Consider the following 57,671-nt stretch of genomic DNA (forward strand, 5'->3'; position numbering starts at 1 on the left):
ATACCATTTATGCAGATGGTGCTAAGTGTTGAACCAATAACCTTTACACAATGGATGCAAACCCTGGTGTTAGGCATTACAATTCTGCTTTGCATGGAAGTGTTTAAGCTGATTAATAAACGCATATCCAGCAGTTAAAAAGAGAAATCATATTTTATTAAAATTATAAAGCTATACTGGAGGGATTGACCATATGAGTCAGATAATGTTGGAGAATATTGATGTTATTGAAGAAATTTCTAAAATCGTTTCTAATGAAACTGGATATAATATTATAATTTGTGGAGAGGGCGGCAAGATAATTGAAGCTACCATCAAGGAACGTATTGGTAGAATACATGGTGGAGGAGAAAAGATTGTTTCAGGAGTGATAGATGAGGCACTTATTACAGCTGAACAGGAAGAAAGGGATAGAGAATTAGGCTTAGACACAAGGAAAGGGTACAATTATCCCATTGAGGTTGAAGGAAAAAGAATTGGAAGCGTTGGTATTGCTGGAGATCCTGAGATAGTTAAACCCATTGTTAAGATTGCTTCAAAAACCATCAGCTTGTATATAGCACATTATCTTCAACAAAAAAGACAAGAAGAAAAAAATCGTCTTATCAATAGCAAAATATCAGAACAGATAGAACAAGTATCGGCAGCCATCCAGGAGCTTGCGGCTGGTGCCGAAGAAATAGATGCAAATTCAAAATCCATGGAGAACATAGCAAATACTGCCCTGCAAAAAGCTGATGAAACAGATGGCATTTTAAAAATAATAAGAGATATAGCAGACAGGAGTAATATGCTCGGTTTAAATGCGGCCATAGAAGCAGCCAGAGCCGGTGAGATGGGCAGGGGTTTTTCTGTTGTTGCCGAGGAGATTAGAAAGCTTTCAACAAACTCCAGGGATTCAGTATTAACGGTATCTAGTGTGCTTGGTGAAATACGCGCCGTAATTGATACAATTTCAGAAGCTGTTTCAAGCACAAGCAGGGTTACTGAGCAGCAGGCAGAAGCCCTGCAAAGTGTTAATGATAACCTGTTGGAAATCCAGAGAACTGCTGCAGACTTAAATAAGCTTTAACAAATACTAACTGGATTTTATATCAAATATAAAGACCTGGTTGACAACCTGCGGCTAGTAGTTTATGGCCGCAGGTTTGTTTTTTTTAATAACTTATTATAATTTATGGAACCATTTGGGCCAGATTTGCGTCTAATAAGAGAAAATATTATCCACAGAAAGAGGGAAGAGATGAAAAAATTAATTTATCTTTTAGTTCTAACAATCATATTAAGTATTTCAATTTCACTTCCAGCAAACGCCTCTAACTCTGATTTCAGGGGGATAATTGTTTTAAAGCCGGGTTCTCCAATAGTAAATATTGGCGGTGAAAATGTAAGGATACAGGCACCACCCTATATAGAAAATGGTACTACCATGGTTCCCTTAAGGTTTATCTGCCAAAATGTATTAAATGCATCAGTTCAATGGGACACTGCCACTAGTGTTATATCAATATATGATGGCACCCAAACTGTTATAATTGATATTAAGAATAAGAGGATCATGGCCAATGGAGTTGAATACAAGCCTCCTGTGGCTCCTGCAATTAGAACTGGCCATACATATGTTCCCCTCAGGCTTATAGCAGAATTGTTTAATTGTACAGTAAATTATGATACTGTTCAAAGAACTGTGACCATTTCCACAAGCCAGCAGGTCAAGGTGCTGCCTGTTGCCAGATTTGAACTGCCCCAAGGCCTGATAGGTGGACAAGAGTTATCATATAAAGACACAAGCTATGACCCAATGGGTCATGCCATAACCAGCCGTGTTTGGGAGATTACCATGCCTGATGGGCGAACACTTAAAACTAATGATCCCAGGTCAATTATGTCCAGGCCGTCCTCAGGAACCTATACCTTCAGTCTGCGGGTCAAAAATGCCTTTGATGTGTGGAGTGAGCCAACTATCCAAACCTATACTGTTTTGCCAAATGAGCCTCCTGTCATTACTGATTTTGCAAGTACTAAAAAGGAAGCAGCCATTGGTGAAGCAATAGATTTTTCTTATAATGTGATAAATGAGGAATGGGAGAAGATAACTGAAGTAAGATGGGCTTACTCATGGTTTGACGGAGAAAACCACAAGACGGCCAGAGAAAAACCAAGGGCTTTTTTCAGGCCGGGTCTCCATAAAGTATCTGTACAGGTCAGGGATGAGTACGGCAACTGGAGCAAGGAGGCCGAAATAGATATCACTGTAAAAGAAAAGGTAGTAATGAGTGAAAAAGCCTTTAAATTTAATAACCCTATTCAAGGGGAGCTCTTCCTAAACCATACCAGGATAAACTATAATTTAAAGCCTACTGCCCAGGTGTTAGCTGCAAGCAATGATGATGTAACTCTTATTGCAAGCAACAATCCAGAAAAAGTTGATGCAGCAGGGATCCTGTATCATGATGAAGCATCAGGCCTTGTCAGGGTAAGATATCATCATCGGAATATGCTGCCAGGCAATCTGCGAATACTGGCCATTGCAGAGAACAATACCAACACCCCTGTAGAAGTTGAATTTTTAAGAAGTGGACTGGCTGGTCCATCCTTGGATATCATGCAGGTTGGACAGCAGGTTGTTGTTTCTTATCTACTGGCAGCTAATAAACCTTCTGGAGAAAAAATAATTCTGCAGCCTGGTGAGAGAATCATATTAAATAGTAATCAAAGGGCCCTAAAAAATGACGAGGTTCTGGCTGGCTTAATAGAAATTCATTGCAGTGATAAGCTTCACTTTACAATTGCAGCCATGGAGGAGGGACGCAGCCTGGAAACCTACAAGGAGCTGCCAGTACTGCCCAAGTACAATACTCATATTAGAGGTACCTTTGGCAAGGCAGGAATTAATATGGATGCCCTTATAAGTGGAAAGCAAACAGAAAAGGTGGTAATTGGCAGGGCTGATGCTTATCCCGGATATTTTCTCTATGGATTTGAAAATACTACTGGACAATATATTATAAATAATGGAAATCGTGGAGTTCTCCATACAATTACCTTAACTGCCGAGGAGAGGGTTGGAGTATTTCTGAATCCGCGGGGCACAATATTTAGAGGAGCACTAATGGGCTTTAATGGCGATATATGTTTGTTAGCTAATGCAGGAGTTCTGGTGGGCAACCAGGAGGGAGTTATCTTGGGCGTTTTAGAAAAGGGAGAAACAAAGACCATCACCTATCTAGCCCCAAGTGGTTCAGACAGTCCAGTACTTCTCATATTTGTCCCTGAAAGTGAATGGTAGGTAAATAAGCTGCAGTATTAAAAGCCCCTTGTTATAGTCGGGAGGACTATTCCAGGGGCTTTCCTACTAACCCGTAAAAAAACAGATGATTTATATCCAACTGAATGTCCTTATTGTGATTAGAAAAGAAATCAGGATTGCTAACGGCTTCCTTGAATATTTTCATGTAAAACAATATGGCTTCCATGGAAATATCCCTGTTTATATGGCCTTCCCTTTTACCCTGCTCCATAATCTCCAGGACCATGGGAATAGATTTTTTTTCGTAGAACTCCTCAAAATATTCCCGTATTTCTGGATGGTTTAAGTAAATTGATTTCAGGAAGTCTTGATTTAAGTTTCTGGCTGTTTCTCTTTTATCAAAAATAATTGCCTCTATCTTTTTTTGAAAGGGCAGGTCTCCATCCAAAAGCTCTTTATACTCCCGCCATTTCCTTTCCATTAGATCCATTACTACATCTTTTAGCAGCTCATCCTTACTGCCAAAATAATTATAGATAGTTACCTGGGAAACATTGGCCTTTTTTGCTATTTCAGCCATGGTCACCTTTTGCACTCCATAGACAGAAAACAGCTCAAAGGCTGCCCTGCGGATGCTTTCCTTCTTCTTTTGCCGTCTTTTTTCAAATCCATCCATATTGCCCATATAACCACCTCTTTAGTATAAGAATACTAAAAATTATGAAACAAATCAATAAAAATATTTCATAAATATATTGCCAAGGGGCTGCAGTTAGATTATTATGGATTTATGAGCTTAACTACAGACTTAGAAGATTTTTGTTTCGGCTTATTGCATATACATTTAATGTAGTTACAAGGGGGGAGTTCTATGAAGCCAGTTATTAAAGCAAAAGACATGTGCAAAACTTATAAAATGGGTGAGGTTACAGTAGAAGCCCTAAAGGGAGCTACCTTTGAATTTTATGAAGGTGAACTGGTTGTAGTTCTTGGCCCTAGCGGCTCGGGCAAGAGTACCCTGCTTAATATTGTGGGGGGGATGGATAAGGCCAGCTGTGGTGAGCTGTATTTTAGAGATACACCACTCCATGAGGCAGATTCCAGGCAGCTCACATATTTTCGAAGAAATGATGTGGGTTTTGTATTTCAGTTCTATAACCTGATGCCCAATTTAACTGCATATGAAAATATAAATCTTTCAGTACAAATATCTGAAAACCCCCTTTCCATTGGTGAGTTATTAGAAAAGGTTGGATTAACAAATCGTGCTGATCATTTTCCATCCCAGTTATCTGGTGGGGAGCAGCAGCGTATAGCCCTTGCCAGGGCCCTAGCTAAAAACCCTACCATGCTCTTGTGTGATGAGCCTACCGGTGCATTGGATTTTCAGACAAGCATCATAGTATTAAAGCTCCTAAAGGATTTTTGTGAGGAATACAACAAAACCGTGGTGGTAATTACCCACAATACTGCAATAGCACAAATTGCCAACCGAATTTTTTATTTAAAGGACGGTATGATTGAAAGGATTATAACTAATGAAAATCCACTTCCGCCTGAGAGGGTGAGCTGGTAATGCTGTGGAGAAAGGTATTTAGAGATTTAAATGAAAACAAGGGTGCTTACCTGGCATGTGCGGTAATAATTATTATTGCACTAATGGTCTTTACGGCATTTTCCATGGTATCAGATAATTTGACAATGTCAAAAGAAGCCTTTTATTCCAATCAGAACTTTGCAGATGGATTTATACAGGTTCAGGCACTGCCCTTTTCAGAGGTTGAAAACCTGAAACAAATTGAAGGTATTGCAGATATTCAAGGTCGTCTGGTAAAGGACGTGAGGGTATTATTTCCAGACAGGGATGAAAATATTTATCTGCGCCTGGTATCCCTGGAGCCAGATAGGGATAACACCATAAATGGTGTCCTGTTGACCCAGGGTATCCCCCTTGGCAGCAGGGGCACAAATATTTGGATTGATAATACATTCTTTGAGGCAAACAACCTTGAATTAAATGATAAGCTAGAAATAGTTGCCGGCGGTAAAAAGAGGCAACTGCAAATTGTAGGTGTAGGGCAAAGCCCAGAGTTTATATATGCTCTAAGGACTGGGGCGGACATTTATCCTTCGCCGGAAACCTTTGGTATAGGCTTTGTATCCCTAGAGACAATGAAAAGTCTATTTCCAAAGGATAAAGCATTTAATGACGTTGTTTTTACACTTAAACCAGAAGTGGACTTTGATATTGTAAAGGATTTACTTGAATATGAATTAAAGCCTTTTGGACTGACAGCTATTTTTCCTCGTGCAGATCAAATAAGCCATCTATTACTAATGGGTGAGCTGGAACAGCTGGAGACCATGTCCACAGCACTGCCAATTTTATTCCTGGCAATAGCAGGCATGATTTTATATATTGTTTTAAAAAGGCTCATTGAGCAGCAGAGAGGACAGATAGGTATATTAAAGGCCCTTGGATATACCCAGGGGGAGATAATTTCCCATTATTTGTCCTATGCAGTTGTTATTGGCTTGAGCGGGGGAATCCTGGGAGCAATACTGGGAATGTTTCTTTCTGGGCCTTTAACTGCCATGTATCAACTATTTTTCAATATGCCCGGCCTGGCTGGAGGCTTTCAGATCAAGTATTTAATTTTTGGCATCATGTTGTCCCTGGGATTTTCTCTTATTGCTGGCTATCAGGGGTGTAAAAGAGTTCTTACATTGGAACCTGCTGAAGCCATGCGGCCGCCTGCCCCTGTGATAGGCAAAAAAGTACTGCTGGAGAAAATAGGCTTTATCTGGAATATGTTTACAGTGCAGGGCATGATGGCTGTGAGAAATATCTCCCGGAACAAGGGGCGTAGTGCATTCATATTTCTGGGTATTATGTTTTGCTTTGCTATTTCATCCTTTACTGGATCAATGAATGATCTGGTACAGAAGATGCTCTACGATCAATATGAAAAAGTGGAATTATATGATGTAAAGGTAACCTTAACCAGACCTTTAAATGAAAAAAATGTCCTTAGAGAATTACAGGCATTCCCTGGGGTTAAGAATGTGGAAGCCATGGCAGAAATTCCAGTCACCTTATCCAATAAATGGCATAAACAGGATACGGTGCTTCTGGGACTGCCGCGAAACAGTCAGCTGTATAACATTTTGGACAAAGAATATAATAAATTAGACCCACCACAAAATGGCCTGCTCCTGTCAGAACGATTAGCAGATCTTCTTGAAGCAGATGTTGGTACTAGATTAACTGTAGACAGTCCAATGCTTAGAGAAACAAGTGATGAGCACCTTGAGGTAGTAGGAATTATTCCTCAATATCTGGGGATGAATGGGTACATGGAATTGGGCTCAGTGCAGGATTTCTTAAGACAGGGTCCCCTGGCAACTGCCATTATGGTTAATATTGATGGGGAAAAAATACCTGCCTTACAGGAAAAATACCTGGAGAGTGATGTGGTTGCTGATGTAGATGAGAAAAACCAAAGGCTTGTAAAGATGCAGGAGATGATGGAAACCTTTGGCAGCATGATATATATGTTTTTGGTTATAGGAATTATTATTGGTTTTGCTATTATTTACAGTTCTTCTATTATTACTGTTTCCGAACGAAGTCGTGAACTGGCTTCCATGATGGTTCTTGGAATGACACCAGCTGAAGTGCTTTCGGTCATTACCTTTGAACAGTGGTTCTTAGGGATTCCTGCAATGGCTGCCGGGATTCCCTTGTCATATGCTTTGATGGCTTCTATTGCCAGGGAGGTTAGTACAGATGTATTTACAATGCCGGTGATAATTACCTTTTCCTCTTATTTACTAGCAACCCTTGTGACGGCACTATCAATTTGGATTGCTCAGAGGGCTGCCGCCAGGAAAATAAGCAGCTTAAGCCTTGTGGAAGTCTTAAAGTCCAGGGAATAGGGGTAAGCTTCTGTTTCAAATCAATGTTTAAAAGAAAGTGGGGAGGTTTGTATGAAGAAGAAGTGGAAGATTGCCTTGGGAGTTTTACTGGCAGTCGTTATTATTGGTTTCATGGTTTTTGAAAATACCAAAGGTCTTGAAGCCAATGTTCTAGAGGTAAAGCCAGGTACAATTGCCAGCACGTTCAAAGAGGAGGGCAGGGTAGTGCCTGAGGCCGAGCAGCCCATCTATACTCTTTATGGCGGAGAGGTTACTGAGGTTGCTGTTTATGAGGGGCAGGAGGTAAAGGCCGGGGACTTATTGGTAGTTCTTAACTCTAAAGAATTAGATTTTCAATTGCAGCAAGCTTATGCCCAGTTAAAAAGCGTTCAGGGTGAAAGGATCGGAACCTTTCAGGAACCATATGAGTCACAAATAAAAAGTCAGGAGCTTCTTGTAGAACAAGCACAAAGAGACCTGGCGGCCTACAAGCTCAATTTTGCAAGGATAGAACAGCTGTATAAAGGGGGAGGTGTGAGCGAACAGGACTATGAAGATGCAAGGGATATGATAATAAGAGCAGAAAACCACCTGGAATTACAAAAGCAGGCCCTTAACCTATTGCATGAATCTACAAGTCCTGGAAGTGGTACCGGGCAGTTTTATGCCGGCAGGATTGAAGCACTTCAGGCACAGATTAACCTGTTACAATACCAGAAAAACCAGACCAGGATTGTGGCACCAATTGATGGAGTAATTAGTAATCTATCCATCAAAAAAGGTGAGATTGCCAGTCCAGCCTTTTCACTAATGAATATTTTTAACACAGAAAATTATATAGTAGAAGTCTATGTCTTGACTGCAGATATTCGCAGCATTAATACCGGCATGAAAGTAGCTCTAGTAATTGACGGCAAGGGTGAGGATATTATATATGAAGGTACAGTAAAAAGAATAGCTCCTACCGCAACCCAAAGATTATCTGCCCTGGGTCTGGAGGAGCAGAGGGTTAAGGTAAGTGTTGAATTGACTGATTCAAGTGATATCAAGCTGTTCCCCGGCTTCAGCCTGGATGTGGAGTTTACAACAGATAAAAGAGATAATGTGTTAGTAGTTCCAAGGACAGCCCTTTTCCCCTATGACCATGGAGATGCAGTTTGGGTAGTAAGGGACGGAAGAGCAAGAATCCAGCCTGTTGAATCCGGCTTTAATAATAACAGAGATGTGGTTATTCTTGAGGGATTAGATGAAGGAGATCTGGTAATCCTTAATCCCCAGCTGGAGGGGCTTAAAGAAGGGGTCAGGCTTGACAAATTGACAAAAAAATAGTGATGGTTTTTTAATTTCGGCTTTGTGGTATAATACATTAAAAAATGGAAATAGAACTGTACAGAAATATGTCGCCCAGGGAAAAGTTTAAACGGCATATTGAACTCTTTTACCTGGGCAAAAAAATAATTTTTACATTGTCGATTTTCAATCCTGCTATGTTAACTTTTGGAATAAATATCAAAAAAAGAAACGTTTTTTAAAATATCACCCTTTAGGGTGATACTTTTTTTTACTGCATTAGAGCTACAATATATTTAGTTATCAATGGAAAGGGTGATGTATTACGATAAGTTAAAGTTAGAAAGCTTTTATAAGATGTAGAGACTTGAGTCTGTTATTACATGAGTACAATATTAACAGAAAAATTAAATGTGTGGGGGGATACGCTTGTTAATGGACCTTAAGATTAAAAAAGAGTGGATGCTTGCTCTGGTGGTCTTGTTTTGTATATGTGTGTTTGTGGTATCACTACCAGGGGAGGCGCGGGAGCTTGATGAACAAGCTAATGTAAGCCAAAGGAAAATGGCTGACATATCAGGTCACTGGGCAAATGAGGTAATCAAAGAGTGGATCGAAAAAGATTTAATAACAGGTTACCCAGATGGAACCTTTAAACCTAATAGTAGTATTACCCGTGCTGAATTCATGACCTTGGTCAATAAAGCCTTTGGATACAAAGATGAGGCTCAAATTGAATTTTCAGATGTAAATGACAAAGCCTGGTTTATGGGTACAGTTAAAAAAGCAGCAGCCGCAGGCTACATAGGAGGCTATCCAGACGGAACAGTAAGGCCCAATAACCCTATTAGCCGTCAAGAAGTAGCAGTTGTAATTGCTAAAATCGCAGGCCTTTCAGCTGAAGCAGAAAGTGCAGATTTATTTACTGATGCCCTATCAATTCCCGGGTGGAGTAAAGGGCAGATTGGTGCAGCTGCAGCAGCTGGCTATATGGGAGGTTATCCAGATGGAAGCTTTAGGCCAGCTAATAACATAACCCGTGCAGAAGCTGTGATGGCTTTAAACAAAACCCTAGCCGCCATGGATATAGATGAAAAGGTACAAAGAGTTTTTGATAAACCAGGCACCTATGGACCTGAGGTGGGTAAAGAAGTCTTGGAAGGTGATGTATGGATAACAGTATCAGGAGTAAAACTGCAGAATATGACAATCAAAGGCGACCTTAATATCACAGAAGGAGTAGGAGAAGGAGAAGTAGCATTAAAAAATATCATAGTGGAAGGCAACACCTACATTAGAGGAGGTGGAGCAGACAGTATCTACATCAATGGCGGTGAATACAATCGGATCATCATTCAAAAGACTAAAAATGGTGTCCGAGTTATAGCCATTGGAACAAAGGGAGCTGCAGTAATAATAGAAGAAGAGACAGAGGATAATGAAGTAATTCTAGGAGGAGACTTTGAAAGTGTCACCGTTTTAGCGGAAGGAGTAACCATTACAACCCAGGGGAAAACAAACATTAAAAAACTGACCATACAAGAAAATGCTAAACACGTAAGTGTAACTACATCCAAGGATACAACAATAAATGAAGCAGTAGTTAATACAAATGCAGAGTTTGATAATCAGGGCAGGATAATAGAAGCCACAGGAAAAGCAGCAAGAGAATCTATTTATGATGTAAACATGCCGGAAAATTTACTTTCCAGGAGATCAAGTTCATCTTCTGGTGGAGGCCCCACACCACCTTCCCCGCCACAATCTGAATTTGCAGGGGGCTCGGGAACAGAGGCTGATCCATGGTTAATCAGCACACCTGAGCATTTGAACAATATCCGAAATTACTTGAGCCAAGAACATGCTGACAAATACTTTAAGCAGACTGCAGATATTAGTCTAGAGAACTGGGGAGAGTGGGTGCCAATTGGGGTTGACGAAGGGACGCAAATGTTTGCAGGTAACTACAACGGGCAGGGATACATAATATCCAATCTGTTCATTGACCTGCCAGAAACAAATTATGTTGGCCTTTTTGGGTCAATAGGTGAAGCAAAACTGGAAAATATCATACTTGAGGGCGTTGATGTTACCGGGCGGATGCTGGTGGGAGCCCTTGTTGGCTATATGAATAATAGTGACATAATTAACTGTTCCTCAAGCGGTAGTATTATAGGAGAGTTTCATACAATAGGTGGCTTAGCCGGTTATAGTTACCATGGAACCATTACGAACTGTTTTTCTGAGGGGACAGTTACTGCCGGTTATGGAACTGTAGGGGGATTAGTTGGCAGGGTATATGATGGAAGTATACAAAGCAGCTATTCTACAGCATCGGTAGAAAATGAAGAACATTATGATGCCGGTGGGTTGGTTGGATCTTTGGAAAGTGATGGTGTTATAACGGAAAGTAATTCATCAGGCAGTGTGACAGGGATATTCGAAGTGGGAGGACTTGCCGGTAGAAACATTGGAGGACTTATTATAACATGCTATTCAACCGGAAATGTAACAGGTACAAGTGATGTCGGAGGGTTAGTAGGTAGAAATTATAGTACTGTTCAAGATAGCTATGCAACTGGCAATGTAGTTGGAGAAAATGCAGGCGGTCTTATAGGGAACAATGATAGTGGGACAATTTTAAGATGCTATGCTGAAGGAAATGTGGATGGTACAGGTGGTAATGGTGCAGGTGGATTGATAGGATATAGTATCGGCGGATCAATAAGTGAAAGCTATGCTATTGGACATGTATCAAATATCGGTGTTAACGGCATCAATTTGGGTGGTCTAGTTGGCGCTACCAATAGCTCAATTTATAACTGTTACGCTGCTGGTTCCGTGTCTGGTTATGGAACCCTAGGAGGATTAGCAGGAACTGCTAATGGGAATATTCATTACAGTTATGCAGCTGGCAACGTATCAGGAAGTGGTAATATAGGCGGATTGGTAGGTTTGGCAGATGGGCCTGCCTCAAGAATTAGTAATTACTATGATAGCCATACTACAGGACAATCATCTTCAGCAGTTGGAACCTCTAAAACTACAGCAGAAATGATAGATGCAGCAACTTTTGTAGGTTGGAACTTTAATGAAAACAATGGCATATGGGCAATCAACCATAATCCAGCATCTTATCCATATTTAAAATGGCAGGGAGTTAAGAATATACCAAATCCACCATCAGGGTTTGCAGGTGGATTTGGAACAGAAGACTCGCCATATCTTATTGAGACGGCAGAGCAATTGGATAACGTAAGATATTATCTTGGAAATGACCATTTAGATAAACATTTCAAACAAATAGAACACATAGATCTTACTGATTCTCCATGGAATGAAGACTGGATTCCCATAGGAAACAGTGCTAATCGATTTACGGGTAAATACGATGGGAATAATATGAAGATTACTGGATTGATAATTTCTGATATGGAGCCAGCCTATGAGCTTGGGTTGTTTGGATTTACTTCAAAGGACGCGGTTCTTAAAAATATTACTCTGGAAGAGGCTGAAGTATCCGGAAATGGTGAAATAGGAACACTTGTAGGTGTAAACTATGGTACAGTTCAGAACTGTTCAGCACTGTTAATTAACGTATCAGGCAGTAGAAATATTGGAGGGCTGATTGGAATTAACTATGGTTTAGTTAGTAACAGCCATACTACAGGAACAGTTACCAGTGATTATTACTATGCTGGTGGTTTAATTGGTGAAAACGCCTCATATAGCGGGGCCCAATATTTAGATGAAGCAGGTCATGTTATAGATTGCTACAGCAGTGTTAATGTAACAGGTGTAGAGGTTGTTGGTGGCTTGATAGGAAATGATTCCCGCGGCCATATAACAGGATCTTATGCTTCCGGTACAGTAACAGGAACGGGTGAACGAGTTGGTGGTCTGATTGGAGATGCTTATGAGTCAATTATTTCTGAATGTTACACTGAAGGAGCCGTTACTGGTGGTTCATATGATGTTGGAGGCTTAGTTGGAGAGGCCACAGCAAATACTGTAATTAATAGTTGTTATGCTTCCGGTAGTGTTAGTGGTGGCTCATATGTTGGCGGTTTGGTAGGTGAATTTGATGGGAGTATATCTGAAAGCCATAGTACTGGTTTAATTACAGGTAATTACTTTGTAGGTGGTTTAGTAGGCTATAATGGCAACGCAAGTCAAATCAGCAAAAGTTATGCTTTAAGTGATGTATCGGGCACTGGAACCTTTCAGCAGTTTTTTGGGGGATTGGTGGGTTATAACAATGGTGAAATAAATGAAAGCTATGCTTATGGTGATGTAATTTGTTTGTATCTATCTGCAGGTGGACTGGTGGGATATAATTTACAAGGTATAATACAAGACAGCTATGCAAGAGGGGATGTTCAGTGTCCTAATCGGGCGGGAGGCCTGGTAGGTGATAATCGAAGTAATATCATTAATAGTTATTCTACAGGCTATGTATCAGGTACAGATGATGTTGGAGGATTAGTAGGTCTTGATGATGGTGGAACAGTCACAAACAGTTTCTATGACCAGATTACTTCAGGGCAAAATGATATAGGTAATGGAACACCAAAAACCACAACGGAGATGAAGGACCAGGCAACATTTGATGCCGCTGGTATAGACTGGGATTTTGAAAGCATCTGGGGTATCAATTCAGGTGAAAATAATGGATATCCATTTCTCAGATGGCAGGGGTATGAACATCAGCTGCAGCCTGCTCTACTACTCGGTCATTGGTTGTTTGACGAGGGAACAGGTACAGCAGCTAATGATAGTTCAGGGAATGGAAATCATGGAACTCTTGAAGGTGCAGTTTGGACTGCTGACCGGTTTGGTAATGATGGTAGGGCATTAGAGTTGGGAGTAGACAAATGGGTAAATATCCCTGACACTATTAAACCATCAGAAATTACTGTTTGTGCATGGGTATACATTACAGCTACAGATGGTTCAGCAGGTCCCGTTTTCTCTGCCGAAAAAGGCTTAGGTGGAACAGGTTTTGGATACCGTTTGCAAGTTACATCAGATGGTAAGTTGCGCATGGAAGCCATAGCTCCATATACCGTTACTGGGGCACGTACTGTTACCTCAGCAGCACCACTAAACTTTAATCAGTGGTATCATGTAGCAGGAACTTATGATGGTAATAATGTAAAAATATTCATTGACGGTGTATTAGAAGGAAGCAGCAGTTTTGATACCTATGAAGGGTTAAACAGCGACATTAGTATTCCTCTAGCCATAGGGCATCTAGAAGGTTGGAGTGTGCAGTGGTTTAGAGGAAAAATTGATGATGCTCGTATTTACGACTCGGCACTTACCCAAGAGCAAATATTGAATATAGTAACTAGGTGACTAGTATATACATTCAAAAGGCGGTTTGTCCGATGACTAACCACCACTGGCTTTGCATGGGTTCTACCATGTCAACAAGTTGGCAAGTTTCGCTTTTACTACAATTTCAACTTTTCTACCATTGCTTCAAGTCTGGCAATGGTTTGTTTTTTATGCGCCATCTCTTTTGATGTCTTGTTTATCATAACGTTTAGATAATCCCAGAAGGCAGCAGTCATATTGCTTTCATTAATAGCAAAGATGAAGGATGGTACTGAAGTTTTCCCAACAAGCACTCCAACGTCCTCTTTGGCATAAACCATGCAGCCTGGCAATTGGTTGTTATTTGCCAGATGTACATTATAGTTTTCAAAGGTTCTAAGAAGTCTGATAATATTAAGAAAATGACTGCTTATTTCCTCAGCTGTATAAAACAGCGGGGCATCACCAAGCATATCAGAAAAACTGATCATTACTTTTCCGGCTTTAATATCCTCCAGGTCAGGGATGGTGATTATTTCAGTGAAACTGCACTTCTGCAAGCTTTCTTCGAAATTCTTGATGCGCATTTTATGGTAGGGCAGTAATTTGTCTTTTTTATTATCATCTATTCTTGAGTGAATGCTTTCTGCCGCATCAACAGGCAGGGTTATACTTGAAAGGGCATCTGTCTTGATAATTGCATTGGAACCTTCATTTTCAAATTCAGACAGGACAGATAAGTATTCACCTTTACTAAAGGGGGTAAATATGTGCATCAGCGGCCGGCAGAGGGCAAGAAAATCGTTAAATTCATCAGTAAGTGCCAGAACCGTGCGTTTATCTGTAATAATAAAATTAGCTGTATTTTTTGATCCATTTACTATAGAGTTTGAAATAACAGCAGCAGTATTCGGGGCAATAAATAATGTACGTCTAAATACACCATCACGAGTTTTGGGATAATAATAAGGCTCAATAGCACCAGTCATATAAATTGGGACCCATTGTTTAATTGCATAGAACATTTCGTCAAGATTGCGGTTTACTGTATGAATTATCTTTATCTTATTCCCCTTTATTATTATCTGGGACAAAAGAGATGTCCATTTTGCTGTAAACTCACGGTTATCCGTTAACCACTCCATGTCCTCATCACTGTGTAAAAGCAGGGTTTGTGGGCTTTTGTTTTTTAATACAAGAGAGAGAAATTTGATTACTGCGTTTTGTTTGCCTTCAATACCATACAATATCTCCTGGTTAGCTGCTGTGCTTTCGGATATGTTTGGAAGATCAATGTATGCAGCATGAGACGGCTTTTTAAATTTAAAATCTTTAAAGCCTTCAAGAAAATTTTCAAGGGGTCTGGAATTATCTATTTCCTCTTCAGAAAACCAATTATATAAAAGATCCACCATTGTTTCATTAAATTCTGGCACAAGCCTTGAGGTGTTTTTTATAGTCTCAAACAGCACGTTCTTTTGATATTGGGCACTGCAATTCCTGGAAAAATATTCTGCCATTGCTTTTATGTAATTCTCATTTTTTGCAGGGGTGCGTATACCCCGGCGCAAACGGCTGACAAATGATGGATCAAGTGCAATATTCCTGGCAAGAAGGCTGTTTGGAGTATTAGTAATATTCATGAGCAAATCAAGCTTTTCAAAAAATTTCATGTGTACCACCTCATAATCAATATACCACCTCTTTAAAATTCAAACAATATACATGGCACAATTTGTGCCATGTATTTGTCATTGCCATGTCATGTAAAGATATTTTAAATAAGAAGAAAGCTGATAAAATTAAGCTAGAGGTGGTTTTAATGAGTATCGACATTAAATTGAAAACAGGTTTTTTTAAAACCCAGTTGTATAGTCTTGGTGTTTGCCAGAATCAGCTAACCCTGATACCAAAAGAAAACAACGGGCTTAATAAGATCATCATAACAGCTAAAGAGTTAATCTCCGTAACTGTGTTCAAGCGGGATTTAAAAGCAGTTGAACTGGAAATCAAGACAAGGGATGGTACTTACATTGCAAACATCGGTGCAAAGACCAGCCTGGAGGAAATTCTTTTCACTTTTACAGGTGAATTTGGCAAAAAGCTTACAGTAACTAATATTTGAGCTCAAGCACTATTAGTATTATTAATAAGTTTTGGATTGTTAAGTACTAAAAAATGGGAGATGGTTTCCTTGGTTGCAACTCAAAAGTATGTTGTTTTGTCTATAGGGCTGTATTTTGGTTGGTTGTTGTCTGTTCCCTTTAATGGACCAATTATCTATGCTATTATGGCATCCAATGAAATAAATATATCAATACCTGCAATTTACATATTTGCCCATGCACTAGGACTGTTAACTATTGGAATTATGGTAAAAAAAGCTGAGCATTGGAGAAGCTTGATTATATATGGAGGCGCTTTGTCATTAGTTCTAGGATTACTGGTATTATTTATGCCACCAGTAATGTGGCCTTTTATCTATACAATTATTGGTTTTTGTTCTGCCATGTTTGTTTTAGGGTGGAGCTACCCTTATGCTCATGGTATTGATAATAAGAGCAGAATGAAGCACATGGCCCTGGCAATAATTCTTGCCAACATTGTATATGTTGTTTTAAATGTTCTGCTAACTATCTTAAATCTCCAGTTGGTGTATATTATGGCTTTATTATCCGTGGCAGGGGCTTTAAGATTTTCCAAATTGTTAACCAGGGTAGATTTTGAAAATATCCGAAATAGCAATAATGGTAAATTAAAGGAACTTCCGGTTTTTCCAGGGGTATTTATGTTAATAGTAAGTCTATTAATTTTTGGTCTTTATATTAATGGTGGGTTCATGTATCAGGTGATGTATCCGTCCCTGGCAAAGTACGAAAATGTAGCGGTTTTTTATAGAAGTCTGCCGTATATAGCCGTACTGGCAGTCATGTGGCGTTATGGCAATGTCCTTCAAAAACAACTGCCCATTTATATGGGAGTATCCTTTATGGGTCTGGCATTTATATCATTTTTGCTGCTGCACAATACTCTTCCAGGTTTTTTTCTGACAGAGACCTTGATACAGTCCTCCTTTGCCCTATTAGATCTTTTCTTTTTTACAATACTGGGGGATATTTCTGCAATGAATAGGGAGCCTATTAGAACATTTTGTTTTGGTATGACAGCCACAGTTGGTGCTATTCTAGTGGGAGGGCTTTTAGGTGAACAGCTTATGATTATTGGGGAGAGGTATTATTTATTTACTGCCATGTTTGCTCTTTCAGCCATTTTTTTAACTTTTTTGATTATCCCGTGGATGTTTGAAAAAATAGACCATATTTACAACAGTATCAATGATAAGGGAATTAATAACCAGCAAACAAACATGGAGATATTTCAAAGTGTTTTTGCGACCCATTCACTTACGGCAAGAGAAATAGAAATAGTAGAATATTTGCTTCAGGGTCTTACCAATAAACAAATAGCAGCAGAGTTATATGTGAGTGAAAACACTCTCAAAACCCATATCAAAAACATCTATTATAAACTGCAAATCAGCAGCAGACGGGAACTAATGCACAAAGTTCTTGAAAATAAAGAAAATCACCCCTTGGGATTAATAAATCACCCTTAGGGGTGATTGTTTTTATAGTCAAAAAAAGTAAGTATTTATTTTAATAGATCAAAAAGTGGGTGAGTAAGAGAAGGAGAGTGGATGTATGGATGAACAAAGCCGTAAAATAATCATCTATTCTATTGTTATTATAAGTATAACTATTTTAACTGTGTATATGCTCAGTAGTTTTTAAGAAGAAGGAGGTAGGGCAATTGATGAACTCGGACCAATCATTTTCATTTTTAATTAGAATATGGAAGGATGATGAAAATCGAAGTGCAGGGCAAATTGAAAATATTCTAACTAAAGAAAGACTTTATTTTGAAGGATTGGAAAACCTGCAGGTTACCCTGGAAAGCTTACTGGAAGAAAAAAGGGACAGAGAAGCTTAATTCAGTCAAAAAGCAGAATAAATGCTAAATTATATCAGGAAATAAATACCTTAGCATGTTAACTCTATCCTGGTTCTGTACCTCCAAACCATGGGAATATAATCTCTTAGGATTGTTATATTAAGGTTTTTTATATACGAATTGAAGGTAGGGGGGATCCAGGTGAAAAAAGCAGGCTATTTATTGGCTGCAAAATGGCTTATCTGTCTAATTGTTCTTGTGTGCTTGATAGGTTCTGTTATATTTATGGTTTTAAGAAGTATACCAGAAAAGGCAAAAACTTCAGAGAAGCCGGAAATAGAGATGCGAGGGGATATTAAAGTAGTCATTGACCCAGGTCATGGCGGAATAGACTCTGGAACTCATGATGGGGATGGCTTCCTTGAAAAAGACATTACCCTGGATATTGGACTGAAAATGCGTGAGTATCTGTTAACACAAGGTGTACCAGTTATCATGACCAGGGAAACAGATGATGATGTTAGTGATATAGATGGGCGTGGCAGACACCGCAGGGATCTGGAAAGACGGGTGAAAATAATTAACCAGGGGACATTAGGTGTGAGTATTCATGTAAATTCAACCAGCAGTCCCACAGAAAAAGGTTTTATAGTTTTTTATCCTAAAGATAGTAAGGAAGGAAAAGCATTAGCAGAAAAAGCCATTAAGGCGCTAACTCCTATTGGGCATCCAAATCATGATTTTCCTGTTCCCAAGAAAAATATATTTATATTGAGAAATGCCCAGGTGCCCGTAATACTTGTAGAAGTAGGGTTTATGTCTAACCTGGAAGATAAGAATAAACTTGGAGATCTATCTTATCGCCAAAAAATTGCAGAAGCACTAGGCCAGGCAGTTATTGAATAGAAGTAATTTAAAAATTTATTACAAGGATTTTCCTTATAAGTGTAGAATTGAGTAGAAAGAAACGGTAAAAACAAGGTGATTATTGGTAATAATATTAGAAAAGAGAAAATAGAGGTTAGATATATGGAGAAAAGTAGAAGTATACCTGCCTGGCTGAAACCTTTTTTTTGGGATGTGGATGTTAAACAGCTAGATCTAAAACAACATCAAATATTCATTATTGAAAGGCTTCTAAATGAAGGAGACCATAAGGCTTTAGGTTGGTTATTTAAGACTTATCCAATTGAAGATATTAAAACGGTTGTGTCAACCAGTAAGAAGCTTTCTTTGAAAACAGCTAGATGCTGGCAGAACTATTTTGGTTTAAGTGAGGAGGAAATGCGGTGTTTTGGGAGATACTGGATAAGCCCAGACAGGTATTGTTAAGCAGATTAGTTTCTGAAATGGATGTACCAGAAAGCTATCTAGCAGGCGGCACAGCGTTGGCCCTGATGATTGGACATAGGGATTCTTACGATTTTGATTGGTTTACCCCTAAAGAATTTGATCCAGAGGATGTTTACCGGAGCCTTTCCAGGCTAGGGGATAGTATGATTACTGACATGAAAAAGGGAACATTACATGCATTGGTTGATGGTATAAGGGTAACATGGCTGTGGTATCCCAACCCATTACTTGAGCCTCTTATACATGAGGATGAGATAAAAGGCTTAAAAATGGCTTCATTACTGGATATAGGTCTGATGAAATGGTCAGCCATTAGCGGTCGGGGGGCCATGCGGGATTTTGTTGATCTTTTTATGATCTGTCAAAAGGGTTATAGTTTAAAGGAAATGTTAGGGCTTTTCTCTGAAAAGTACCCAAATGCAAATATAAATTACTACCATATGGTTAAGAGTTTGTCATATTTTGAGGACGCAGAAAATGACCTAATGCCGAGGATGCTGATCCCTATAAAATGGGATCAGGTAAAGGATTTCTTTTTGGTTGAACAAAAGGAACTTTTAGACAGGGTGAGGTTGGATGATTGACAAATTATTATAAACTGGGCAGCCAAGTTTTGGGTTATTGCCCAGGTTTTCTTTAATACTATGATAATTTGTCTATATTAAAAACATCTCAAGGAGTTGGACATGAAGATACTGAAAAACGACTGGGCTCCTTTATTAGAACAGGAATTCCAGAAGCCCTATTATCTATCCCTGAGGGAATTTTTAATCGGGGAATACAAAAATCGAACCATTTATCCAGATAAACATAATATATTTAATGCCCTGCACTTTACGCCTTATTCCAAGACAAAGGTGGTCATCCTAGGACAGGACCCCTATCATGGAAAGGGACAGGCCCATGGACTAAGCTTCTCAGTTCAACCAGGAGTGATTCCACCCCCTTCCCTGCAGAACATTTTTAAGGAGTTAGAAAGTGATGTAGGCTGCAGCATTCCAAATCATGGATATCTAGTTCAATGGGCTGAACAGGGAGTTTTGCTGTTAAATGCTGTATTGACTGTACGTGCTGGTGAGGCAAATTCTCATCGAGGTAAGGGCTGGGAAAACTTTACTGATAAGGTTATCTCCTTATTAAATGAAAGAGAAGAGCCAGTTGTTTTTATCCTATGGGGCAAGCATGCCCAGGAAAAGCAGCAGCTTATTACATCATCCCAGCATCTGGTTATAAAAAGTCCCCATCCAAGTCCCTTTTCTGCACCAAGGGGCTTTTTCGGAAGCAGGCCCTTTTCCAGAGCAAACAGCTTCCTCAATAAAAATGGACAGCAGGAAATTAGCTGGCAGCTTCCAAAGGAAGTCAGTCTATAAGGAGTTATTGCTTTAACTAGAGTAATTAAATCAGAAGGGAGGTTTAATATAATGAGCAAAGCAAGGGAAACGGTTCAAAAATATTATGACTTTTTCCAATCAGCCCATGAAGAAGGAGCATTAGATGCGAAAACAAAGAAACTGCTGCATATTGCAACAGTACTTGCCATGGGTTGCGAGCATTGAGTTGAAAATCAGCTTGCAGTTGCAAGAAGAATGGGCATCACAGAGGAAGAGCTTGCTGAAACTATTCAGGTAGTGTCTTCAGTTTCAGCCGGTATCATTACAGCCATGTCTATGAGAGCCCAAAAAAGGTCTGAACCTGAGCAAAAGGGAAACCTAGCTGATATTTATAAAAAGTGAGACGAGAACATATTAAAATGCAGATAAGAAATGCCCCTCTTGCAAAATATGCAGGGGCATTCTAATTTTTAAAGTTTCTCGGGCAGGTATAGTGCCTATTCCTTTACAGGCTCATTACCAATAATATGCTGGTTTAGAATTATCTCAAGTTTATGAGATGACATTTTTCCATAAAGGTAGCGTTATTAATCTGCATCTATTTCACCTATGCAGATATTATTTCTTCCCCCTTGTTTAGCCCGGTAGAGGGCTTTATCTGCGGCCTGGATGATTGCTTCTGTGGTAGTATTTTGCCCTGGGATGATACTAACCAAACCCATGCTTACTGTTGTGGTAACATCTGACTGGGCTGACTGGGTAAATTCCGACCTTAATCGAACCTTTTTAACAGCTTCTTTAATTTTTTCAGCTACTACAAGAGCACCCTCTTGATTAGTGTCATACAAGACTATCACAAATTCATCCCCACCATAACGAGCAAGAATATCTGTACTGCGCGGCAGCTCTTCAACAATAGCCTTGCCAATATCTGAAAGCAAATAATCCCCTGCTAGATGTCCAAAATCGTCATTAATACTCTTAAAAAAGTCAATATCTAGTATGATGAGAGCAATGTAGATGCTGCTTCTTCTGGCAAGCTGTAATTGTTCCTCCATTACAGTATCAAAGTAACGCCGATTAAAATGGCCGGTAAGAGGGTCCTTTATAGATAGATTGGCTAACTTCTCGTTGGCTTCCTTTAGCTTATCATTTATCAGGCCTAATTCAGAATTTCTTTGATTTATTAACTGCATTTCCCTGTACTTCAATAAACCTATCATTACCAGTGAGAAAGTAACAATGTAAGCCAAATATGCTGGTTTTGTCTGATACCAGGGGGTGGCAATTGTAAAATAAACACTAGCAGGTTCAGATTGAATCCCCCTATGGGTTTCAGCTTTAACAGAAAACTTGTAATCTCCAGGGGGCAAATTAGAATAAGAAGCAAAGTCACGAGTTCCTGCATAAACCCAATCCCTATCGAAACCCTCTAATTTGTAGGAGAATCTGGTTTTTGCCGGAGAGTCATAATCCAAGGCAACAAATTGAAAGCTTAAGAAAGACTCCCTGGGAGCAAAATGTAGATTTGCATCATTAAAAACCAGGCGGTCTGGGTTAATAGAACTGTGAAAAAGATTTATATTAGTGATGTACACCTTTGGCGGTTTTAAATCTAGATCTGCATACACCCCGGGAATGGCAGAAATACCGTGCAGGCCGCCAAATAAAAGAGTCCCATCAAAGTCACGAAAATGGCCTGAATTAAACTCCCAGCCTCCTATACCATCATAGGGGGTAAGAACAAATATCTCATAACTGACCGGGTCTATAATTGATATTCCAGTGTGAGTAGCAGCCCAGATTCGGCCGTCATACCCTTCCAGTATTCCTGTTACAATGTTATTTGCCATTCCATCCAGCTCAGTAAAGCTGCGAAAAGAGTCTTCCTCTTCATTATATAAAGCAATACCACCACCAGCAGTTCCTACCCAGATTCTTCCGCTAGAATCCTCAAATAGAGTTCTAATGGTATTGCATGCAATTTGGTTATAGTCCCCGGGAACTCTATGATAAATCTTGAAATTTTCTTCCCCAGGCAGTAATAAATTCAATCCATTATTTGTGCCTGCCCAGAGCCGCCCTTTAGAATCATATAATAAAGCAAATACAAGATTATCTGACAAGGTATAATTGTGGCTATTTATATAATTGTACTGCCGCAAATCTCCACTCAATTTATTATAACGGTATAGTCCACTTCTATAGGTGCCTATCCAGAGCTCATTTTCACCAGCTTTAGCTAGAGAATAAACAATGGTATCATCAGGTAAAATGTTATAATGAGAAAATCTATCTGTGTTGAGGTGATAGTAAAATAATCCCGCACTTGTACCTAACAAAATTTTATCATTGCCAGCTTCTAAAATAGTAGATATGGAGTTATCAGGCAAAGAATTAGGGTCACTGGGATTGTGTATATATTTTATCATTTTTTGTTCAGCTGGATTATAGCGATTTAATCCGGCGTTATAAACTGCAACCCAGAGATTTTGGCTGCTGTCTCGAATTATTGAATTTATTTTGCCTGCACTCAAGCTGTGAGGATTATTTGCATCATGATAAAATCTTACATAATTTCTTTTTCTTGGATTAACCTTGGCAATACCCCCGCCATTTGTTCCTATCCATAAGATACCCGAGTAGTCTTGATACATGGAATAAACTACTGGATGGGGCAATGATTGATCAACACCTTGGCCAGGAAAATGGTATGTATGACCATCCCTTGTGGTTGCAAACAAACCCCCACCCCATGTGCCAATCCATAAAATTCCGTCACTGGTTTGTAAAAGGGAATAAATCCTGTTGTCTGCATAGGTTTTAGCTGCCATACTGCCTGTTTCTAAATTATATTCAACAACTCCTCCCTCCCATAGCCCCAGGGTAATTACACCTTCTGTAAACTCCTTGATAACCATAACAAAAGGGGATGGAAGTTCAATATCTAACTTTTTTATACTGTCGGTCTCCCTTTCATAGTAAAGGAGTCCTTCATAACTGCCGATTAACAAACGCCCCAGAGAGTCAATTAATAAAGCCCTTACCACATTGCCGGGTATTTCATATCTCTTTATATTCCCGCTTTTAGGGTCTAGCCTGTTTAAACCCTCCATGGTGCCTATCCAGACATTGCCTGAATTATCCGCGGTAATAGCAATTACTACTGAATTTGACAATCCATTGGTTTCAACTGTGTAGTTTACAAAAGAGTTTTCATCTATAAAATATCGAGATAAGCCATTATAGGTCCCAATCCAAAGCTCATTTTGCTTTTCATCATAGTACATGGTTTGAATGAGATTATGGACTAGACCATCATCTTCAAAAGGGTTATTTCTAATTATTTTCATTTGCCTGCCGTTGTAAAAGTTTAAACCACCTTGTGTACCAAACCAGACAAAGCCATAGCGGTCTTGAACAATAGAGGACACAGACAGGTTAGAGAGACCGGAATCCCTGTTAAGGAGTTCAAAAGTAGGGGTGATAGAATCTTGAATTAATGAATTAGCTATACCACCAGAAGCCCCAAAACTTGGATAAGTAAACAGGACTGTAATTATTATAAATATACAGATTTTATTAAACATCTATATCATATACCTCCAGGTTTTGGCTGCTGACTATACTTTGATGCTGATTGCTGAGATAAGCTAATAAATTTTTGTTTAATGATTCTTCATTAGTTGGAAAAATCCTCTTATTTTGTCGAAATATAAATATTTATGTTCTTTTTTGGCGATAAATGAAACATATTCTACAGATTATATCTTTTCAGCTTTCGATAAAGGGTAGCCAGGCCTATGCCCATGTTCATGGCAATCTGTTTCTTGGCTGCTAGTGAAGTGCCTGTTTTCTCCAGGGCTTCCATTAATAACTGCTTTTCACCCATTTGCAGTTTTTCTTTGAAGTCTTCCGGTTCGTACAGAGCAATTTCAACTGGCGTAAAGAGCCAGGGGGGCAAATTTTCATTGGTAATAATACCCTGGTTTGGAGTAAAATTAATAGCATATTCCATGGCGTTTTCCAGTTCTCTTACATTGCCAGGCCAGGGGTAGTTGACCAGAACGTTCAAGGCTTCCTGGGTGATGCCCTGAATATTCTTTTTTAAAATCAAGGAATATTTTTCACACATATAGTCAATGAGCAGGGGAATATCGCTGACACGCTGCCGCAAGGGAGGAATCACCAGAGGAATCACATTTAGACGATAATACAAGTCCTCGCGGAACAGCTTTTTTGCAATTTGCTCCTTGAGGTTTTGATGGGTGGCTGCAATAATCCTTACATCAACAGCAATTCTTTTTGTTCCCCCTACCTTTTGGATTGTTTTTTCCTGCAGGACACGTAAAATCTTAACCTGGAGATGGAGGGGCATGTCACCAATTTCATCTAAAAAAATGGTTCCTCCTTCAGCCAATTCAATCAAACCTGGCTTGCCTTCATGCTTTGCCCCTGTAAAGGCTCCCTTCTCATATCCAAAAAGCTCACTTTCCAGCAAAGAATCTGGAATAGCGCTGCAATTAATAACCACAAAGGGTTCTTTTGCCCGCAGGCTGGAATTATGAATAGCCCGGGCAAAGAGTTCCTTGCCGGTTCCACTTTCCCCGGTGATAAGTATGGTGGAGCTGCTCTGGGCCACATTCAGGGCCATTTCCTTGGCCTCTTTGATAATCTGGCTGCTGCCAATGATGTGGTCAAAGGCAGCGTCCTGTTCCCTTTTGGTAAGCCGATAGGCTACACGATAAATACTTTCTTCTGGAGAAAAAGACTCCACTGCGCCCACAATGGCATCTGCTTCTTTTATCAGGATGGCATTGGAAATTAAACTAATGCTTTCTTCCAGGGTATTGGTGCCTTCTATTTTTTCCTCATAAAAAGAATTGGAATGGGACAAGGCTTTATTAAGGAGACTATTTGGCACTACATGGGATACGTGCTTTCCTATGGCTTCATGCTTTGAAATTCCATAGTTTTTTGCAGCAGTTTCATTAAAGCAGGTAATAATACCCTTTTCGTCACAGGATATGATGCCCTCGTATACTGCATTAATTATTGTTTCAAGGGATTTGTTGGTCCTGCGCAGCTCCTCCATAATCATAAGTTCCTGAAGCTTTGCTGCCAATAAATCAGCCATTTTTCCTGTAAAATCAAGGAAGGTATTTTGATTGTTAATGAGAATTTCCCTTTGAATTTCATTAAACCCTACCAGGCTGATAACCCCGTGGCATTTATCTTTTAAGGTAATGGGATAATAAATGCCTCCCAGGTAATAGCAATCATCCTTGTCAGAACAGGGGGCACACATTTTGTGCTGCCCGGGTCTTGTTAGTACGAAGGGATGCTTGCTTTCCAGGACATAGCGGTTAATGTGGGAATCGGACAGCCTTTGATGCATCAAAAGTCCGCGGATTCTTCCAGTGGCGCCTAATACAACATAATCCTCGTCTACAATTTCTGTTTCTACCTTAAGGGCTGCAGATATCACCTCTGCTATACTCTGCACATCCCTTTGAATTTTAGAAAGATAACCCACATCCATGGCCTCCTCATCAAAACTAGTTGCATTATCCATAATGATAATTTCTTCTCATTTATTAGAAATACCTTTTTTAAATTTTATTTTTATTTTAAAAACTTTAAATTTGAAATTAGTTGTTTTCCTTGGTATTGGAAGAAAAGTGACGTGCTGTAATCATTTATAAAAACTTTGGAAACTTGGCATGGTGCTTGCAAATAACTTAAAATAAAAGACTTTTACCAAGTAAAAAGAGGATGATAATGTATGATAAATGCTGTTAGATGGAAGTCAACAATGGAAATCTTGACTCCTGAAGAGATTAATGCTATTCACGAGGCTAGTCTCCATATCCTTGAAACCACGGGCATTGTAATGCCCCTTGCTGATGCTAAATACGACTACCTTGTGGAATTAGGATGTAAAGTAAATCGAGAGAAAAAGAGGGTCTTTTTTTCACCCAATGTAATTGAAGATGCTTTAAAAAAAGCTCCATCTAGTTATGCATTATTTGCCAGAAACCCGGAAAATGATTTGTTCCTTGACGGTGCCCATGGCTATTTAACCCTGGATGGATGCGGAAACCAGGTTATAGATATTGACACAGGTGAGGTTCGGGCATCTTCAAAGGAAAGCCTTGGCCAGGCTATCAAGCTGGCTGACTTTTTGCCCCAAATTGCTTTTCTGTGGCCATGCGTAAGTGCCCAGGACTGCAATCCAAGGCTTCAGCCCCTCCATGAACTCCATGCCATGCTGCTAAACTCTAGCAAACATATTCAAGCCATGACGGCGGTGGACCCTCTTAATGCTCAAGGAACGATAGATATTGCTGCTGCTGTTGTGGGGGGCAGGGAAAATTTAAAGAAAAGACCTATTATTTCAAATTTCCAATGCAGCATCAGCCCCCTTTCCTATGACGGTCATGGCCTGGAGGCAGCTGCTATCTTTGCTGAGGCCGGGGTGCCAACAGGCTTTATGATCATGCCCATTGGCTGCTCTACTGCACCGGCCACCCTGGCAGGTGAGATAGCCCTTGGTAATGCTGAGATTATTGCTGGAATGGCCTTCCTGCAGATTTTTTATCCCGGCACACCCACTTTTTATGGGTCTTGTGCAACCATGATGGAATTAAAAAGGGGAGGGGTTACCTGTGGCGGTCCAGAGGACTTTATACTTCAAGGGGCAGGCGCCCAAATGGCTCATTTCTACAAGGTCCCGGCAAATATAGGCACCTTTGCCACTGGAGCCAAGGCTAGTGACTGGCATGCTGGAGTGGAAAATTCCATTTCTGGAGCGGTAAGCATGTTTTCCAAATCTGACATGATGTGCGGGGCAGGTCTAATTAATGGAGCTAGAATTTTCTCCTTTGAGCAGTGCGTCATGGATTGTGAAATCTATGAGGTTTTACGCAGGGTTGCCCAGGGATGTGATATTAACCCTGAAACCCTGGCATTAGAAGTAATTCATAAGGTGGGGCCTCAAAACCATTATATGGTAGAAGAGCATACCTTAAAGCACATAAGGGATGTCTGGCAGCCAGCAGTAATGGACCGCAGCCTTTATGATGAATGGGCAGCTAGAGGCAAGCCTTCCCCAGACCAGATTGCCAGGGACAGGGCAAAAGAGGTCCTGGCGCAACACCAGCCCATGGAGCTGCAAAATGCGCAAAGTGTTAAAGAAATAATAGCTGAGTATGAAAAAAAGTATCCCATAAGCTGAAAACACCAATTCAACAAAAAAACAAGGAAATGAGGGGGGATAAGATGGCTGACAAAATTTTTACCAGAATGGGAGATGGCTCTGGTATATATATGAGCCCCGAGGACATCCAATATGATCTGCAAAAGGGAACCCGTGATGCAGCTGAGCGTGGGAAGATTCCCGAGCTGACCAGGGAAGAATTAGACTATCTGTTTGAAATAATTGCTTCTCCTGTTAATGTTACAGGTGTTATCAGGGGCAAGGAGGTAGTTACCTCATCTGACTCAGGTGCCTTTAAAATTACTTACCAGGCTGGCATTTCAATGGACAGGGCCACGGCTATCCAGGTTCATGAAAAGGTTCTTGCTGCCGATTCTTTGGATCTGGGAAACATAGATTACAGCTACAAGGCAGTAAAGGCTATTCTCCATGATGAAGCAAAGGTAATGGAAAATGTCCAGTTAAATACTATTATGCCCGTTTTGTATGGTGCCATGCCCAATTTAGGATTATACACCAAGCCAGACGGACCTGTAGACAACTGGTCAGAGCTGCTGCCCCTGGCCAAGATAGATGAAGCCAGGGCTGCCCAGGAGGAGGCAGTTGAAATTGCAGTGAAAGACATGCTTTACATTGCAGATGGCATGTATGCGGCAGGGGCTGACGGAATGAATTTCGATACCTGCGGTGCATCAGGTGATGCTGATGTTCTAGCAGCTTTAAAGGCAATAGAAATCATCAAGAAAAAATACCCAGATTTTGGGATAGAAATGGGCATGGCTGGAGAATTTATCCTGGGTATGCATGGGCAGCTTGAGTACCAGGGAACCCGCCTGGCCGGTTTATACCCTCACAAGCAGGTAGAGCTGGCAGAAAAGGCAGGGGTCAGTATTTTTGGCCCTGTGGTAAATACCAACTGCAACCAGTCTTTCCCCTGGAATATTGCCAGGGCAGTAACCTTTGTAAAGGCCTGTTCCGAAGCGGCAAATATTCCTGTTCATGCCAATGTGGGGATGGGTGTAGGTGGTACACCCATGTCGCCGGTTCCCCCAATTGATGCGGTATCCCGGGCTGTAAAGGCCATGGTGGAAATTGGAAGGATTGATGGCTTGTAGGTAGGCTCGGGGGATCCCTTTGGAAATGAAGCTACTCAAGAGGTAGCCGTTGGCATGGGCGGAATTCGTACTGCCGGAGATCTGGTTTTACGGATGCAGCTGGCCAGGGGCATGAGGATTGATGAAGCAAAAAGCTATGTGGCAGAAAAATTAGGAGTAGCGCCACTAGAATTGAGTGACTGTCTGGTTATGAGAGAAACACGTGAGGCATTGGATATAGGATATTCCATGCCAGGCCCGGGAGCAGCCAAGGGTCTTGAGGCCAAGATCCGTATTGCTAATGTGCTTGGTATTAAGATTAATTCAGTAGAGCAGTTTAAAAGAAAAACTGGTTTAAGATAAAGTGAAATTCTAGTATCAGTATTTTCCCACTAAATTTTAAAAAGGGTGAGGACATGAAAAGAAACTTGTTTGCGGGAAGAAATTCCTTTATTGGCTGCGGCTTGATGCTTTTCAGTCATGAGGATTTGGAAATGATTCATGATGCCACATTAGAAGTTCTAGAGTATGCCGGCTTATATGTCCAGAGCAATGATGCCATGGATATATATGAAGGTGGAGGATGTATTGTTGACAGGAAAAACAAGATAGTTAAAATCCCAGCCCATGTTGTGGAGGATGCCATTGTCTCTGCTCCCAAGAAGGTATTCCTGGCTGGACGAAATCCCAAGCACGATATTGTTTTGGAAAGTGGTAGAGTTAACTTCTGCCCCTTTGGGGAAGGCATCATGGTTATAGATCCCTATACTGGGGAGTATCGAAAATCTACCAAAGAGGACAAGGGCAATGTGGCTAGGCTAGTAGATGCCCTGGATCAATATGATATGCTGGAGAATACTGTTGCTCCCAGGGATGTACATCCAGAAATGGAAAGCCTCCATAACTATGAAGTTACCGTGGCAAATACTACAAAGCATGTACCCCAGCCCTGTCATGATAAACGTTCAGCACAGCTGCTGATAGAAATGGCGGCAGCTGTAGCTGGAGGCAAAGAAAAGCTCAAGGACAGGCCAATAGTTTCCGGGTGCACCTGTCCCCAGAGTCCCTTGACAATTTCCGAAGGTTGTGCTGACCCTATTATTGAATATGCAAGGGCCAATTTACCGCAAAACATTTTATCAATGGCCCTGGCAGGTGCTACTTCCCCTGTGACTCTAGCAGGAACCCTGGTAACCCATAATGCTGAAGTGCTGGGAGGCATTGTCCTGGCCCAGCTAACAAGAAAGGGAGCACCTGTAATGTATGGCAGTTCCACCTCCATGATTGACTTGAAGCTAAGTACAGCCACTGTGGGATGTCCAGAGCTTGGACTCATAAGTGCGGCTGTGGCCAAGCTGGCCCAGTTTTATCTGCTGCCCAGCTATGTGGCCGGTTCCTAGGGTGACAGCAAACTTTCCGATGCACAATCCGGTCATGAAAAAACCTTGACAACCCTTTTGCCGGCATTGGCAGGGGCCAATATGATTTACGGCGGGGGTATGTTGGAGATGGGCATTACCATGAGCTTTGGCCAACTAGTCATGGATAATGAGATTATTGCCATGACCAGAAAGGTACTAGAGGGAATTCCGGTAAATGACGAGACCCTGGCGGTGGATGTGATCAAGAGTGTAGGTGCACGTGGGCACTTCCTTTCCGAGGAACATACTGTAAAGCATATGAGAAAGCTATCTGAAACCAGGCTCATGGACCGCAGGATGCGCCAGTTCTGGGTTGAGCGGGGTGCAAAGGACCTAGCCACCACCTGTGATGAAAAGGCAAGGGAGATACTAGAAACCCACAAGCCAGAGCCGTTACCTGAACACGTCCATAAAAAGCTCCTGGAAATTATTCAAGAAAGAGAAGAAGAATTGGGAATATAAAGAGCCATATGGCTCTTTTTCTTACACTATCAGACACCCATGCCGCTTCGCGGCACCACTGATGGCATAAAATATTTGTCCATGTTTATCCCCGGCAGTCGCTCAGTCACCATATCAGAGTTTCGGGTGTCTACAAGCCGAAGATGTTTGCCGAGGGGCTCATAATTTTTATGCATTTATCCACCTCCTGAGAAATTTTTTACTATATATTTCTTAATTACTTCCTTGCTATCATTTCTATTTCTACTAAAGCATCTAGAGATAAAGAAGCTACACCTGTCCCTGCATTGCAAGTTTTTAGATACACAACAAACCTCCCTTTGAAAATTTTATTAAAAGCACAGGTAACAGCCATGTGGGCCTAATACTAATTATATTATTGGCAATAATATAATTAAAGTTAATTACACCCGGAGGTTGGATGCTTGAATCAGCAGCAAATTATAAATAGATTAAACTGGTTCTATTGATTAATTAGATGAATTATATCATCAAACTTTTCCTGGTATATGATATTCAATAAATGACCCTGACCTCTTATATTTGCTTGATTATACCAGATTGAAATGTGTTATAATAATTATATAGATTTACTTAATATCAATTCTTCCTATTAATGAGGTGATTTCAAATGAGTATAAAAGTCACAGTCGTTGTACAGAAAGAAGAAAATTGGTATATTGCTAAATGTATAGAAAATAGTGTTGCGTCTCAGGGTAATACAATTGAAGAATCTATAGATAACTTAAGGGAAGCATTAGAGCTATACTATGAAGATGCACCTCCTGAGGTTGTAAATACCCCTACTTTTATTACAACTATGGAGCTTGCGCTGTAATGGGTTCCAAATATCCTGTTCTTACACCACATCAAATTATTAAAGTGCTGACCAAACTTGGTTTTGAAAAAGTTTCACAAAAAGGCAGCCATGTAAAATTCAAAAAGTTAGGTAATCAAACCAGAATTGTAATTATACCTATGCATGATGAAGTAGCAAAAGGCACTTTAAAAAGTATTCTGGAACAAGCAGGTATAGACCTTGAAGAATTTTTAAAATATCTACCTAATTCTTTCCCAGGCTGAAACAGAATGAAGAGTGCTAATATCAATATTTTGTGTATATCTATATGTAGCCCAACTGATCCTGAAAAACTAGGATACCCAACTCAAAAACCAGTATCTCTCTTAAAGCGCATAATTGAATCAAGTAGCGCTGAAGGAGATTTGGTGTTAGATCCTTTTTGTGGTTGCGGTACAACTGTTGCAGCATCAGAACAATTAAACCGTAAATGGATTGGTATTGATATAACACATCTAGCAATAAATCTTATGGCTAGTAGACTTAAGCAATTCTTTGGGGACCGACATACCCCCTATGAAGTATTCGGTGATCCTAAAGACATACATAGTGCCGTGGCTTTAGCTAAAGCCGATAGATATCAATTCCAATGGTGGGCTCTAACTAAGTATACGCAAGGTCAGCTAATGAGAAAAAGAAAGGGACAGACAAAGGAATAGATGGATATATTTATTTTTGTGACGATTCCTCTGGAAAAGCAAAGAAGATTATTGTCCAGGTAAAAAGTGGACACGTAAATGTCTCCCATGTTCGCGATTTACTTGGAGTAATTGAAAGCGCATGCGCTGACATAGGCGTCTTATTGACCTTAAAAACTCCTACAAAACCAATGTTAGATTTTGCATATGCAGCAGGCTATTATAACTCGCAATATGGACATTTTCCAAAAATTCAGATACTAACAATAGCAGAATTATTAGACGGTTAAAAAATAAAGTTTCCTAATATATTACCGAGTTTTTCTTAGAATTTTATAACCTAAAACTCACAATATCAAATATGTATTGTAGACGGTTCAGTACATCACAAGATTCATAATGTTCGATTCCGTTAATGTTATATGCTTTTGTACCCTCACTCGGTGCTATTATGCTCCGGGGTTTTTATTTGCTTGCAAGCCCACACGAGCCAGCCATATTTTAAACGGCTCGGCTTTTTTGCTTGGGATTGACTGAATAAGCCTCAAAAGCTGTTCGGTGTCGGCGACATCGGTCAAGCGCATTTTTCCATCAGCCGCTTTCATTTTCAAAGCGTTACAATTTGTAACGGTTTCATTTCCTTCATCAAGTAAGCGTTTTTTTAATACGCGCCAGTATGTTTGCGGGTTTTCGCTGTCTGTCAGAACGGCAACAACGTCAACAATCGAAAAATACCATTTTTCATCGTCCACTTTGCCCGGTTTTCTTTATTAAAATAATCTGCAATTTTTCTGAATATATGGTAAAATGAATGAGAAAAATGATAATCATTTCTCAAAATGAGAAAAGCCAAGGGGAGGATTTAGTGTGGGCCTTGATAGCAAGTATTTATCAAAAGCACTAGAGCTTAGCAGTGAAGGAATACTTATCCTGGATACCAGCACTAACATCCTCTATGGAACTGATAAGGCTAAAGATATTCTTGGGTTAAAGGAAGATTTTCAGACCAGGTCCTTTCTTGAGCTGTTTCCAGATTCCTTTCTGGCTAAAGAAATGGGACAGCAGCTCAAGGGGATTGTGGAGGAAATCCTGCCAATTCCCACCAGGGATAGAAACCTGTTTTGCGTCTGCAGGCTTGAACAGGTAATTGCACAAGGCGAGGTAAAGGTGAACATCCTCTATTTAAAGCAGCAGATGGGTGTTGTAAATGAGACAGGCAAAAAATCCTATCATGCTCTTTACACCTTTAATGACATTATAGGTCCAGGGGAAAAGCTTGAACAGTTAAAGAAGAAAGGAAAGGCCTTTGCCCTGGGGGATTCAACTATTTTAATTCAAGGGGAGACAGGTACAGGCAAGGAGTTATTTGCCCAGGCCCTGCATGCAGCTAGTCCAAGAAAGGATAAACCTTTCATGCCGGTGAACTGTGCTGCTATTCCGGAAAATCTTTTGGAAAGTGAGCTCTTTGGATATGAAGAGGGTTCCTTTACAGGTGCGGTCAAGGGAGGAAAGCCAGGAAGGTTTGAGATAGCTTCAGGGGGTACGGTATTTCTTGATGAAATTGGTGACATGCCCATGTTTTTACAGGCCAAGCTCTTGCGGGTGCTGCAGGAGAAAAAGATAGAAAGGGTGGGAGGAACCAGGCAGATACCAGTAGATGTGCGTATTATTGCTGCCACCCACAAGGACCTGCGCAGGCTGGTGGCTGATAACAAATTCAGGGATGACTTGTATTACCGTCTCAATGTACTGCCCTTGTATATTCCGCCTTTACGGGAGAGGAAGGAAGATATATACGCACTCCTGGAGTATTTCTTAAAAAAGCATACTGTCCTTGCAGGCAAACCCAGCAAAAGGTTTTCGGCCAAGGTGCTAAATCAATTTTTCAAACACTCCTGGCCTGGAAATGTACGGGAACTTGAAAACGTTATAGAGTATATGGTTAACCTGCCTGAACAAAGTGCCATGTTTGACATGGACAGCCTGCCTCCCTATCTCCTTGGAAGCCTTGAGCAAAAAAACTTGCCTGGAGAAGGCATCTGCCAGGCATATGAGCCAGACCAGGATGCAGCTTTATTAAAGGTTAAGGATATGGAAAGCAATCAAATTATTGCAGCCCTTGAAAAATACGGCCACTGCACAAGGGGAAAAAGAGAAGCTGCAAAAGCCCTGGGAATTAGTGTTGCCACCCTTTATAGGAAATTGAAAAAGATTTAATATGAGGCTTTTTAAATTTCTCATATTGAGAAAAACCGCGAGAAAAATTTAGTAATTTATCAACTTTCCTGCGGTTTTTTATTTATTTTCAGAACTTTTAGAGTATGGCAAAGTTTTTGCAAATGTATTAATTAACCGCGAGAGGAGATAGATATGTATATTAATCATAAAGACATAGAAGATTTGGCCCTTGGGGCCACGGTGTTAGGAGCTGGGGGAGGAGGAGATCCTTACATAACCAGGCTTCTTGCCCAGAAAATAATCCAAAAATTCGGACCAGTCCAGCTGCTGCAGCCTTTTATGGTGCCTGATGAGGCCTTGATAATACCTACTGCCTTCATGGGGGCCACTACGGTTCTCCAGGAAAAGCTATTAAATGGCAAAGAGGCCTATGGTGCATTAAAAATGCTGGAAAATTATTTGCGGAGCAAGGCCTTTGCTACCATGCCGGCAGAGGCAGGGGGTTTAAATGCCATAATTCCCTTTATGGTTGCTGCCAGGGCAGGCATTCCTGTAATAGATAGTGATGGAATGGGAAGAGCCCTGCCCGAACACCAGATGAGCAGTTTCCATGTATACGGCATTAGTGGTTCGCCAATGGTCATTAATACTGAACAGGATGATTATATTTTACTGAAGGTAAAAGATAACTACAGACTAGCGGAAATTGCCAGGAGCCTTCTTGCCTCTACAGGCGGCATAGGCAATATGGCTGGTTATGTGATGACAGGGGAGCAGATGAAGGAAACCGCCATTACTGGAACTGTTTCCTTTGGACTAAAGCTTGGCACAGCTATACGTAAGGCAATACAGGAAAAGGGTGATACCTTTGAGGCTATTTCCCAGGTTACAAGCAATTCCACCTATGGCAGGGCCATTAAACTCTTTCAGGGTAAAATTACTGATATTGAACGGAGATTAAACAACAGCTACCTGCGGGGAAGGGCAGTTATCCGGGGGATTAAGGATTTTTCTGGCAGTGAATGTATAATAGAATTTCAAAATGAAAACATTATTGCCCTGGTAGATAATGAAACTGCTGCCCTGGTGCCGGACATTATTACCTATCTTGATGCAGAAACAGGTTTTCCCCTTTCCATTGAGCAGCTGAAGTATGGCTACAGGGTAACTGTAATTGGTATTCCTACCCCCGAAATAATGAGGACAGAAAGTGCACTGCAGGTATGGGGGCCTCGGAAGTTTGGCTATGACATTGATTATATCCCATTAGAGGTCCTGGAAAAATTCAGGGCTATCCAAAGAGCAAACAAAGGCTTTCTGGAAAAGGGAGGTGCACAGGGATGACAATAAGGTTAGCAGTTGATGTGGGAGGCACCCATACAGATGCTGTAATCCTTGATTTTACCAGGGGTAGAGGCAGTTTGCTGGGGTCTGTTAAGGTCCCTACCTCGCCTGATGTGGAAACCGGCATAGTACAATCCATGGAGGCAGTTCTTGAGGCAAGCACCATAAGCTCTGAGCAGATTAATTACGTTATGATTGGGACTACCCAGAGCAGAAACGCTATTTTACAGAGGAAAGGTCTGGCTAGGATAGGTCTTATCCGCATTGGCAGTCCGTCTGTTTCAGAAATAGAGCCCTTTTTTACCTGGGCAGAAGATTTAAGGGAGGCCATAGGAAACAACTGGTTCCTGGTTGACGGGGGTTATGAATTTGATGGACGGCCCATTTCCCAGATAAATGAGGAACAGGTCCGCAAGGTCTTGCTGGAAATTAAGCGGCAGAGGTTGGAAGCAATAGCAGTCTGTGGTGTATTTTCTCCAGTATGTGCCCAACAGGAGCTGGAGATTGGCAGGCTGGCTGAAGAAGTCCTAGGCCGTGATTTTCCCATTACCTTGTCCCACCAGGTTGGCAGCATAGGACTTCTGGAAAGGGAAAATTCAGCTGCCTTAAATGCAGCCCTTGCCATGGTAGCCAAAAATATAGCTGAAGGCTTGGAAAAGGCATTGAGGTTGAGGAATATTAAGGCACCTACCTACTTCAGTCAGAATGACGGCACTTTAATGTCCATTGAATATGCAAAAAAGTATTCCATATTAACAATCTGTTCTGGTCCCAGCAATAGTATTAGAGGTGCAGCATTTTTGAGCGGTTTAAAGGATTGTATTGTCATTGATGTGGGCGGAACCTCAACGGACATAGGGATTTTGCAGAATGGATACCCCAGGGAGTCATACATGTCAGTGGTCCTGGGAGAGGTTGAGACCAATTTCAGGATGCCTGATTTAATATCCCTGGGCCTTGGCGGCGGCAGTATTGTTAAATTGGGCCATGGGGAGCTTGAAATCGGCCCTGAAAGTGTGGGATACAACATCATCACCCAGGGTAAGACCTGGGGAGGGGACACCTTGACTTTAACTGATGCAGCCATAGCTGCAAATATACTTGATATGAACAAGATACATCCTGGGGGCAGGCCCGTGCCTGTACAGGAAGGCGTGATCAGGCAGGTATTTGCAAAAGTAAATTCAATTATTGAAGGTGCCATTGACAAGATTAAAACTAGTCATGACCCACTCCCTGTAATACTGGTTGGCGGGGGAAGTCTAATGGTCAACAGTACCCTCAAAGGTGCCTCTGAAGTCATCAGACCAAAAAACTATGAATTTGCCAATGCCATTGGTGCAGCAATAGCCAAGGTGGGCGGTGAGGTTGATAAAATCTGGTCCCTGAGGTCAAAAACCAGAGAACAGGTCATGAGGGAAGCAAAAGGTCAGGCTATAGCCGAAGCTGTAAGGGCCGGGGCAGACAGCAGGACTGTTGAAATCCTTGACGTTGAGGAATTCCCTGTAGCCTATCTGCCTGTAGACGCTGTACGTTTAAAGATCAAGGCAGCCGGTGAACTCCCATCTGAGGGCAGCCCTGAACTGGCAAGCAGGCAGTATGTATAAAGCAAGCAGCATAAAATAGGAACAAAAATTAAAAGGGATTTATCAGAAAGGTGTTGACTCTTGTATGAAACGGTTCATATCTGAAAAGGCCATGAACTTATCCCAATCAGAGATTAGAAAAATGTTCAATATTGCAGCTGCCATGGAGGATGTAATAAGTCTTGGTATTGGTGAGCCTGACTTCGATACACCTCCCCATGTAACTGAGGCAGCTTTTAAGGCTGCCAGGGAGGGAGCTACCCATTATACTGCCAACGCTGGCTACCTCCATGTTAGGACAGCCATAGCTGAAGTAGCTGAAAGAGATTATGGCATCAAATGTGAGCCTGACAAGGAAGTGGTTATTACTGCAGGAGCCATGGGCGCCCTGTATCTGGGAATGGCAGCAACCCTTAATCCTGGTGATGAGGTGCTTGTGCAGGATCCCGCCTGGCCCAACCATTTTTCTCAAATAAGATTGGTCGGGGCTGTTCCAGTACCTGTTGAAGTAAAAGAGGAAAATGGCTTTCGACTGCAGGCAGCAGACCTGGAAAAGCATATTAGTTCTAAGACCAGGGCCATTTTAATTAATACACCTAACAATCCTACAGGTGGGGTAATGACCAGGGAGGAGCTGCAGGCTGTTGCTCAAGTGATAAAGAAGTATGACCTCCTTGTTTATTCAGATGAGGTCTATGACAGGTTAGTTTTTGGGGATACAGAACATGTTTCCCTGGCATCCCTGCCGGGAATGGCCGAGCGGGTTATTACCATAAATAGCTTTTCAAAAACCTATGCCATGACTGGATGGCGGGTAGGTTATGCCATTGCCAATGAAGACATCATAAGCAGCATGGTAAGATTACAGGAAAATGTAGTAGCCTGCGTGAGCTCCATGGGCCAGCATGCAGCCCTGGCTGCAGCAACAGGGCCTCAAGATTTTGTCCACATGGCAAGGGAGTCTTATGCAAAGCGTACCAGGCTTATCCTTGATGCCATCAGGGAAATTCCCGGAATGTCTTGTGCTGAGCCCCAGGGCACCATTTACCTTTTCCCCAGCATAAAGGATTTAGGAATGAGCTCCGCTGAAGCAGCCCACCTGTTTTTAACCAGGGGCAGGGTAGTGACTATTCCAGGCACTGGCTTTGGCAAGGCTGGAGAAGGTTATTTGAGATTATCCTGTGCAAATTCAGAAGACAAGATTATTGAAGCCATGGAAAGGATTAGAAGGGTGGTTATAGATTTATAAGATGCCAGAAAGAGCAGCGGGTATGATGTCAAGTGGGTAATTGGAAATTTTTCGATGACTGCTGCACAAGGGGAGGGTTTAGCAATGATCAAAGTGTTGGGAATCAACGGTAGTCCTAGAAAGGGCAACAGTTTGTTTTTACTGGAAAAAGCAATGGACGAGGCTGCACAGGTTGATACAGGGGTAGAGACCAGCATTTACTCCTTTACGGGCAAGAGAATGGCTGGCTGTATTTCCTGCTTCAAATGTGGTGACAAGCAGGGGGAATGTATAATTAGGGATGATTTCCAGGAACTAAGGGAAATGTGGATTGAAGCAGATGTGGTTATTTATTCTGTTCCAGTTTATCATATGGGGATGCCTGCCCAGGTAAAAGCATTTATCGACAGGTTGGGCAACAGCACCTTCGGCAGGTACCAGCACCTTTTTACAGAGGAGGCCAAGCTGCCCAAGAGTCTCAAAGTAATTGGAGCCATTGCCCAGGGAGCTCATATTTTTTCAGGACAGGAGCATACAATCACGGATATAATCAACCATGCTGTTATAATGCAGTGTATTCCCGTGGCAGGAGATATGTGGGAGGCATATATTGGCGTTGGTGGTTGGACGTATAATGATAATTCTAGAAAGGCCCTTCGTGAACGGGAAAGTGAAGCTGACCTTGATCTGCAGGTTGCAATTAGAGCTTCCAGGAACCTGGGACGCAGGGCTGTGGAATTGGGGCTGATTCTGCAGGCTGGTGGCCTGGCAGAACAGGAAAGGTTTAAGGACCAGCCTATCTATAGACCCTTTTTAGAAAGGGTCAAGGGCAACAGGATTTAGATTAGATTTTAAGCAGGATAGTTAAACAAAGGTGGTGTTTGCAGGTGGCAAGCTTAAAGGAAAGGCAGGCCCTGGTAAGTCTGGTTAAAGAAAAGAAGATTGTGGCAATTTTACGCGGTGTAAAGGAAGAACACGTTGAAAACCTGACAGAAGCTCTGCTTAATGGGGGAATAAGTATTTTGGAGGTAACCCTTAATACACCTGGAGCATTGAAAATGATTAAACTTTTACAAGAAAAGTACTCAGATGAACTGGCAGTTGGTGCAGGTACAGTACTTACCATCCAGGGCGTCCAGGATGTAATAGGGGCAGGAGGCCAGTTTATAGTCACACCAAATCTTAATTCAGAACTTGTAAGATTTTGTGATGGAAATCATATTCCAGTTTTTCCCGGAGCCTTTACAGCAAGTGAGGTGGTGGCTGCTCATGAGGCTGGTGCAGATATTGTCAAGGTTTTTCCGGCCATGCCCATGGGCCCCGGTTATATTAAAGCTCTAAAAGGTCCCCTGGACCATATTTCCTTGATGCCCACAGGTGGAGTGGGGCTGGATAACATTGGCGAGTTTCTAAAGGCAGGAGCCTGTTCCTTTGGCATAGGCGGAGAACTGGTTAATAAGAAGCTTATTGAAGAAGGGAACTGGGTAGAGCTAACTGCTCTTGCCAGAGAATATACTTCTATTCTTAAGTAAATAAAGGGCAGCGGTATGATGTTAGCGGCATGATGCCAAATAGGCAATTGGGAATTATTGGCAAGCTGACTGCTTAAAAAAGGGGGAATAAATATTGAAGATTAAGGTGGAACATGAAAAATGTACCGGCTGCAAGGCCTGCATGTTTGCCTGCTCCATGGTAAACCATAGGGTTGGCAGCTACAAATTTTCACGGATAAAGATTGATAAAGACGAAGCAATTGAATTGTCCAGGCCAATAGTTTGTCACCAGTGTGAAGATGCTCCCTGTGCAGAAACCTGTCCTGCTTCGGCTCTAGAAAGAAACCCGGTAACGGGAGCAATAGTCCTTGACGAAGAAAAGTGCAGCAGCTGCCAGCTGTGCATTGGCAGCTGCCCCTTTGAGGCAATTTTTATGAATGATGATACACTTAAGCCCATGAAATGTGAATTGTGCAGTGGGGATCCCCAATGTGTAAAGGTATGTGAGCTGCCTGGAGCCATCCAGTTGGATAATTAAGAGGGAGGAGGAAGATAATGGCTGGAACTATACTCCATGTTGATTTAACTTCCGGGAAGGTTTGGAAAGAAAGTATTAGTGTTGAGGATGCCCGCAAATATATAGGTTCCCGCGGCTTAAATGCCAGGCTGTTGTGGGATTTGACAAGACCGGGAATAGATCCTCTGGGTCCTGAAAACCCCCTGATTTTTGGTCCCGGGAGACTAAATGGAACTAATGCACCTTCTGCAGGGCGTACCACTATTACCTGCAAGAGTCCGGCAACTGGGCTGTATTTAAAGACAAATGTGGGAGGCCACTGGGGTACAGAACTGAAGTTTGCAGGCTATGATCACCTGGTAGTCCATGGTGCAAGTGAAACACCTGTCTATCTCTATATAACTAATGAGAAAGTAGAAATCAGGGATGCCAGTGAGCTGTGGGGCAAGGATGTGCGTCAGACTACAGAACTGCTCAGAAAGAAGCTGGCTAAAAAGCTTGAGGTAGCATGTATAGGTCAGGCCGGGGAAAACCTGGTTAACATGGCCAGCATCATGTGCTCCATCTATAATGCAGCTGCCAGGGGTGGTCCTGGTGCAGTCATGGGGTCCAAAAAGCTAAAGGCTGTAGCAGTATCTGGTGACGGACATATCTCCTTTGCCGACCCTGAAGCCTTTAATGAAGCAGCCATGCAGTGTGTTAAGGGTTTGTATAAAGAATCTGGAATAGCCGGACTCCATGCCTATGGAACCTCTGGGACTGTACTTCCATTAAATGAGCTAAAAGGCTTGCCGGTAGACAATTTCAAAAGAGGTTTTTATGAGGAAGCTGAAAAAATAGGTGGAATTGAGCTGGCTGAAGCCGGTTACTTGAAACGTAAAGTAGGCTGCAACGGCTGTATTATCGGCTGTCACCGCTACAGCGAAGTTGAAAAAGGTCCCTATAAGGGTTCCTTTGCCGGCGGACCTGAATATGAGACTGTAAATGCTGTGGGTGGAGGCTGCGGCATCTGGAACCTGGAACCAATTTTAAAGGCCAATGAGCTCTGCAATATATACGGCATGGACACCATTTCTGTTGGCGGAGTCATACAATGGGCCATGGAGTGCTACGAAAAGGGTGTATTAACCAAAGAGGATACAGGAGGAATGGAGCTTACCTTTGGCAATGAGGAAGCCATGGTCAAACTGGTAGAGCAGATTGCCTTCAGGGAAGGGCTTGGAGATCTGTTATCCATGGGTGTGAAAAAAGCTGCAGAGAAGGCAGGTAAGGATTCCTACAAGTGGGCAGTTGAGATAAAGGGACTGGAGCAGTCAAGGGTGGATACCCGTTCTGCCTTTTCATATGCATTAGCCTTTGCAGTAAATCCCAGGGGAGCAGATCACCTGCATACTGAATGTTTTGCAGAATTTGGTCTAAGTCAGGAATGCCGTGACGTAATTAAAAAAATAACTGGGGATGAAAAATACGCCAATCCCTATCTGCCGGAGAAGCGCGCAGACATAGTACGCTGGCATGAAGACTGTTATGCAGTTACAGATTCCCTTGGTTTCTGTGCCTTTGTTACCACTGCCCTCTATGGGGTTACCCCAGAACTAATGGCAAGGCTGTTTGGTGCCACCCTTGGGACCCATGTCACAGAGGAAGAAATCATGGAAACTGGGCGCAGAATAGTCACTCTAGAAAAAGCTTTTAATGTACGGGAAGGGGCAGACAGGAAGCTGGATACAGCCCCCTGGAGATTAATGAACGAGGCCCTGGTTGACCGGGCTGAGGGCAACAATGTAATTACCAGAGAGATTCTGGACAAGATGCTTGATGAATATTATGACCTGCATGGCTGGGACAGGAAAACCAGCTGGCCCAGGGAGGAAACCCTGGCAAAACTGGGGTTAGACCAGGTGGTCCAGGGGTTAAGGGAAGTAAACCGCCTGCCGGAATAAAAAGTACAGATATCCAAAGGAGGATTAGGAAAATGTCTGATAAGGTTGTAACCTTTGGTGAAATAATGATGAGACTAGCCACCCCTGGCTTTCAGAGGATTGTTCAAGCCAGGGAATTTGAGGTAACTTACTGTGGCGGGGAAGCAAATGTAGCTGCCAGTTTGGCCAATTTTGGAATGGATGCCTATTTCGTATCAAAGGTCCCTGACAGCCCTGTGGGCCAGGCCTGTATTAATTTCTGCCGCCAGTATGGGATAAAAACTGACTACATGCTCAAGGGAGGCAGCCGCCTGGGTCTTTACTACCTGGAAGCAGGGGCATCCCAGAGGGCTTCCAAGGTTATATACGATAGAAAGGGTTCGGCCATTGCCGGGGCTAGCTATGAGGAGTTTCCCTGGGATGAAATATTTAAGGGAGCAGCAGTATTCCATGTGACAGGAATCACTCCAGCTATCAGCGATTCCGCTGCAGATGCTGCTCTAAAGGCAGTGCAGAAGGCCAAGGAAATGGGGCTTACAGTCAGCTGTGACATAAATTTTCGTAAAAAACTATGGTCAAAGGAAAAGGCCAGGGAAGTAATGAGCAATATTTTTAAATATGTTGATATTGCCATTGGCAATGAGGAAGACACTGAGAATGTTTTCGGCATCAAGGCCGGGGTATCCGATGTAACCAGCGGGCAGATAGATGAAGAGGGCTACTGTAATGTGGCCAGGGAGCTAAGGGAAAAGTTTGGTTTAAGCAAGGTGGCAATTACCTTAAGAGAGAGCTTCTCGGCATCTGACAATGGCTGGTCTGCCCTGTTGTATGACGGCAAGAATTTTTGCTTTTCCAAAAAGTATAATATTCACATTGTAGACAGGGTAGGGGGAGGAGACTCCTTTGCCGGTGGATTGATCTATGCCCTGCTGAAAGGCTATGACAGTCAAAAGGCTGTGGATTTCGCAGCAGCAGCATCCTGTTTAAAGCATACCATACCTGGCGACTTTAACCTGATTACCCTGGAGGAAGTTGAAAATCTCTTGTCTGGTGATGGATCAGGAAGGGTGCAGAGGTAATGGCCGCAATTAACCTTAGATATGTGGGCGGAACCAGCAAATTTTTTAAGGATCCCCAGAAGGTATTATCAATAGCAGAAGGCTCAACAGTTAAAGATCTTTTAGAAATAATCTGGGGGGAAAAAGCCCCAGAACCATGCCAGGAAGATTGTGAAATGCCATTTCTAATCATTGTAAATGGTTCCAACATTCATTATCTGAACAAATATGAAACAGTACTAAAGGATGGGGATACAGTATCATTTTTGCCCTTTCTAGCAGGGGGGTAGGAGTGTGGATAAATTGTCTGTAAGTGAGGATTTGCTTGAAGCAGCACAAATTGTCCTTGCAAAGTGCATGGGAGTTTCTCCAGGGGAAAAGGTGCTGATTGTAAATGATGGTTGGGAACCAGATATTGTAAAGGCACTGACTGGGGCTGCCGGGCTTTTAAAGCATGACAGCGTGGTCCTGCAGTTTTCTCCACGCAAAAACCATGGTGAGGAGCCGCCGGAGCTGGCAGCTGAAGTCATGTCCCTGGCTGATGTGATTCTTATGGTTACATCCAAATCCTTATCCCATACCAGGGCCAGAAAGATGGCTGCCCAACGTGGAGCCAGGGCTGCCAGCATGCCAATGATAACACGGGAAATCTTCTTGCGCTCCATTGACCTGGACTATGGTGTCCTGGCTGAAGAAACTAAATTAGTGGCACACGTTCTCACAAAAGCCAGAGAACTAAAAATTACAACGCCCTCAGGAACTAATCTGCAGATGAACGTTGAGAAGAGGAAAGGCCATCTTGATGTGGGCACCATCCTGGCAAGGGGTTCATCAGGAAACCTGCCTGGAGGTGAAGCCTATATAGCTCCAATAGAAGAGGAAACCCAGGGAATTCTGGTTTTTGAGCAATCCCTGGCCGGTTGGGGCAGGCTGGATTCACCCATTGAGATTTGTGTAAATGGGGGCAGGGTAACCAGTATAAAGGGCGGCAGGGAAGCCCAGTGGTTAAAAGAGACACTTGCAGAAAGTGGCCCCGGTGGAGAAATAGTGGCAGAGCTTGGCATTGGCACCAATCCCAGGGCAGTCCTCAGCGGCAACATCCTTGAAGATGAAAAGGTGAAGGGGACTGTACACGCTGCCCTGGGGAGCAATTTTAGCTTTGGCGGAAGAAATGAAGCCAGCCTGCATATAGATGGGATGTTGTTAAAACCAACACTGTTAGCTGATGGAAGGGAAATTATTGTTGATGGAGTTTTAGTAATCCAGGATGGATGGGTAAATGGCATCTAACCATATATGTTATGTCAAACTTTTAAAATCATAGCTACTAGCAAGGGGTGAAAAATCTAAAATGAAAAAAAATATAGACCAAGGAGATTTAGCCCAAAGTGTATTTTTACTGCAGCCCAGCAGACCTATTTTATGCACCACAATTAATACGGATGGTTCTCTACATGTAGCACCCTTTAGCTGGATAAATCCTGTTTCCCATAAGCCTCCAAGGGTTGCTATGGCTTTATTAAATAAACCTAAGAAACAAAATTCCCTGGTAAACATTGAAAGGACAGGAGAATTTGTAGTAAATGTTCCCAGTTTAGAGCTGGCAGAGAAGCTTGTTGAATGCTCTTATTTAATTAAAGAAGGAGAAAATAAATTTAGAAGAGCAGGGTTTAATGTCCTGCCATCAGTTAAAGTTAGTCCTCCTGGAATCCAAGAATGTAAGGCCCATTTAGAGTGTAAAGTGATTAACTCCCTTGATGCAGGAGATCATACCCTTTTAGTGGCTGATATACTTCAAGCTAGTTATGAGGAAGGAGCCTATAGTTCTAACCTGCTTATTAATCTTGAAAGGTTTACACCTGCCATCCATATCTTAAACTATGTTTTGGATAAGTCACAGGTCCACGTTTTTTTAAAACCCTGTGGCAGTCATACCATAGAGGTACCCTATCCAGATAATCAATAGTAGAAGGTTAATGATAAGCAGATTTAAGAAAAGAGATTTGCAGGGAGGTGATATTAAGTAAAAGAAGATCGGGTTTGCTAGTCGTGTGCTTGTAGTAATTTGTTACAATACTTGTTCAGTACATTAATTCATTGGAGGAGGAAAAAGAATGAAAAAGATGAGGAAAAATTTTTTATGGTTAATAGTTGTAATTTCCTTGATAGGGCTGCTGTTAGTTGGTTGTGGAGGAGGGGATAAGCCAAAGGAGGAGCAGCCAAAGGCTGAGGAAAGGGTTTTTAAGGTAGGCATTAATAATTTTGGTCAAGCAAACTTTTTTGCCAGGGTTGGCAGGGAAGCAATGATTGAACAGATTGAGAAAAATGGCGGAGAGGTAATTGCAACTGTTACTGCTGATGTGCCAAGTAGATTAGCAGCAATTGAAAACATGATAGTTCAGGGTGTTGATGCCATTATCATCCAAGAAGGTGATATAACCCAGGTAGCTCCAGCATTAATTGAAGCTAAAGAAAAGGGTATAATTATTGGTTCAATGGATGCAGGTGATGCAGATTTTGTTGACGTGTTTGTTGAATCAGACAACAATCATCTGGGAACAGCAGCAGCCGAAAAGATGGTTGAATTGATAGGCGGCAAGGGGAATATAGTGGAAATATTTAATGATGCTGGTTCCATGATACGCGTCAGAAGAAACGCAATGCATGAAGTGATCAAGGCATACCCTGAGATCAAAATAGTAGCAGGCTTCACTTATGCATGGCCCGATTTCTTCCCAGATGGCAAGGCTAAAATGGAGGCTATTTTACAGGCTCATCCAAACCCTGGAGATATTGCAGCAGTATATGCAACCTTTGATGGCGTGGGACTTGCAGCAGCACAAGCCATCAGGGAAGCTGGGCTGCAGGACCATATAGTAATTGTAGGAATTGATGGAGATCCAGAGGCTTATAAGGAAATGGCATTACCAGACAGCCCCTTTAAGGCAACAATGGCCCAGGATCCTGACACAATTGCTAGAACAGTAGTGGATAATGTATTTGAATTATTAAAGGGCAATGAGATTCCAGAAAGACATATTTATATTCCAGGAATCCTTGTGACTAAAGATAATATTCCCCAGCAGTAAGGTTTTTGTATAAAAGCTTCTGAAGATTTTGGAAAGTACTAATTAATAGAGTAGGCATGGGGTTGAAATATACTTCATGCCTACCAAAAAAAAATATACGGGAGGAAAAATGTCTGCATTAAGTACTCTAGAAAAAAACAACAACATTATTGAAGCAAAAAATGTGGGCAAGGAATTCAACGGAGTCTGGGTTCTTAGGAATATAGATTTTGATTTAAGATTTGGAGAAATCCATTCCTTGGTTGGTGAAAATGGAGCAGGCAAATCTACCTTTATAAAAATATTATCAGGTATTTATTCACCCAGTGAAGGTTCAATTACTGTTGACGGTACACCTGCAGTTTTTAAAAATGTTAAGGAAAGTGAGGCCCATGGTATAAGGACTGTACACCAGGAAATTAACTTGGTGCCCTTTTTTAATGTTTATGAAAATGTCTTTCTAGGGTCAGAAAATAATTCAAAAACCATGGGCTTGCCTTTAGTAGATAAAGGTAAAATGAAAAGGGAAACTATTAAAGTACTAAAAGACCTGGGTATTGAGTTTGACGTAAGTAAACCTGCCCATCTGCTTAATGCCTCAATGGAAAGAATTGTGGAAATTTGTAAGGTGCTTGTTCATAAACCCAAGGTTATTGTGTTTGATGAGCCTACCACTTCTCTGGGAGAAAGTGAGAGACTTAGACTTTTAGAAGTAATAAAGGGATTAAAAAAGAAGGGAATAGGAATCATTTATATTTCCCATAACCTTGAAGAAGTCCTGGCAATATCTGATAGAATAACAGTTTTTAGAGATGGAAGTAAAATTAGCACAATTGACAGAAAAGACGCAACTACTGAAAAAATTATTAAAATGATGCTGGGGAATAAAACCTATAGTGATTATACAAGAAAACAGAGCTACAGGGCTGATGAGGTCTATCTGGAAGTAAATCATCTTTTTACCGATAAACTTCGTGATGTAAGTTTTAAACTTTATAAAGGAGAAATTTTAGGTATTGCAGGTGTTGTTGGTGCTGGTAAAAGTGAAATAGCAAATGCCCTTTTCGGTATTGACAGAATTCATAAAGGATCTATAAAGGTTTATGATAAAGAGTTATCTCCAACCCCTCAGAAGGCAGTTTCCTGTGGAATGGCTTATGTGCCTGAGGAAAGACAGGCTCAAGGTCTTATACTCAATTATTGTGTCATGAAAAACATTACACTCACATATTTAAAGAAATGGTGCAAATGGAGTGTAATAAACAAGCAAGAAGAAAAAAAAATTACAGAACAATATATTGGAACCTTATCAATTAAAACTACTGGCCCCAACCAGCTTATAAAACTGTTAAGTGGAGGTAACCAACAAAAGGTTATTCTAGCAAGATGGCTTGATGGAGATTTTAATATAGGAATATTTGATGAACCAACCAAAGGTATAGATATTAAAGCTAAAGAGGACATTTATCTTATTCTTGATAAACTTGCCCAACAGGGAAAATCTTCTCTTGTACTATCTTCCTATTTACCTGAACTGCTAGGTATCTGTGACAGAATACTGGTAATAAGAGATGGCAGAATTGTTAAGGAGTTTATTTCAAAAGAAGAGAAAATGCAAGAAAAGATAATGGCTGCCATGTTAGGAGGATGATATATTAATGGTTATTCCTTTGATAATTAAAGACAAAAGTAAAATTAAAGAATTCTTCAGAAAATATGGGACTGTACTAGGTGCCCTAATAATTTTTATAGCCTTTTCTTTAACAACAGAAAGATTCCTTACATCAAGCAATATGCTGATGCTCTTAAGACAAATGAGCATGCTGACAATTATTGCCCTGGGGTTTACCTTTGTCATGGGGGCTGGGGGATTTGATATGTCAATTGGCAGCGCTTGTGGTTTGGTTACAATGCTATTTGCCTTAACCTTTTTAGGAACAGGCAGTCTGCTGTTAGGTTTAATGGTAGCCCTTGCCTGCGGCTTATTAATAGGTCTTATTAACGGATTTTTAGCGGCATATATTGGTCTGCCGGACTTTATTGCTACCTTTGCCGTAGGGTCAATAGCTTATGGTATCAAGATGATGCTGACTAAGGGCAATCCCATTTTTTATCCCCAGGATATGCCCGCAATATTTACATTTCTAGGCCAGGGCTTTGTCGGTCCAATACCTTTTCCAGTAATACTAATGTTTTTCTTTTTAGCCCTTGCTATTTTTGTTTTAAACAAAACCTCCCTGGGGAGACGTGTCTATGCCATAGGCGGCAACCCCACTGCAGCACTTTATGCAGGAATTAATATCAAGAAATACAGGTTAATTACCTTTTTAATCTCTGGGCTTAGTGTTGCCATAGCATCCATAATACTAACCTCCAGACTTGGATCTGCCCAGCCCCTGGCTGGTGAAGAATATCTACTAGATGTTATTGCAGTTGTCTTTTTAAGCACCACCATGTTTGGGGAAGGTGAACCAACCCCAAGTGGAACCTTCGTTGGTGCCTTGATAATAAGCATGCTGAACAATGGACTGACAATGTTAAATGTTCAGTACTATTTCCAGTATATTACCAAGGGGTCTGTTGTAATTTTGGCAGTATTGTTAGCTGTTGCCTTTGGACAAAAACTAAGGGTTAAATTCTAAAGTGTTTAATTCTAAAGCATTGAGCTTGGGGGGAAATAAATGGCAGAGTATGTTTTCAAACTAGAAGATATTGAACCGCTCCTGGAAGGACTTGCAATACTTGGTACTGGAGGTGGCGGCAGTCCTGACTGGGGCAGGGCAATTATGAAATCTGACATGGAATCAGGTAGGGTGTACAGGATGGTGGATCCTGAGGATGTGCAGGATGATGCCTTTGTTATTTCCGGGGGGATTATGGGTTCAGTTAAGACCCTGGAGAAGCTGAGTATTGAACAGTTAATGAGCAAATGGGACAAAAGATTTGAACTTCTCATAGCTTTAAAGGCAATGGAAGGATATTTTAACAGGGAGGTTAATTATGTAGTTCCCTTTGAGGTTGGAGGTCTGAATACTCCTGTGATGTTTGCCCTGGCTGCCAGGGCCGGTATTCCTGTAATTAACGGTGACGGGCTGGGAAGGTGTGCCCCGGAAACTCAAATGACCAGCTTTATAGGCCATGGTATTTCCTTGACGCCCATGCCCCTGGCCGACCACGTGGGAAATACCATAATTGTTACCAAAAGTATAAACAGCACCTTCCCCGATGAGGTTGGCAGATATATGGTAACTAATGGCGGTGGTTTAGGAGGCAACTCCCATTATCCCATGTCCGGGGTGCAGCTTAAAAAATCTGTAATTCCTAGAAGTATTAGCTTGGCCCTGGACATTGGAAAAGAAGTGATTAATGCAAGAAACACTGGAGGAGATACTGTTGAGGCCTTCAGGAGTTATATGGGCGGAATAAACCTGTTTAAGGGTAAAGTTGCCACTGTACAGGGAGAAGACAAGGGTGGATTTTATCGTACAGTAGTTAAAATGGTCGGAACAGATGGCTTTGCCGGTGGGGAAGCCAGGTTGATAGTCAAGAATGAAAGCATGGCCTTGTGGGTAGATGATAAGGTCAGGGCTATTTTCCCCGATTTAATCTGTATGCTGGAGGAAGACGGCAGGGGAATTATGAGCATTGATATTTCAGAGGGAAAAGTATTGAATTTAATTGGCCTGCCCTGCCACGAAAGGCTAAGGGCAAGTGCATTATCATCTGTTGGCAGAGAAGCCTTTGGTTCAGCAAGATATGGTTGTCCAGATTTGGAGTATCAACCCATTGAAGAATTGAACAAGTAAGGTTACATTAAAAGGAGGCCCAAGGTAAATGGAAGTATTTAAAATGTTGGAGGCTAGTGATTATGAGCAGGTTATATTGTGTCAGGATAAGGTTTCCGGATTAAAGGCAATTATTGCTATCCATGATACTACATTAGGACCGGCCCTTGGCGGAACACGTATGTGGACCTATGAAACAGATGAAGCTGCAATTGTTGATGCCATGAGACTAGCCAGGGGCATGACTTACAAGGCTGCTGTAGCTGGTTTAAATCTTGGTGGAGGAAAAGCCGTAATAATCGGGGACCCCCAAAGAGACAAGAGTGAAGGGCTGTTCCGTGCCTTTGGCAGGTATATACAGGGCTTAAATGGTCGCTATATTACAGCCGAGGATGTGGGTACTACTGTACAAGACATGGATTATATAAAAATGGAGACCAGGTTCGTCACTGGTGCATCCGGGGGCAGTGGTGATCCTTCTCCCTACACAGCTCTAGGAGTTTGGTATGGCATGAAAGCCATGGCCAAAGAAGTCTTTGGAAATGATTCTCTAGCAGGCAGGACCATTGCTGTCCAGGGTTTAGGAAATGTTGGCTATTACCTCTGCCAGCATATTGTCAAAGAAGGGGGTAACCTGATTGTTACAGATATTTTCCCAGGCAAGATTGACCAGGCAGTTAGGGAGTTTAATGCAAGGGCTGTGGAACCAGAAGAAATCTTCTCGGTGGATTGTGATATTTTTGCCCCTTGTGCTCTGGGTGCGGTGATCAATGACGTTACCTTGCCCCAGTTAAAGAGCAGCATAATAGCAGGCGGAGCCAATAATGTCCTGCAGGAAGAACATCATGGAGAAATGCTTTATGAGAAAGGCATTCTCTATGCACCTGACTTTGTTATTAATGCTGGCGGTCTCATAAATGTATCAGATGAGTTATATACCTATAACCGTGAGAGGGTATTAAAGGGAGTAGAAAAGATTTATGATAATATAGAACAGGTGCTGTCCATTGCTAAAGAATACAAAATCACAACCTGCAAGGCAGCCAACAGGCTGGCAGAGGACAGGATAGCAAAACTGCGTCACGTAAACAGTATATATCTAGGATAAACTATAATAATTCAAAAAAGCTTTTAACCTCCAAACAGCTCCTATCGAGCTGTTTATTTTTTTTACCAACCTCTCTAAATTTCTCATCCCATTATTATTCAACCGGAAAAAGCAAATGGCATATCCCAGAAATAGGTATATTTTCCTACAATAATCATGACTCTTTTCCAATTTACACCATAACAAATATAAACAATAATGGGTACAAATATTGAAAATGATATATTATTAAAAAAATAGGAGGTAATGGAAATGAAGAAGCAGCGCAAGTATATTTCGATAGTTTTAACCATGGCACTATATGTACATATTTTGTTTTTATCATAGATATGGCTAGGATATTGTGCGGTTTTACAGTAACCCATAATAACAGAACCACAATCTCACAATCCAGGAAATAATCAAACCACCTATGGATATGATGCCAGGGGAAACAGGACAAAGATGGAAGGATATATCTCCTCTGTCTACATGGATGCCCTGGAACTAGAAAGTGAATATAACTACAACACCTTAAATCAACTGGTTCAATATACAGACTTAAACAATACCTTAATTGCCAACTATAAATATGACCATGCAGGGCTTAGGTTTGAGAAAGCAGCCCCATCGAGAATCACTAGATACTATTACGACAATGTCGGCAGAGCTATCGTAGAAACAGATGAAAATGGAACACTTGCAGTCCAGGTAGTATGGGGACATAAACCCCTGGTGAGGGTTATAGGTGGGCAGTATTACTACTACTTGTATAACGGCCATGGAGATGTAGTGCAAATAGTGGATGAAAATGGTAATATAGTTAATAGCTACTCTTATGATGAATGGGGCAATATCCTAGACAAGCAGGAACAAATAGAAAACCCCATACTTTACGCAGGAGAATATTACGATGAGGAGAGTGGTTTATATTACCTAAGGACCAGGTACTACGACCCAGCCATAGGCAGATTCATTACCAGAGACAGCTACGAAGGACAGCTGACAAATCCTCTAAGCCTAAATCTTTATACTTACTGTTGGAATAACCCTTTAGCTTATGTAGATCCAGATGGTAAAAATCCTGTAGCCTTATATCTAGCTGCTTGGTCAGCCTCACCAGATCGCCATACAGATTTACTCATATTGGGGGATTCATACAGTACATTTGCAAACGAAAAAAGCTTTGAAAATGCTGTAATACTGGTTATAGATGGAGTAGCATTTTTAGTACCTGTTGTTCCTGCAGGTGGAGGAAAAGTTGTACAGGCAAGTAGAGAAGTAGTCCTTAGTTTATCTAGCAAAATTGATGATGCCGGACATTATTTGAGACAGCTTCTGGATAAGGGAACGAGTAACGCTGCAGAGGGCGCGGGGCAGGCTTTTGATAATTTCAATGCTCTAAAAAAAGAACTTGGTTCTGCTGGAGAAGGAAAGGCTTGGCACCATGTTGTTGAACAAAGTCAAATCCAGAAATCAGGGTTTAGCCCGCAGCAAATCCATAATACCAATAATGTAATTGCTGTTGATTCTGCGACTCATGCAAAGATAAGCGGATATTATAATAGTATTCGACCTGATATTTCAGGTAATATGAGAGTCAGAGATTGGCTTGCTGGACAGAGTTTTGAAATGCAATATCAATTTGGTATGGATGTCTTGAAACAGTTTGGAGTGATAAAATGAAAAAAATATTAACACCTCAAAAAATTATAAATCAATATCTCGAAACAGGAATCGTGTTGGCAGAAACAGCGTTGAACGGTGATTATAAGAGAGGTAATAAGATTGCAAAAGAGAATCGAAAAGTCTTTGCGAGCTTAGGGCAAAATAAGGATTTAGCTATGCAAGTATTGATGCAAGTCATGAATTCCGATAATGATAAGGCACGCTCAATAGCTGCAACAGATGCTATAAGGTTGGATATTATGATCGAACAGGCTGTTGAAGTTCTGGAAGAAGTAGCAAAGCGTAGCGACATTATTGGATTTGAGGCTAAGACGGCGTTGAAAATTTGGCGTGGAGAGTATCCTGGAAAGACATTATAGGGCCATAATGGACAGCAATGCCCCGCTATGTTCCTTGACAAATGCTGATTTACCTTTATAGACACCTTATTGAATGCTAGTATTGGCTGAGATTGTATGACTACAGCCACCTAAAAGGTATACCTTGCTCAATTTACAACCACCTAAAAGAAACGGCTGGTTTTTTGCCAAAAGCCCTAAGCGGTCGGCATTGCCGATCGCTGTAAACCGGCGGGTGCGCCCAAAGGTGCACCCGCCTTTAACCAGCATCATTTTCGACCCCATGGTTCACCCTGTAAACAGGGATGATTAAGGGCAATTTGCTGCCGAATAATTCATGTGATGATTTCCGGCACAAAGCCGTCAAATTCGGCCTCTTTTCCGATGGATGGGCAAACACCTTATGATGGCTATAAAAATTGAACACAGCGGCACACGGTGGCTCACGGCATTAAACATTTGTGTGCCGGATAACGAGGGCATATATGAAATGCACAGCTTTTGCAGACTGCCAGTAATGAACATATAAATCGGCTTGTACCCCATGGCTCATGGTGAATCATGGATTTACAGGAAATCTGTTCTATGATAAAATTTGTGCCAGAGGGGGGTTTAAGGGGGTAAGAAATTATCCCGGAAAAATCCCTCATTTTCTTTTTCTGCATATGACAGTTTTGATACAAACGCAGAAATGACCTGCAATACTTTTCAGACAGAGTTAACATCACACAACAATAGTGAAAATAACCTGTTTGAAACTGTGAGTCTTGCGGTAGATAGGCTGTCGCGCCCTTGCCCGTTCTGAGAACGAAGGCTATCATCTGAGGTTGCCGGTACTCGGGACTTGAAGCGGAGAGCAGGACAAAAGAAGGGATGATATGCAGAGAAGAGAAAACTACCTCTATGTCGGTATGGATCTGCACAAGGACACCCATACCGCTGTTTTAGTGAATTGCTGGAATGAAAAATTAGATGCAATTGTTATCGAAAACAAACCCAGCGAGTTTAATAAGCTGGCAAAGAAGGTTGCGCGTTGTCTTGAGCAGCAAAAGGAAGAAATAGCCCTGGTCGATTGTGAAATCGAAAGGATGCTGAGGTATTTTGACTATAAACTAACAACAATACCGGGCGTTAACATTGCCATAGCAAGCAAACTCATTGCCGAAATCGGTGACATACGCCGTTTTCCAAGTGCTGATAAACTGGCTCGTATGCAGGAATTGCGCCAATAAAGTTCAGTTCCGGCGGCAAAGGCAAGGAGCAAAGCTCAAAACAAGGTAACCGTGAGCTGCACGGATTATTTTATTTTCTGGCGGTAACCATGGTATCTGTTTCAACAGCCGGAAAGCCTTATAACCCCATATTCCGAGCTTATTTTCTCCGCAAAATCAGCGAGGGCAGACGAAATCCAGGCGTTGGTTTGTATTATGCGCCGATTAGTAAACATTGTTTACGGCATGATGAAGAACAAGACGGAGTATAGGCCTTATGTGCTGTCAAAAGATAAAACTATTTGATAGAATTATAGAAAAAGATGTAAAGGGTGTGGGGCATGAGCAATATAAAACTTTTTGAATCAAAGAAAGTGCGGTCATTATGGAATGATGATGAGCAGAAATGGTATTTTTCGATAATAGATATTGTAGAAATTCTCACAGACACAGATAATCCAAGAAGATATTGGAGCGACCTAAAAAGAAAGCTGAAAAAAGAAGGTTTTATTCAGTTGTACGATTTTATCGTACAACTGAAAATGGAGGCGTCTGATGGCAAAAAATATCTTACAGACTGCGCAAATGCAGAAGTATTGTTGAGGATTATACAGACAATACCTTCTCAAAAAGCAGAGCCGTTCAAACGGTGGCTGGCTCAAGTCGGTTATGAAAGACTCGAAGAAATTGAAAATCCTGAACTTGCCACTCAACGCATTAGGGAAACCTATAAAATGAAAGGTTACAGCGATGATTGGATAGAAAAACGCATGCGTGGAATTGCAGTTCGAGATGAATTAACGGACGAATGGAAAAAGAGAGGGCTCAAAGAGCAGAGGGAATATTCAATATTAACCGCAGAAATAAGCCGCGCAACATTTGGGATGACGCCTTCCGAATACAAAAAATTTAAAGAACTAAGCAAGCCAACTGATAATCTCCGGGATCATATGACAGACCTTGAGTTGATTTTCACTATGCTTGGTGAGGCTTCTACAACGGAAATTTCAAGAAAACGAGATGCCCAAGGATTTTTAGAAAATCTCACAGCAGCCCATGAAGGCGGCACTGTTGCAGGAAATGCGAGGAAAGAACTCGAATCCAAAACAGGAACCAAAGTTGTCACAAAGGAAAACTACAAGGAATTGACCGAAGGTAAGAAGCGTAAGCAGTTAAAAGATAAGCAGTAATGTTTTATTAAAATAAACCCTGCCCGAAAGAGGACAAACAACATACTTTCAAAAATTTACAAGTTGGATCAGTAGTGTTGCATAAAAATTTTCTAACATTGTCAAACCCAGAAAATAGCAATAATTAACTATGGATAATTAAGCTAAATATGTTTAAATTTAACAATTAAATTTCCTGATCAAATTGCCAAAAAGGCGAAGTAAGGGGTAGTCCTTATCCACATTTTGACAGTATGCGCTTTACAGTAGTACTGGGTCATAAGTAAGATCATCTAAATGATCTGATTCGCCTGCTATCACCTGCCTTAGAGTCATTTTGTAAGTTAGTTCGTGGTCAATTTTTCGTCGCCCCTTCGAGGTCCGCTTAGGTTTTCGATGAAGCTTGCGAATAAATGTACTAAATGCTTCTAATAAGCAAGTGATTAGCATTCTTTTAAAATTTAGCATTAAACCCTGATAGCCAGTTTTTAATTTAAGCAGCATCAGCAAGCAATGTGTTATTAGTGCTATTAGTATCTGGTTTTCCACTGCCTGGGGACTTTGCCCATAAAAGTGCTTAATGCAAAACTGCTGTTTGAGCCATTTGAAAAATACTTCTATTTGCCAGCGATAGAGGTAAATACTACTTAACTCATCTACAGATAGTTCTAGCTTATTCGTTATGATAATTATCTTATTGCCTTTACTGTCTTGTGTCTCTATAAGCTGTAGGGGATGCTCCATTTTTGTAGAGCCATCTTTACCAAGGCGTACTAGCTGATGTTTTGTTATGTTACCAGAGGTTGGATAATCTTCTATTACTTCTACTATTGCATTGCTTTTTAAGCGACTGACGAAGTAAATACCCTCTTTACAGTATGCATCAAATTTCTCATAATCAACATACGCCCTGTCAAAAACATAGATGGTTCCTTGTTCATAGATTATCATATCATCCATCATGTTTTTATCTGCAGGCTTTGCTGGTGTAACTATTGCTTCTTCTGGTATAACCACACCATTGCAGAATTCAAGTAGTAAATGAAGCTTTATCCCTGCTTTAGTTTCTCTGAATTTAGCCCATCTAAACAGAGATAAACATAAGCTTATGGCGCTAGAATCAAGTATTAGCAACCGTCCCATTTCTTGACGTATTCTATCATGACCAAGTTCTTTACCAAGTTGCGTAGTGATATTTTTGAATAAATAAGCTACTACCTCTACTGGTAGATCTCTTAATCTACGAGATATTTGTGAAGGACTAAAGGATTCACAATCAAAAGCTTCGCAAAATTCATCATTATTAAAGTCATTGCTAATATCTCTTAAACTGGCTCTTTGATTAATCTGAGAATTGGCTAGTAGTTCAATGAATTCTAATGTGTTAAACTTCTTGAAATACTTATCGGCTTCCATGTCTGATAAAAAACTTAAAAAATTTTCGTTAATTATTGGTTTAAACAGTTGAAAAAAAGTGGATTTATTGATATCCTTGCCTTGCATGATTTACTCCTTTATATTAGGGATTTGGCAAGGACTACCTTGTTATCTCTATTATAAAGGATTTTTTAATGCAAATACAGCAAAATATCTATTTTATCTTCTTAATTCGCAGCATTTCTTTGATTATCAAAATTTATTATAACTTGACAAATTCTAAATGTTTTTTTGCAACGTTACTGAAGTTGGATATAAATCCGTAGCAGATGTTGTTATAGTGTTTAATGTGGAAGCGAATCAAGATAAGCTTGTAAGCATCCATTTTTACTCATCTGGCATATAATATAATCAAGTAAGGAATGCAAGGATGAAGAGAAAAGTAAGAAGGGAGTTTTAAATATGGAAGTCGCAAGAATTACATCAAAAGGCCAAATAACGATACCGATTGAAATC

General features: G+C 41.2%; 48 protein-coding genes and 5 pseudogenes (2 of these 53 cut by a window edge). 47 read left to right on the forward strand and 6 right to left on the reverse strand.

What is annotated here, in order from left to right; genetic code table 11:
• From K364_RS22270 to K364_RS0100335, 3 genes are all read left to right on the forward strand, one after another.
• Positions 1-138: the final stretch of a cation-translocating P-type ATPase gene (locus K364_RS22270; RefSeq protein WP_035267357.1), read on the forward strand. Its footprint begins 2,538 nt before the window's first position; only the last 138 of its 2,676 coding nucleotides appear in the window; its start codon lies beyond the left edge, outside the window; it ends in the stop codon at positions 136-138.
• 55 nt (positions 139-193) lie between these two features.
• On the forward strand, positions 194-1,072 hold the full coding sequence (locus tag K364_RS27460; RefSeq protein WP_028306363.1) for a methyl-accepting chemotaxis protein: 879 nt from the start codon (positions 194-196) through the stop codon (positions 1,070-1,072).
• A gap of 171 nt (positions 1,073-1,243) precedes the next feature.
• Positions 1,244-3,289: a stalk domain-containing protein gene (locus K364_RS0100335; RefSeq protein ID WP_028306364.1), complete on the forward strand. Its 2,046-nt coding sequence runs from the start codon at positions 1,244-1,246 to the stop codon at positions 3,287-3,289.
• Positions 3,290-3,335: 46 nt separating this feature from the next.
• Here K364_RS0100335 and K364_RS0100340 read toward each other — a convergent pair whose 3' ends face one another.
• Positions 3,336-3,935: a TetR/AcrR family transcriptional regulator gene (locus K364_RS0100340; protein ID WP_051533693.1), complete on the reverse strand. Its 600-nt coding sequence runs from the start codon at positions 3,933-3,935 to the stop codon at positions 3,336-3,338.
• A gap of 186 nt (positions 3,936-4,121) precedes the next feature.
• On the opposite strand from K364_RS0100340, the gene K364_RS0100345 reads away from it, so the two are divergent.
• The 4 genes from K364_RS0100345 (at position 4,122) to K364_RS25325 (ending at position 13,816) form a co-directional block, all read left to right on the forward strand.
• A complete protein-coding gene (locus K364_RS0100345; protein WP_028306366.1) occupies positions 4,122-4,826 on the forward strand; it encodes an ABC transporter ATP-binding protein in 705 nt (234 codons plus the stop codon).
• Positions 4,826-7,189, forward strand: a complete 2,364-nt coding sequence (locus tag K364_RS0100350; protein WP_051533694.1) for an ABC transporter permease — start codon at positions 4,826-4,828, stop codon at positions 7,187-7,189. The genes K364_RS0100345 and K364_RS0100350 overlap by 1 nt, the downstream gene beginning before the upstream one ends.
• Positions 7,190-7,240: 51 nt before the next feature.
• Positions 7,241-8,497, forward strand: coding sequence for an efflux RND transporter periplasmic adaptor subunit (locus K364_RS0100355; RefSeq protein WP_028306368.1), 1,257 nt, complete (start codon positions 7,241-7,243; stop codon positions 8,495-8,497).
• Between the two features lie 396 nt (positions 8,498-8,893).
• On the forward strand, positions 8,894-13,816 hold the full coding sequence (locus tag K364_RS25325) for a GLUG motif-containing protein (protein WP_051533695.1): 4,923 nt from the start codon (positions 8,894-8,896) through the stop codon (positions 13,814-13,816).
• A gap of 98 nt (positions 13,817-13,914) precedes the next feature.
• Here the strand turns inward: K364_RS25325 and K364_RS0100365 are convergent, their stop codons facing one another.
• Entirely contained in the window at positions 13,915-15,450 is a 1,536-nt protein-coding gene (locus K364_RS0100365; protein ID WP_028306369.1) for a hypothetical protein, read from the reverse strand.
• A gap of 149 nt (positions 15,451-15,599) precedes the next feature.
• Here K364_RS0100365 and K364_RS0100370 point away from each other — a divergent pair, with 149 nt between their 5' ends.
• The 9 genes from K364_RS0100370 (at position 15,600) to K364_RS26520 (ending at position 20,814) form a co-directional block, all read left to right on the forward strand.
• Entirely contained in the window at positions 15,600-15,902 is a 303-nt protein-coding gene (locus tag K364_RS0100370) for a hypothetical protein (RefSeq protein ID WP_028306370.1), read from the forward strand.
• 69 nt (positions 15,903-15,971) lie between these two features.
• Entirely contained in the window at positions 15,972-17,393 is a 1,422-nt protein-coding gene (locus K364_RS25980; RefSeq protein WP_169734728.1) for a response regulator transcription factor, read from the forward strand.
• Between the two features lie 194 nt (positions 17,394-17,587).
• Positions 17,588-17,767, forward strand: coding sequence for a hypothetical protein (locus K364_RS26515; protein WP_156946365.1), 180 nt, complete (start codon positions 17,588-17,590; stop codon positions 17,765-17,767).
• A 162-nt stretch (positions 17,768-17,929) separates the two neighbouring features.
• On the forward strand, positions 17,930-18,634 hold the full coding sequence (locus K364_RS22285; RefSeq protein ID WP_051533696.1) for an N-acetylmuramoyl-L-alanine amidase family protein: 705 nt from the start codon (positions 17,930-17,932) through the stop codon (positions 18,632-18,634).
• A 123-nt stretch (positions 18,635-18,757) separates the two neighbouring features.
• Positions 18,758-19,060, forward strand: a complete 303-nt coding sequence (locus K364_RS0100390; RefSeq protein WP_035267360.1) for a DUF6922 domain-containing protein — start codon at positions 18,758-18,760, stop codon at positions 19,058-19,060.
• Complete coding sequence (locus K364_RS0100395; protein ID WP_028306372.1) at positions 19,018-19,665, forward strand: hypothetical protein; 648 nt, start codon at positions 19,018-19,020, stop codon at positions 19,663-19,665. Before K364_RS0100390 ends, K364_RS0100395 begins: the two co-directional genes overlap by 43 nt.
• Before the next feature lie 102 nt (positions 19,666-19,767).
• The gene (locus K364_RS0100400) at positions 19,768-20,451 is read left to right on the forward strand and encodes a uracil-DNA glycosylase (protein WP_028306373.1); all 684 of its coding nucleotides are present in this window, start codon (positions 19,768-19,770) and stop codon (positions 20,449-20,451) included.
• Positions 20,452-20,502: 51 nt separating this feature from the next.
• The gene (locus tag K364_RS27465; protein ID WP_277995516.1) at positions 20,503-20,637 is read left to right on the forward strand and encodes a carboxymuconolactone decarboxylase family protein; all 135 of its coding nucleotides are present in this window, start codon (positions 20,503-20,505) and stop codon (positions 20,635-20,637) included.
• Between the two features lie 30 nt (positions 20,638-20,667).
• Entirely contained in the window at positions 20,668-20,814 is a 147-nt protein-coding gene (locus K364_RS26520; RefSeq protein ID WP_156946366.1) for a hypothetical protein, read from the forward strand.
• 185 nt (positions 20,815-20,999) lie between these two features.
• Here the strand turns inward: K364_RS26520 and K364_RS0100415 are convergent, their stop codons facing one another.
• Positions 21,000-24,002 (reverse strand): ligand-binding sensor domain-containing protein, encoded by a 3,003-nt coding sequence (locus K364_RS0100415; RefSeq protein WP_028306374.1) that lies wholly within the window; start codon positions 24,000-24,002, stop codon positions 21,000-21,002.
• Between the two features lie 167 nt (positions 24,003-24,169).
• The gene (locus tag K364_RS0100420) at positions 24,170-25,987 is read right to left on the reverse strand and encodes a sigma 54-interacting transcriptional regulator (protein ID WP_084295414.1); all 1,818 of its coding nucleotides are present in this window, start codon (positions 25,985-25,987) and stop codon (positions 24,170-24,172) included.
• 210 nt (positions 25,988-26,197) lie between these two features.
• On the opposite strand from K364_RS0100420, the gene K364_RS0100425 reads away from it, so the two are divergent.
• The 7 genes and pseudogenes from K364_RS0100425 to K364_RS27735 all read left to right on the forward strand — a co-directional run bounded on the left by K364_RS0100425 (position 26,198) and on the right by K364_RS27735 (position 32,395).
• The gene (locus tag K364_RS0100425) at positions 26,198-27,649 is read left to right on the forward strand and encodes a trimethylamine methyltransferase family protein (RefSeq protein WP_028306376.1); all 1,452 of its coding nucleotides are present in this window, start codon (positions 26,198-26,200) and stop codon (positions 27,647-27,649) included.
• A gap of 44 nt (positions 27,650-27,693) precedes the next feature.
• Positions 27,694-29,088: pseudogene (mtbB, locus tag K364_RS0100430) on the forward strand ([dimethylamine--corrinoid protein] Co-methyltransferase).
• Positions 29,089-29,219: 131 nt separating this feature from the next.
• Positions 29,220-30,608 (forward strand): annotated as a pseudogene (mttB, locus tag K364_RS27145) ([trimethylamine--corrinoid protein] Co-methyltransferase).
• Positions 30,609-31,239: 631 nt separating this feature from the next.
• The gene (locus tag K364_RS0100460; RefSeq protein ID WP_028306380.1) at positions 31,240-31,446 is read left to right on the forward strand and encodes a type II toxin-antitoxin system HicB family antitoxin; all 207 of its coding nucleotides are present in this window, start codon (positions 31,240-31,242) and stop codon (positions 31,444-31,446) included.
• Positions 31,446-31,691 (forward strand): type II toxin-antitoxin system HicA family toxin, encoded by a 246-nt coding sequence (locus K364_RS0100465; protein ID WP_028306381.1) that lies wholly within the window; start codon positions 31,446-31,448, stop codon positions 31,689-31,691. The genes K364_RS0100460 and K364_RS0100465 overlap by 1 nt, the downstream gene beginning before the upstream one ends.
• 6 nt (positions 31,692-31,697) lie before the next feature.
• Positions 31,698-32,126: a DNA methyltransferase gene (locus K364_RS27025; RefSeq protein ID WP_028306382.1), complete on the forward strand. Its 429-nt coding sequence runs from the start codon at positions 31,698-31,700 to the stop codon at positions 32,124-32,126.
• 8 nt (positions 32,127-32,134) lie between these two features.
• Positions 32,135-32,395, forward strand: coding sequence for a restriction endonuclease (locus K364_RS27735; RefSeq protein WP_242841627.1), 261 nt, complete (start codon positions 32,135-32,137; stop codon positions 32,393-32,395).
• Positions 32,396-32,587: 192 nt separating this feature from the next.
• Here K364_RS27735 and K364_RS22300 read toward each other — a convergent pair.
• Positions 32,588-32,857, reverse strand: a pseudogene (locus K364_RS22300) (BRO-N domain-containing protein); the annotation flags it as partial.
• A 115-nt stretch (positions 32,858-32,972) separates the two neighbouring features.
• On the opposite strand from K364_RS22300, the gene K364_RS22305 reads away from it, so the two are divergent.
• From K364_RS22305 to K364_RS0100590, 23 genes and pseudogenes are all read left to right on the forward strand, one after another.
• A complete protein-coding gene (locus K364_RS22305) occupies positions 32,973-34,322 on the forward strand; it encodes a sigma-54 interaction domain-containing protein (RefSeq protein WP_051533699.1) in 1,350 nt (449 codons plus the stop codon).
• Between the two features lie 153 nt (positions 34,323-34,475).
• Entirely contained in the window at positions 34,476-35,627 is a 1,152-nt protein-coding gene (locus K364_RS22310) for an S-methyl thiohydantoin desulfurase family protein (protein ID WP_051533700.1), read from the forward strand.
• Positions 35,624-37,234 (forward strand): hydantoinase/oxoprolinase family protein, encoded by a 1,611-nt coding sequence (locus K364_RS22315; protein WP_051533701.1) that lies wholly within the window; start codon positions 35,624-35,626, stop codon positions 37,232-37,234. Before K364_RS22310 ends, K364_RS22315 begins: the two co-directional genes overlap by 4 nt.
• Before the next feature lie 64 nt (positions 37,235-37,298).
• Positions 37,299-38,462, forward strand: coding sequence for a pyridoxal phosphate-dependent aminotransferase (locus tag K364_RS0100495; RefSeq protein WP_028306383.1), 1,164 nt, complete (start codon positions 37,299-37,301; stop codon positions 38,460-38,462).
• A gap of 84 nt (positions 38,463-38,546) precedes the next feature.
• Positions 38,547-39,284 (forward strand): flavodoxin family protein, encoded by a 738-nt coding sequence (locus K364_RS25335; protein ID WP_051533702.1) that lies wholly within the window; start codon positions 38,547-38,549, stop codon positions 39,282-39,284.
• Positions 39,285-39,328: 44 nt separating this feature from the next.
• Complete coding sequence (locus tag K364_RS0100505; RefSeq protein WP_035267366.1) at positions 39,329-39,973, forward strand: bifunctional 4-hydroxy-2-oxoglutarate aldolase/2-dehydro-3-deoxy-phosphogluconate aldolase; 645 nt, start codon at positions 39,329-39,331, stop codon at positions 39,971-39,973.
• Positions 39,974-40,067: 94 nt separating this feature from the next.
• A complete protein-coding gene (locus tag K364_RS22325) occupies positions 40,068-40,472 on the forward strand; it encodes a 4Fe-4S dicluster domain-containing protein (protein WP_051533703.1) in 405 nt (134 codons plus the stop codon).
• Between the two features lie 17 nt (positions 40,473-40,489).
• Entirely contained in the window at positions 40,490-42,394 is a 1,905-nt protein-coding gene (locus K364_RS22330; protein WP_035267369.1) for an aldehyde ferredoxin oxidoreductase family protein, read from the forward strand.
• 32 nt (positions 42,395-42,426) lie between these two features.
• A complete protein-coding gene (locus K364_RS0100520) occupies positions 42,427-43,452 on the forward strand; it encodes a sugar kinase (RefSeq protein ID WP_028306385.1) in 1,026 nt (341 codons plus the stop codon).
• Positions 43,452-43,721 carry a MoaD/ThiS family protein gene (locus tag K364_RS22335; RefSeq protein ID WP_051533704.1) on the forward strand — a complete coding sequence of 90 codons (270 nt, stop codon included), beginning with the start codon at positions 43,452-43,454 and terminating at the stop codon, positions 43,719-43,721. The genes K364_RS0100520 and K364_RS22335 overlap by 1 nt, the downstream gene beginning before the upstream one ends.
• A 4-nt stretch (positions 43,722-43,725) precedes the next feature.
• A complete protein-coding gene (locus K364_RS0100530) occupies positions 43,726-44,721 on the forward strand; it encodes an aminopeptidase (RefSeq protein ID WP_051533705.1) in 996 nt (331 codons plus the stop codon).
• Positions 44,722-44,782: 61 nt separating this feature from the next.
• A complete protein-coding gene (locus K364_RS0100535; protein WP_028306387.1) occupies positions 44,783-45,397 on the forward strand; it encodes a flavin reductase family protein in 615 nt (204 codons plus the stop codon).
• A 148-nt stretch (positions 45,398-45,545) separates the two neighbouring features.
• Positions 45,546-46,520: a sugar ABC transporter substrate-binding protein gene (locus K364_RS0100540; protein ID WP_028306388.1), complete on the forward strand. Its 975-nt coding sequence runs from the start codon at positions 45,546-45,548 to the stop codon at positions 46,518-46,520.
• A 109-nt stretch (positions 46,521-46,629) separates the two neighbouring features.
• Positions 46,630-48,150, forward strand: a complete 1,521-nt coding sequence (locus K364_RS0100545) for a sugar ABC transporter ATP-binding protein (RefSeq protein ID WP_051533706.1) — start codon at positions 46,630-46,632, stop codon at positions 48,148-48,150.
• A 7-nt stretch (positions 48,151-48,157) separates the two neighbouring features.
• The gene (locus K364_RS0100550) at positions 48,158-49,141 is read left to right on the forward strand and encodes an ABC transporter permease (protein ID WP_028306390.1); all 984 of its coding nucleotides are present in this window, start codon (positions 48,158-48,160) and stop codon (positions 49,139-49,141) included.
• A 39-nt stretch (positions 49,142-49,180) separates the two neighbouring features.
• The gene (locus K364_RS0100555) at positions 49,181-50,305 is read left to right on the forward strand and encodes an S-methyl thiohydantoin desulfurase family protein (protein WP_028306391.1); all 1,125 of its coding nucleotides are present in this window, start codon (positions 49,181-49,183) and stop codon (positions 50,303-50,305) included.
• A gap of 28 nt (positions 50,306-50,333) precedes the next feature.
• Entirely contained in the window at positions 50,334-51,392 is a 1,059-nt protein-coding gene (locus K364_RS0100560) for a Glu/Leu/Phe/Val family dehydrogenase (protein WP_028306392.1), read from the forward strand.
• Between the two features lie 366 nt (positions 51,393-51,758).
• Complete coding sequence (locus tag K364_RS0100570) at positions 51,759-53,057, forward strand: RHS repeat-associated core domain-containing protein (protein ID WP_487249614.1); 1,299 nt, start codon at positions 51,759-51,761, stop codon at positions 53,055-53,057.
• On the forward strand, positions 53,054-53,419 hold the full coding sequence (locus tag K364_RS0100575; RefSeq protein WP_028306395.1) for a hypothetical protein: 366 nt from the start codon (positions 53,054-53,056) through the stop codon (positions 53,417-53,419). The genes K364_RS0100570 and K364_RS0100575 overlap by 4 nt, the downstream gene beginning before the upstream one ends.
• Before the next feature lie 382 nt (positions 53,420-53,801).
• Positions 53,802-53,927, forward strand: coding sequence for a hypothetical protein (locus tag K364_RS27470; RefSeq protein WP_277995517.1), 126 nt, complete (start codon positions 53,802-53,804; stop codon positions 53,925-53,927).
• A 349-nt stretch (positions 53,928-54,276) separates the two neighbouring features.
• Positions 54,277-54,426, forward strand: a pseudogene (locus tag K364_RS27740) (IS110 family RNA-guided transposase); the annotation flags it as partial.
• A gap of 90 nt (positions 54,427-54,516) precedes the next feature.
• Positions 54,517-54,915: pseudogene (locus K364_RS27745) on the forward strand (transposase); the annotation flags it as partial.
• Between the two features lie 35 nt (positions 54,916-54,950).
• Entirely contained in the window at positions 54,951-55,799 is an 849-nt protein-coding gene (locus K364_RS0100590) for a BRO-N domain-containing protein (RefSeq protein WP_035267373.1), read from the forward strand.
• A 240-nt stretch (positions 55,800-56,039) separates the two neighbouring features.
• On the opposite strand, the gene K364_RS0100595 is transcribed toward K364_RS0100590, so the two are convergent.
• A complete protein-coding gene (locus K364_RS0100595) occupies positions 56,040-57,281 on the reverse strand; it encodes an IS4 family transposase (protein ID WP_028306399.1) in 1,242 nt (413 codons plus the stop codon).
• Positions 57,282-57,617: 336 nt separating this feature from the next.
• Between K364_RS0100595 and K364_RS0100600 the strand changes: the two genes are divergently transcribed.
• Positions 57,618-57,671: the 5' end (the start) of an AbrB/MazE/SpoVT family DNA-binding domain-containing protein gene (locus tag K364_RS0100600; RefSeq protein ID WP_028306400.1), read on the forward strand. It continues 222 nt past the right edge of the window; 54 of the gene's 276 nt are visible here — the first part of the coding sequence; it begins with the start codon at positions 57,618-57,620; its stop codon lies off the right edge, out of view.

It is taken from the genome of Desulfitibacter alkalitolerans DSM 16504, from assembly GCF_000620305.1.
In the GTDB taxonomy this organism is placed as follows: domain Bacteria; phylum Bacillota; class DSM-16504; order Desulfitibacterales; family Desulfitibacteraceae; genus Desulfitibacter; species Desulfitibacter alkalitolerans.

Bases quoted from the DNA above. Each gene is read 5' to 3' on its own strand.
- K364_RS0100560 (WP_028306392.1), top strand. From the start codon at position 50,334: ATGGAAGTATTTAAAATGTTGGAGGCTAGTGATTATGAGCAGGTTATA.
- K364_RS27465 (WP_277995516.1), top strand. From the start codon at position 20,503: ATGAGCAAAGCAAGGGAAACGGTTCAAAAATATTATGACTTTTTCCAA.
- K364_RS0100340 (WP_051533693.1), bottom strand. From the start codon at position 3,935: ATGGGCAATATGGATGGATTTGAAAAAAGACGGCAAAAGAAGAAGGAA.
- K364_RS0100365 (WP_028306369.1), bottom strand. From the start codon at position 15,450: ATGAAATTTTTTGAAAAGCTTGATTTGCTCATGAATATTACTAATACT.
- K364_RS0100520 (WP_028306385.1), top strand. From the start codon at position 42,427: ATGTCTGATAAGGTTGTAACCTTTGGTGAAATAATGATGAGACTAGCC.
- K364_RS0100420 (WP_084295414.1), bottom strand. From the start codon at position 25,987: ATGGATAATGCAACTAGTTTTGATGAGGAGGCCATGGATGTGGGTTAT.
- K364_RS22335 (WP_051533704.1), top strand. From the start codon at position 43,452: ATGGCCGCAATTAACCTTAGATATGTGGGCGGAACCAGCAAATTTTTT.
- K364_RS0100555 (WP_028306391.1), top strand. From the start codon at position 49,181: ATGGCAGAGTATGTTTTCAAACTAGAAGATATTGAACCGCTCCTGGAA.
- K364_RS27025 (WP_028306382.1), top strand. From the start codon at position 31,698: ATGAAGAGTGCTAATATCAATATTTTGTGTATATCTATATGTAGCCCA.
- K364_RS0100550 (WP_028306390.1), top strand. From the start codon at position 48,158: ATGGTTATTCCTTTGATAATTAAAGACAAAAGTAAAATTAAAGAATTC.
- K364_RS0100355 (WP_028306368.1), top strand. From the start codon at position 7,241: ATGAAGAAGAAGTGGAAGATTGCCTTGGGAGTTTTACTGGCAGTCGTT.
- K364_RS0100535 (WP_028306387.1), top strand. From the start codon at position 44,783: ATGAAAAAAAATATAGACCAAGGAGATTTAGCCCAAAGTGTATTTTTA.
- K364_RS22330 (WP_035267369.1), top strand. From the start codon at position 40,490: ATGGCTGGAACTATACTCCATGTTGATTTAACTTCCGGGAAGGTTTGG.
- K364_RS0100545 (WP_051533706.1), top strand. From the start codon at position 46,630: ATGTCTGCATTAAGTACTCTAGAAAAAAACAACAACATTATTGAAGCA.
- K364_RS0100540 (WP_028306388.1), top strand. From the start codon at position 45,546: ATGAAAAAGATGAGGAAAAATTTTTTATGGTTAATAGTTGTAATTTCC.
- K364_RS0100415 (WP_028306374.1), bottom strand. From the start codon at position 24,002: ATGTTTAATAAAATCTGTATATTTATAATAATTACAGTCCTGTTTACT.
- K364_RS0100390 (WP_035267360.1), top strand. From the start codon at position 18,758: ATGGAGAAAAGTAGAAGTATACCTGCCTGGCTGAAACCTTTTTTTTGG.
- K364_RS27460 (WP_028306363.1), top strand. From the start codon at position 194: ATGAGTCAGATAATGTTGGAGAATATTGATGTTATTGAAGAAATTTCT.
- K364_RS27470 (WP_277995517.1), top strand. From the start codon at position 53,802: ATGATGGCTATAAAAATTGAACACAGCGGCACACGGTGGCTCACGGCA.
- K364_RS0100495 (WP_028306383.1), top strand. From the start codon at position 37,299: ATGAAACGGTTCATATCTGAAAAGGCCATGAACTTATCCCAATCAGAG.
- K364_RS25335 (WP_051533702.1), top strand. From the start codon at position 38,547: ATGATCAAAGTGTTGGGAATCAACGGTAGTCCTAGAAAGGGCAACAGT.
- K364_RS22310 (WP_051533700.1), top strand. From the start codon at position 34,476: ATGTATATTAATCATAAAGACATAGAAGATTTGGCCCTTGGGGCCACG.
- K364_RS0100345 (WP_028306366.1), top strand. From the start codon at position 4,122: ATGAAGCCAGTTATTAAAGCAAAAGACATGTGCAAAACTTATAAAATG.
- K364_RS22315 (WP_051533701.1), top strand. From the start codon at position 35,624: ATGACAATAAGGTTAGCAGTTGATGTGGGAGGCACCCATACAGATGCT.
- K364_RS25325 (WP_051533695.1), top strand. From the start codon at position 8,894: ATGGACCTTAAGATTAAAAAAGAGTGGATGCTTGCTCTGGTGGTCTTG.
- K364_RS0100590 (WP_035267373.1), top strand. From the start codon at position 54,951: ATGAGCAATATAAAACTTTTTGAATCAAAGAAAGTGCGGTCATTATGG.
- K364_RS0100400 (WP_028306373.1), top strand. From the start codon at position 19,768: ATGAAGATACTGAAAAACGACTGGGCTCCTTTATTAGAACAGGAATTC.
- K364_RS0100425 (WP_028306376.1), top strand. From the start codon at position 26,198: ATGATAAATGCTGTTAGATGGAAGTCAACAATGGAAATCTTGACTCCT.
- K364_RS0100460 (WP_028306380.1), top strand. From the start codon at position 31,240: ATGAGTATAAAAGTCACAGTCGTTGTACAGAAAGAAGAAAATTGGTAT.
- K364_RS0100465 (WP_028306381.1), top strand. From the start codon at position 31,446: ATGGGTTCCAAATATCCTGTTCTTACACCACATCAAATTATTAAAGTG.
- K364_RS0100575 (WP_028306395.1), top strand. From the start codon at position 53,054: ATGAAAAAAATATTAACACCTCAAAAAATTATAAATCAATATCTCGAA.
- K364_RS0100335 (WP_028306364.1), top strand. From the start codon at position 1,244: ATGAAAAAATTAATTTATCTTTTAGTTCTAACAATCATATTAAGTATT.
- K364_RS26520 (WP_156946366.1), top strand. From the start codon at position 20,668: ATGGGCATCACAGAGGAAGAGCTTGCTGAAACTATTCAGGTAGTGTCT.
- K364_RS0100370 (WP_028306370.1), top strand. From the start codon at position 15,600: ATGAGTATCGACATTAAATTGAAAACAGGTTTTTTTAAAACCCAGTTG.
- K364_RS0100595 (WP_028306399.1), bottom strand. From the start codon at position 57,281: ATGCAAGGCAAGGATATCAATAAATCCACTTTTTTTCAACTGTTTAAA.
- K364_RS0100350 (WP_051533694.1), top strand. From the start codon at position 4,826: ATGCTGTGGAGAAAGGTATTTAGAGATTTAAATGAAAACAAGGGTGCT.